This is a genomic window from Pseudomonas sp. 9.3L, from assembly GCF_058536285.1.
In genome coordinates this window covers 1-55,646 of record NZ_JBZUBK010000001.1, presented here as the reverse complement: position 1 = coordinate 55,646, position 55,646 = coordinate 1, and the positions used below count along the sequence as shown (strand labels likewise).

Sequence of the window (55,646 nt, the reverse complement as noted above, 5' to 3'; positions counted from 1 at the left end):
GGACCGTCCCCCGTGTAAACTTGCTCGATTTTGCCCATAAAGAGAGTGGCGCAATGCAGCCCTTCACATCGCGTTGTTTATTGATCGCAGCGTTTTCGCTGGTGCTCGTCGGTTGCCAGAGCGCGCCGGTAGAAACGCCGCCGGCGCCGCCCAGCGCATTGGAGCGGCTGCAGCAAAGCATCGATAGCAACGAGCTAGCCACCGCTGAAGATCAACTCGCCGCGTTGCAGGCACAAACGCCCGACGACCCGAGCCTTGAAACCTCACAACGCCTGTTGGCCGAGGCCTACCTCAAGCGCAGTCAAATCGTGCTGCTCAAAGGTGATGTGAATGCAGCCGCCACGGCCCTGGCCCGTGCGCGAGCGCTCATGCCTCAGGCACCGGCACTGACGGGTGGTGTCAATGGCGCAATTGCGCAAGCGCGCAAGGCCGAGCTGGAAAAAGCCGAGGCCGCATTACGCGCGGCTGAAGCCAAGCCACAGGCACGCTTGATCGACCCTACCGCCAACAGCACCCCGGTCACCCTGGCCACTCAAAACCAGCACCAGCTATGGGCGCAGCTGGATGACATCACCACTGACATCGTCAATTATCAGTGCGACGTCGTGGTACAGGCCCCGCGTCAAGCAGATATCCCCTGGCTCGAAGCCCTGATCCGCAGCCGGGTGGCGCGTCGTGCGCCCAACCTGCAGTGGAAGCTCAGCCACCGCATCGAACAGCGCCAGCCCGCGATCGTGATCCTGAGCCCGGCCAAACCGTAAACGGTCGGTAGCGCCAGGCGGGGGTGCGACCTTCGTTCGTTAGGGTAACCGTCCAGGGTTGGGTTACCCTGACACGTCACCCTCCACCGCCTGTTTCTCCAAGGCGAGGCACTGATGAACGATGCCTCGGGCCTGGTGACCTCCAAGTTCGCACTGGCTGCCGCCATGACAGGTTACTTTTCGCTTGCCGAGGCTAGCCTGTCGTTCGTACTGGTCGCCGTAGGTGGCCTGGCTGTCGGGGTGGTCGCCAGTTGGCTGGTAGGTCGAGGCCGTAGCTGGATGATCGCCCGTGGCTGGGATGACCCCGCTACCCACGTGGTGCTGATGCTATTGCTGCCCTTCGCAACCTACGTGCTGGCTGAACGTATCGGTGTATCGGGCATTCTTGGCGCCGTGGCAGCCGGCATGATGCAAAGCTGGGTTGACCTGCTGCCACGCCAGACCAGCACGCGCCTGCTGAATCGCAGCGTCTGGGGCTTACTTGAGTTCGCATTCAACGGCCTGATCTTTTTGCTACTGGGCCTTCAGTTGCCCGGCATCGTGCGCGCCATCAGCGGTGAGACAGGCCTTTGGGAGGTGCTGCCGTTGCGGCTGTTCGAGGTGGTCGCCATCTTTGCCGTGCTGGTGCTGCTGCGTTTCGCCTGGGTGCAGGGCTCATGGCGTGCCTTGGCGCGTTTGCGTGAATGGCGCGGCGAACATGCCATTGGCCGGGTCCCTACCGCCCGCTCAGCCTGGCTGCTGTCGATTGGCGGCGTACGCGGTGCGGTCACCCTGGCAGGCGTGATGTCCGTGCCGCTGATGCTGGCGCCCGACCAGGTATTCCCTGAACGCACGACCATGCTGTTTATCGCCGCCGGGGTGATCCTGATGTCGTTGATCACCGCCTGCATCGCGTTGCCACTGTTGCTGCGGGGCGTTGTACACCCTGAAGATGATCGCCATCGCCAGGCACTTCATGATGCCTGGAAGCGTACCGCTCAGGCGGCGATCAAGGCCCTGGAAGGCTTACAGCCAGAAGGACAGGCCACGGATGCAGAACCTACCCAGGCGGCCTTGGCCACCGAAGCCAAGGCGCGGGTTATGAATGAATACCGGCACCTGCTGGATGTCTTTGAAGACTCTGCCGAAGCGCAGGCGCTGGCAGAGCAGGCCGATACCTGGGAGCGATACCTGTGCATCGTCGCCCTGAGAGCCCAACGCTTGGAACTGTATGCCATACACCGTGCCCGCCAGGTAGGGGGCGACGTACTGCGCGAAGTGCTGGCCGAGCTCGACGTGCGCGAGTTCAATGCCGGCAAAGCCTGACCTCTGCCAAAGAAATGCTGAAGCCTGGGCCACGCTCAGGCTAAAATGCGCGGTTTGGCTAACCGCCCCTCCATGCGCACTTAGGTGCGTGGCACGCAGGTGACCCGTGATCGAGTTTGAAAACGTCCACAAGACCTACCGGGTAGCAGGCAAGGAAATCCCCGCCCTGCACCCCACCCGGTTAGTGATACCCGCAGGCCAGGTGTTTGGCCTCATCGGCCATTCCGGAGCCGGCAAAAGTACCCTGTTGCGCTTGATCAACCGGCTTGAGCAGCCCAGTGGCGGCACCATTCATGTAGATGGCGAAGACGTCACTGCATTTGGCCCCGACCGCCTGCGCCGGCTGCGTCAGCAGATCGGCATGATCTTCCAACACTTCAACTTGCTGGCTTCCAAGACTGTCGCCGACAACGTTGCCATGCCCTTGCGTCTGGCGGGCGAGTTGCCGGCTCGGCAGATCGACAGCCGCGTGGCCGAGCTACTCGCCCGGGTAGGCTTGAGCGAACATGCACGCAAGTACCCCGCCCAGCTGTCCGGCGGGCAAAAGCAACGGGTAGGCATTGCTCGAGCCTTGGCTACCCAGCCCAAGATCCTCCTATGCGACGAAGCCACCAGCGCCCTGGACCCACAAACCACCGCGTCGGTGTTGAGGCTGCTGGCAGAGATCAACCGAGAGCTCAACCTCACCATCGTGCTTATTACCCATGAGATGGACGTCATCCGGCGGGTGTGCGATCAGGTCGCGGTGATGGATGCCGGCCGGATTGTAGAGCAAGGGCCTGTGGCTCAAGTGTTCCTGCACCCCTCCCATCCCACGACCAAGCGGTTCGTACAAGAGGATGAGCATGGGGACGAAGGCGAGCAGCACGACGACTTTGCCCATGTCCCTGGGCGTATCGTGCGCCTGACGTTCCAGGGCGAAGCAACCTATGCGCCGCTGCTGGGTACCGTGGCACGCGAAACCGGAGTGGACTACAGCATCCTGGCAGGCCGCATCGACCGCATCAAAGAAGCGCCCTATGGCCAACTTACGCTTGCCATCACCGGCGGTGACATGGACGCGGCTTTTGCGCGCTTCACCGCGGCTGACGTTCATATGGAGGTATTACGCTAATGGAGTTCTTCGCCTCGATCGACTGGGCCGAAATCTGGCTGGCGACCCTGGACACCCTATTGATGCTGGGTGGCTCGCTGCTGTTTACCGTACTGCTGGGGCTTCCGCTGGGTGTACTGCTGTTTTTGTGCGGGCCACGGCAGTTGTTCGAGCAGCGCAGGCTGTATGCGTTGCTCTCTTTCCTGGTAAACGTGCTGCGTTCATTGCCGTTCATTATCCTGCTGATCGTCATGATCCCGCTGACGGTACTGCTCACTGGTACCTCGCTCGGCATCGCCGGGGCCATTCCTCCGCTGGTGGTCGGCGCTACGCCGTTCTTCGCACGGCTGGTCGAAACCGCACTGCGTGAGGTGGATCGCGGCATCATCGAAGCCACTCAGGCCATGGGTGCCACCACGCGGCAGATTATTCTGAATGCGCTGTTGCCCGAGGCGCGGCCAGGCATTTTTGCCGCAATTACCGTCACTGCGATTACCCTGGTGTCCTATACCGCCATGGCAGGGCTGGTCGGTGCCGGGGGCTTGGGTGACCTGGCGATTCGCTTTGGCTACCAACGCTTCCAGACCAACGTCATGGTCGTTACGGTGATCCTCTTGCTGGTGCTGGTTCAACTGCTACAAAGCATCGGCGACCGCCTTGTCATTCATTTTTCCCGCAAATAAGCCGTCAGCGCAGTGAAGCGCGACGGCCACAGGAGCCTTTCATGAAACAGTTGTTGGTGGCCTTTGCCGCCGTGTTCGCCCTCAACGCCCAGGCCAATGAAACCCTTACCGTAGCGGCCACCGCCGTACCGCACGCGGAGATCCTTGAGTTCGTGAAACCCGCGCTTGCACAAGAAGGCGTTGATCTACAGGTCAAGGTATTCACTGATTACGTGCAGCCCAACGTGCAGGTTGCCGAAGGGCGCCTCGACGCTAACTTCTTCCAGCACCAGCCTTACCTGAATGAGTTCAATGCCGGCAAAGGCACCAACCTGGTAGCAGTCACAGGAGTGCACCTGGAGCCATTGGGCGCCTACTCAAACAAATACAAGACGCTCGATGAGTTGCCCGGCGGCGCCAACGTGGTCATCCCCAACGATGCCACCAACGGCGGCCGTGCCCTGCTGTTGCTGCAAGCGGCCGGTTTGATCACGTTAAAAGACCCAAAGGACATTGGTGCTGCCGTCAAGGACATCGTCGAGAACCCCAAGGACTTGAAGATTCACGCGCTGGAAGCCGCCACCTTGCCCCGCGTGCTGACTCAGGTCGACCTCGCCCTGATCAATACAAACTACGCGCTGGAAGCCAAACTGGACCCGGCGCACGATGCCTTGGTGATCGAAGGCAACGACTCGCCCTACGTGAACATTCTGGTAGCCCGCCCTGACAACAAGGATGCGCCTGCCGTGCAGAAGCTCGCAGCGGCCCTGCACAGCCCCGAGCTCAAAGCGTTCATTATGGAAAAGTACAAGGGTGCCGTCGTTCCCGCCTTTTAAGCGCGGTTAGTCTCGCTCCAGCACTGACGGCAGCCGATTCAGTACCCGCGTGGTATCGAATGGCGCGCGGATAAACCCTCGCAGCTGCCCGTCAGGGCCCACCAGCGCCAGGTTGCCGCTGTGTTGCACCGTGTAATTGGGCTGGCGTGTATCAGGCGGCAAATAGGGCACGCTGATCGCAGTGGACAGCTGCGACAGCACCGTTTCCGGTGCCGTCAAGCCAATGAACGCATCGCTGAAGTAGCTCAGGTAGTTTTTCAACTGCGCTGGCGTATCCCGCTGAGGGTCTACGCTGACGAAGTACACTTGTAGGCGATCGGCTGCGGCTTTGGGCAATTGACGTTGCACTTCACGTAACTGGGCCAAGGTAGTGGGGCAGATGTCTGGGCAGAAGGTATAGCCAAAAAACAGAAGGCCCCAGCGGCCTTTGATACCGTCCAAGGCTACAGGCTGCCCGTCCTGATTGGTCATGGTCAGGGCCGGCAAGGGGCGGCCCTTTTGTAACAACACGATCCCAGCCTCCAACAGTGCCGTATCGCTGTCCAGGCGTTTGTCGCTAACGACTTTTTCGATCATCCAACCGGCGCCCAGGGCAACGATCACCAACAAGGCAGCAGCAGCGGTTTGGGCGCGGGTCATGGCGAACCACTCAAGCAAAGGGCTTCACAAAGTAAAAGGAGCCGCCGCGCGGTGCAAGTCATCGGCTCGGTAAAAGGCCGCTACACAACCAGGCGTAATGGCCATCTGACATAACTGCTCGCGATAAGCCTGTTCCCCTTATGAGGTTTTCATCTGATTCCTGATTCAGGGGCGGCTATCGTAGGGGCTTTGCTTCACTGTATACCGGAGTACACATGAATACCGCCGCACTGCGCGAGCTGATTGAACGCGCCAATACCCATGAGAAGCAGACACAGCAGTTAGCGGCAGCCCTGGCTGGGCGCTTTGCGGGGCTGCACCGCTCTATCACGTTGGAAGGGGGCGAAGCCGACGCTCAAGAGAGCCTGCAGCGCTTTGTGGATGCTTATATCAATCAGGTGCCTGATGTCATTGAAGCGGCCGCTGAGGTGGCTATCGAGGCGGGCATCGCCGCACAGATCCAGCCAGTGCTGAATATAGCGTTGGAATATTTCATTCAGCCACCCAAGATCATGGACGGCCACGAAGGGCTCGACAGCTTGTTGGACGAAGCGTACCTGGCTCACCGCCTGGTGGAGGAAGTGAACGACGTGTACATCCGTCACTTCGCTCAACCCTTGATTCCACAAGATACAACCGTGGCCAACCTCATTGCACACAGCCTGATTGGCGAGCCCTTCGCCAATCAGCTAGACGAAGTGGTCCATCACTCTATTGACCAGTTGCTGAACGAAGAAGCCTTCGAGCAGGAACGGGTGCAGGCTTACAAGGATCGCCTCACCAGCCCCGAGACGGGGGCGCTATGGAAGCGCTGGCCCTGTATGTCTCGGCAGCTGGGTATTGGCCTCAGCCTTGCCTGAACCCAAGCCCTAGGCGCCCGCACCAAGGCCGCTGCTGGTACGTAGACGGCCCTCGGTACGCCGCTTCAGGCCGCGGCTTTCGATCACCAGTCGCGACCCGCTGGCCTGGTTAGCTCGCCCCCAATCTTCCAGCAACTCTAGGCAGGCATGATCAATGTAGTTCAGCCCATTGAGCGGCACGTGAACCTCGGTGCCTGGCTCGATGCGCTCTAGCGCCTTGGTCAGCGCTGGCACCTTGAGGAAGGTTGCCGAGCCTGTCAAACGCAGCTCTACTTGCTTCTCGCCAGTGGGTACCAGCGAGATTTTCAACCGCGCAGCCTTGAACGCCAGCTTTATCAACGTGAGCGCAAAGCCCAGCAGCACACCTGTCAGCAAGTCCGTGAACACGATCGTCAGTGCCGTGGCGGCATAGGTGAACATGGGCATGCGACCATACCGGCCCAGGCCACGGAACGCTTTGAAGTCCACCAGCTTGATACCTGTGTACACCAACACACCAGCCAGGCTTGCTACTGGAATACGTTGCAGGATGCTAGAGAGCAACACCACGAAGGCCAGCAGCCACACACCGTGGAAGATCGCAGAGAGCCGCGTTTGGGCACCCGCCTGTACGTTAGCCGAGCTGCGCACGATTACACCGGTCATGGGCAGCGCGCCCAGCAATCCACACAGCATATTGCCGATACCTTGGGCTGACAGCTCGCGGTCGAAATCCGAACGCACACCGCTGTGCATACGGTCTACTGCAGCCGCAGATAACAAGGTTTCAGCGCTGGCGATAAATGCCAAGGCAACCGCCGCAATGAGCAGCGTCGGGTCGGCAAGTGCCATGAGGTCGGCTGGTTTGAGCAGATCAATGGCTTCAGTGAGGTTTGCAGGCACCTGCACGCGCTTGACTTGCATGGGCACCAGCAGGCTGATGACCGTGGCGGTGGCTACACCGAGCAACGCCCCAGGAATAAACCGCAACTTGGCGGGCCGGAGCTTCTCCCAACTCCACATGATGCCAATCGTGAGCAACCCCAGCAGCCCGGCCTGCCAACCGAGCCCACCGCCAAGGGAGGGGAGTGCTTCACCTACCGCACCTGGGAATTTCAATAAATTACTGACACCCGAAGGCTGAGGGGCCTGGTCGAGCATCACGTGTATCTGTGAAAGCACAATCAGGATACCGATACCTGCCAGCATCCCGTAGACCACGGCTGGCGCAGTAACGCGAAACCAGCAGCCCAGGCGAAAACGCCCGGCCATGAATTGCAGGATGCCCGCCAGTAATAGAATCGGGCCGAGCATGGCTAAGCCGTGTTGGCGCACCAACTCGAATACCAGTACGGCCAAGCCGGCGGCCGGGCCACTGACCTGAAGGGGTGAACCTGCCAGAAAACCTACTACCAAGCCGCCAATGATGCCCGTGACCAAGCCTTTGGCAGGGGGCACGCCGGAAGCGATGGCGATGCCCATGCACAACGGCAACGCGACCAGAAATACAACGACCGAAGCCATCAACTCACGCGGTAATACCGCTTTGATTTGCGAAATGTTCAAGCCGCTTCCTCCTGAATTCACGTCAGGCCACGACCGCACCGTTGCAACTGACAGGCGTGCACCTGTTTCCGAGGCAGCCGTTAGCTGCGTGCTCGGTGCAAGTACGCGTATGTCCGTTTAATGATTGTTTTTATTAAAAACGGAAGCAGCCCCGACTACGCGAGGGCATAGCCAGGCGTGGCCTGGTAAGGTTTAACCGTTGGCCGTTTAGAAACGGCCCTTCGGTGTAGCGCTCGGGGTAGGCTGCGGCCCATCCAAGGGCAGAAAACAATCGCGTTCGGCGTCGTACGCTTTTATTTCACTGGTTTCAATGTTGTAGACCCAACCATGAATGCAGAGTTGGCCACTGGCCAAGCGTGCCGCCACTGAGGGGTGGGTACGCAAATGCTGCAGCTGTGCGATCACGTTCTCTTCCGTGAGCACTGCCATGGTCTCGCCTTCAGTGGAGCAGTTGCAGTTCTCATGCACTACGGTTTTTGCCACTTCGGCGTGACGTAGCCATGCCTTGACGGTAGGCATGTTGTCTAGAGTATCCGGGTTAAGCACAGCGCGCATGGCCCCGCAATCAGAGTGGCCACAGATAATGACGTGCTGCACACCTAGCGCCATGACCGCGTATTCCAACGCAGTAGACACGCCACCGTTCATCTGGCCATACGGCGGTACCACGTTCCCGACGTTGCGGGTTACGAACAGATCGCCTGGTGAACTGTGGGTGATGAGTTCGGGCACGATGCGCGAATCGGCACAGGTGATGAACATTGCCCGCGGGCGCTGAGCAGTCGCCAGCTTCTTGAACAGCTCCTTTTGCTCAGGGAATATCTCGCGGTGAAAATGACGGAAGCCGTCGACGATGTACTTAAGCGACTCGTCCGTGCTACCGGGTTCTGGAGGGGTGGCCAGCAGGGTTGGATCCGGTGAATTCATGTTGCATCCTCTTGAAAGTAGGAAAGTCCCACATGGTCAGGAGAAAAATCCTACACCTAAAGTACTAAACCAAGTGTTAGGAAACTGTGACCGAATAAGACAATTCTTAAATTAGAGGGCTTCGCTTAATTGGAGCTGAACTAGCCAGGGCCTTGGATAGACAGTTAGCGGCTAACTGCTAGTATTCTATACGATAGTGGCAGAGTGACTTTCTGGATCATATTTCAGACGCAGTGGTTATTGTGTTTGCCTGGCTTAGAGCAATGCCAATTGCCGACCTGGCGGGCAGAACCGAGTGCAGTCCAAGTGGCTGCGCACTCGCCCTTCGAGCCCGGCACGCTTGAGGGCCACTGCAAAGCGCCGAGCAATCAGGTCAGCGAATACACCTTCACCTTTCATGCGTTTTCCAAAGGTAGGGTCATAGTGTTTACCTCCATGGCTTTGGCTTATCAGGCTCAATACGTGAGCCGCGCGTTGTGGATAATAGACATGCAGCCATTCCTCAAATAAGGGCGCCACCTCTAGCGGTAAGCGCAATAGCACATAGTGTGCGCTACTGGCACCAGCATCGCTGGCGGCCTGGATCATCGCTTCCAGTTCGTGATCGTTGACCATAGGGATGACCGGCGCACAGATCACGCCGACCGGCACCCCAGCCTCGGCCAATACACGAATGGCCCGCAGGCGCGCCGCAGGTGCGGCCGCCCTAGGCTCCAGGGTGCGCTTGAGTTCGTTATCGAGCGTGGTCAGGCTGATCATCACACGCACCAGGCCCTCGCTGGCCAGCGCCTGTAGCAGGTCCAGGTCACGCAGCACCATGGCACCTTTGGTAGTGATGGTCACAGGGTGCCGGTAGCGCAGTAGCACTTCCAGTAACTGCCGGGTAATCCGGTAGTGCTGCTCGATCGGCTGATAAGGGTCTGTGTTGGCGCCCAAGGCAATGGGTGCGCACTGGTAGGTGGGTTTGTCGAGCGTTTCGGCCAGGCGCTGCGCGGCATTGGTCTTGGCGATCAGCCTGGTTTCGAAATCCAGCCCAGGGGACATATCCCAATACGCATGGGTAGGCCGGGCGAAACAATAAATACAGCCGTGCTCACAGCCCCGATAAGGGTTGATAGAACGGTCGAAGGGAATATCGGGCGAGGTATTGCGTGCGATGATGCTTTTAGCGGCTTCGATTCGTACTTCAGTGTGAACGCTGGCCGCGACCTCTTGATACCAGCCGTCATCCTCGGCCACACAATGGCGCCCATGGAAGCGGTTATCCGGGTTGCTGGCCGTTCCGCGGCCGCGCTCAGGCATTTTAGGTGACATCGGCAGGGCCTCAGTACTGGTTATGCAAACAGTATAAGGCCCTTGTAGCGTATTACCAGCAGCAGTCGGGCTAGCGCACCAGGCAAGGCCGCTTGTTATCGAATTGCCAACCAGGAATCAGGAACTGCATGGCCACGGCATCATCACGTGCACCCAGCCCCATGCCTTTATAAAGCTCGTGGGCGCGGGCCACGGCGTCCATGTCGATGTCTACCCCAAGCCCAGGCTTTTTGGGCACCTGTATATGCCCATCGATGATCTGCAGGGGCTCGCGTGTCAGCCGTTGCCCGTCCTGCCAGATCCAGTGGGTGTCGATGGCGGTGATGTCTCCTGGCGCTGCGGCAGCCACCTGGGTAAACATCGCCAGCGAGATATCGAAATGGTTGTTGGAGTGCGACCCCCAGGTCAGGCCCCAGTCATTACACATCTGGGCGACTCGAACGGAGCCCTGCATCGTCCAGAAGTGCGGGTCTGCCAGCGGAATATCCACTGCTTGAGAGGTAATGGCGTGGCCCATCTGGCGCCAATCGGTAGCAATCATATTGGTCGCGGTAGGCAAGCCGGTAGCGCGGCGGAATTCGGCCATCACCTCGCGGCCGGAATAACCGTCTTCGGCACCGCACGGGTCCTCGGCGTATGCCAACACCTGGTGTTGATCGCGGCACAGACGAATCGCGTCTTTGAGGGACCATGCACCGTTCGGGTCCAAGGTGATCCGGGCGCCGGGAAAGCGTTCGGCCAAGGCGGTAACCGCTTCGATTTCTTCCTCGCCCCGCAACACACCGCCTTTGAGCTTAAAGTCGTTGAAACCGTAGCTGGCCTGCGCAGCTTCGGCCAGGCGCACCACGGCCTCAGGGGTTAACGCCTGCTCATTGCGCAAACGGCTCCAGGCATCGCCGTCGGCTTCGTTACGGTAGTTCAGGCGGGTTTGCTTAGCGTCGCCAATATAAAAGAGGTACCCCAGCATCTTCACCGAATCGCGTTGCTGACCCTCGCCTAACAGCGCAGCCACAGGCACTTCGAGAAACTGCCCCAGCAGGTCCAACAAGGCTGATTCCACGGCCGTGACCGCATGGATGGTAATGCGCAGGTCAAAGGTCTGTAGCCCGCGCCCCGCGCTGTCTCGGGCAGCGAAGGTTTCGCGCATGCGATTAAGTACCTGCTGGTACTGGCCAAGAGGCTGGCCTACGACAAGGCTGCGGGCATCTTCCAATGTTTCTCTAATCCGCTCGCCGCCGGGCACTTCCCCAACGCCGATGTGCCCAGCGCTGTCTTTGAGAATCACGATATTGCGCGTGAAGAAGGGGCCATGCGCGCCGCTGAGATTAAGCAGCATGCTGTCATGGCCAGCCACGGGGATCACCTGCAATTCAGTAACGACGGGGGCCTGACCGCCCGCGTAAGCAGCATCGTTCATACGGTTTCCTTATGAGGGTGGGCGAGGCTCAATGAGGCTTGCCCAGTACGGTATCGGCGCCCTGGCTGCGCGCAGGGACAGGGGCAGCGGGGCGAAGCTTGGCAAAAAACACCAGAATGGCCGCAAGGATTGACGTACCTGCCAGGCCGTAGAGCCCACCGACGATAGAGCCGGTTTGCTGCTCCAAAAAGCCGAAGGTCGCTGGTGCGAAAAAGCCACCCAGGTTGCCCAGCGAGTTGATCAGCGCAATCACCGCCGCAGCGATACGTGCATCCAGGTATGCCTGGGGGATAGGCCAGAACAATGCCGAGGCCGATTTGAAACCAATTGCCGCGAAGCACACGGCTACAAACGCGAAGATGGGCCCGCCGGTGGTGGACAAAAACATGCCCAATGCTGCAATCAGCAGCGCGCAGGCTACCCAGGCTTGCTGGAATTTCCACTTGCCCGAGGCTGCGGCAAAGGCATACATGGCAATGATGGAGATCAGCCAGGGGATTGAGTTGAACAAGCCCACCTGGAAATCAGTGAGGTCGCCCATTTTCTTGATGATGCTGGGCAGCCAGAAGGTAGCGGCGTAGATGGTCAACTGGATGCAAAAGTAGAGCAGACAGAAGAGCAGTATCTGACCGTCCTTGAGCAACTGGCCCAGGCTGGGCTTCACGGTGGTAAGCGCCTCGCGTTCACGCTGCTCCTGATCAATCGCACCGACCAAGGCATCCTGCTCTTCGCGGCTGAGCCATTTGGCGTCATGAGGGCGCGAATCCAGCCAGAACCACACCACGAAGCACAAGCATACCGAGGCAAGCCCTTCGATCAGGAACATCCACTGCCAACCGTGCATGTTCAGCCCTTCGATGCCGAGCAAGGCACCAGACAGCGGCCCTGAAATTAGCGAGGCAATGGCAGAGCCGCTGAGGAAGATGGCAATGGCCTTACCGCGCTCCACGCCTGGCAACCAACGAGTGAAGTAGTAGATCACGCCTGGAAAGAACCCGGCCTCGGCAATCCCTAGCAAAAAGCGCAGCACGTAGAAATGGGTTTCGTTTTGGATGAACGCCATGAGGGTAGCGACGATGCCCCACGTGAACATAATGCGCGTCAGCCACAGGCGGGCACCTACCCGTTGCAGCAGCATGTTGGACGGCACTTCGAACAGCGCATAGCCAATAAAGAACAGACCAGCGCCCAGGCCATAGGCAGCAGCGCCTATCCCCAGGTCGTGTTCCAAGTGAGTGCGGACAAAGCCAATGTTCACCCGGTCAATGTAATTGACGATGAACATGATGACGAACAGCGGCAATACCCGCTGCTTTACCTTGGCCACGGTACGGGCCAACACAGCGCTACTGCCACCCGTCGAGGCGGCCAGGCTTGGGTTACTCACAATCAACACTCCCACTGTTATTTTTATGCGGGGTAGCGGCGCTTAGCGCCAAGAGCGGTCTTGTCTTACAAGTACTTGCTGACAGACATCATACAACTGAGATTTTTTACCTGCAATGTTCCTCCCTGTAATATTGGGAAAAACCAATAAAATAGGCTTTCTTCCAAAGTAAAGCGCGCCGTTGTCATACAACAAGGCGTAGGGGAGGGGGAGTGGTAAGATGCGCGCTCTTACCTTGGAATAGACAGCATGCCCGTGGAAATCGACCGCCCAGCGCGTCGGCGTGCGCCCAACCTGGCGCATGATCTGGTGAACAACCTGACGCAGTGCATCCTGCGAGGCGATTTCGCAGAAGGGCAAAAACTGCCCTCGGAGACCGCTATCGTCGAAATGCATGGCGTGAGCCGTACCGTGGTGCGTGAGGCACTGTCCAAACTGCAGGCGGCAGGGCTGGTAGAAACACGTCACGGCGTGGGGACCTTCGTGCTTGAACGGCCCGCGCGTACAGGTTTGCGGCTGAACGTCGAAACGCTGACTAACGTGCGAAGCGTTCTGGAGCTACGCATGGGGCTTGAAACCCAGGCAGCAGCCTTGGCGGCCAAGCGACGCACGGAGGCTCAATTGAGCCAACTGCGGGAGGCGCTGGATGATTATGGGCGGCTATTGGCGAACAACGACAGCTGCGTGGAAGCCGACCGGCGGTTCCATATACTCATCGCCCAAGCGACAGGCAATAATTGTTTTCCCGAGATGTTGCTGCACTTGGGTGCTGCGCTGATACCTCGCACCCAGCTCAACAGCCAGGAGCGTGGGCAGGAGGATTTCAGTCAATTGGGTAAATTCGCCCAGGCAGAACACGAGGCGATTTACCACGCCATCCGCCGTCAGGATGCCGATGCAGCGCGTGCTGCCATGCTGCTGCATTTGAGCAACAGCATGGAGCGGTTTCACGCTGCCTGATCCCTCAGGGCTTTTTGAGCTTTGGGTTGGGGAAGAACTGCACCGTTTGAACGTTAGGCTTCGCAACCTTTGGCTGGGCATGATTTACCCGCGTACCCAACTCCTTGGGAATGGACTGGCCTTGAGCGTTCAAGGTATCGGAATACCCGCACGCGACGCACTCGCGGTGAGGCACGTCGTCCTCGCTCCACATCATTAACTTGTCCATCTCACTGCATGCCGGGCAAACCGCCCCGGCGATGAAGCGTTTCTGGGTTTTGCTCACTGCAGCCTCCATCTCACGCGGCCTCGCCTTCCACCAGCCCGCTGTGGCGCAACAGGGCATCAATGGAAGGCTCACGCCCACGGAAGTCCACGAATAACACTAACGGCGCCAGCGACCCACCACGGGCCAGGATCGCATCGCGGAATGCACGGCCTGTCTCGGGGTTGAGTACGCCTTCTTCTTCAAACCGAGAGAACGCGTCAGCAGACAGCACTTCGGCCCACTTGTAGCTGTAGTACCCCGCCGCGTAGCCGCCCGCAAAAATGTGCGCGAAGCTATTAGGGAAGCGGTTGTACGCCGGCGGCCGCATCACTGAAACCTGATCGCGGATCTGCTCCAGTACCTCTAATGCCGAACGCCCGTCACCATGGGTCGCGTGAAGCTCGAAGTCGAACAGGGAGAACTCCAGCTGGCGCACCATCATCAGCCCGGACTGGAAGTTCTTGGCGGCGAGCATTTTTTCCAGCAAGTCCTGAGGCAGCGGCTCGCCCGTTTGGTAATGCCCAGACATCAGCGCCAGGCCTTCAGGCTCCCAGCACCAGTTTTCCATGAACTGGCTTGGCAACTCCACGGCATCCCAGGCCACGCCATTGATCCCAGACACGCCAGCATGCTCGATACGCGTCAGCAGGTGGTGAAGGCCGTGCCCGAACTCATGGAACAGCGTGGTGACTTCATCGTGGGTCAACAACGCGGGCTTGCCGGTGGCAGCAGGGGTGAAGTTACACACCAGGTTCGCCACTGGGCTTTGCAGCACACCGCTTGCAGTACGCCGACGGTCCTTGGCGCCGTCCATCCACGCACCACCGCGCTTGTTCGCCCGGGCGTACAGGTCGAAGAAGAACCGCCCTACGTGCTGGCCGTTTTCTTTGATTTCAAACAGACGCACATCCGGGTGCCAGGTGTCGAAGCCTGTGACTTCGGCGATTTCAATACCGTACAAGCGCTGAACAATGGCAAACAGCCCACTCAGCACTTTGTCGATGGGGAAATAGGCCCTGAGGGTTTCCTGGGACACGCTGTAGCGTTGCTCGCGCAGCTTTTCGCCATAGTAACCACTGTCCCAGCTTTGCAAATCCGGGCAGCCCTGCTCAGCGGCATACGCCTTCAACTGCTCAAGGTCTTTTTGGGCATAGGGCTTGCTACGCTGGGCCAGGTCACGCAAAAACCCAAGTACTTGGTCACTTGACTCCGCCATTTTAGTGGCCAGGCTCAGCTCGGCGAAATTGGCAAAGCCTAACAAGTGCGCAAGCTCTTGGCGCAACTCAAGGATTTCCTCCATGATCGGGCCATTATCGTTCTGCCCGGCGTTGGGCCCTTGATCCGACGCACGCGTGCAATAGGCCTGATACACCTCTTCACGCAGGGCCCGGTCCTCGGCATAGGTCATCACAGCGTAGTAGCTTGGAAACTCCAGCGTAATCAGCCAGCCGTCCAGGCCCTTGGCCTTGGCCGCGGCAGCCATCTGCTCACGCGCCGACTCCGTAAGCCCGGCCAGCGCCGCTTCGTCCGTCACCGGCTTGGTCCACGCTTGAGTGGCGTCCAGCAATTGGTTGGAGAACGTACTGCCGAGTTCAGACAGTTTGCTCTGCACTTCGGCGTAGCGCTTTTGTTGCTCAGGCGGAAGGTCTATGCCCGACAAGCAAAAGTCTCGGAGCGAGTGCTCGATGATGGTTTTTTGCGCCACATCGAACTGGTTGCTGGCCGGGCTGCTGGCCAATGCCTGGAAGGCCTCGAACAGGCGGCGGTTTTGCCCCAGCTCGGTCGAATACGCACTCAGGGCAGGCAGGCAGGCTTCATACGCCTGGCGCAGTTCAGGGCCATTGCAGACTGCATTAAGGTGGCTCACTGGGCTCCAGGCGGCACCGAGGCGGTCATTGAGCTCGTCCATGGCCAGTACCAGGCTTTCCCAGGTAGGCTCATCACCTTGCTGTTCAAGCAGGGCACTGACCGCTGCGCGGTTGTCCGCGAGAATACGCTCGATAGCCGGCTGCACATGCTCGGGCAGAATTGCCGAAAACGGCGGCAGGTCGTAGGGCTGGAGCAGCGGATTGGTCTCGGTCACGGTCATACACCTTGGCTTGAGAAGAAACACCGGTCATCTTAAATACAAACATCGCCCCTCGCAGCACCGATGGGCACTATCGTGGGTAAAGAAGGAGACTATCGTGATTCGTACATTCGCCGGGGCCACTCCCCTTATAGGCGCACGCGCCTTTGTCGACGCCGGTGCAGTCATCATTGGTGACGTGGAAATCGGCGAGGACAGCTCCATCTGGCCTTTGACAGTGGTACGCGGCGATATGCACAAGATCCGTATCGGGAACAGGACCAGTGTGCAAGACGGTAGCGTCCTGCACATCACCCATGCCGGGCCCTACAACGAAGGAGGCTTTCCCCTGCTGATCGGCGACGACGTCACCATCGGCCATAAGGTAATGCTCCACGGTTGCACCCTTGGCAGCCGGATTCTGGTTGGCATGGGCAGTACCGTGATGGACGGTGCGGTGGTAGAGGACGAGGTGATTATTGGTGCTGGCAGCCTCGTATCCCCAGGCAAGACCTTGCAGAGCGGGTTCCTGTACATGGGCAGCCCGGCCCGGCAAGTCCGCCCGCTGACAGAAAAAGAGCGTGGTTTCTTCAGCTACACTGCCAGCAACTACGTCAAACTCAAAGACCGCTACTTGGCCGAGGGTTTCGATCGCTCTCCCCTGTGAGCATTGCCATGCGGTATGAAAACATCCTGTTCGACCTGGACGGCACCCTCACCGACCCGCGTGAAGGCATCACCCGCTCGATTCAGTATGCCTTGGCTCAAATAGGTATCCAGGAGCCCGAACTCAGCGGGCTTGAGCATTTTATCGGCCCGCCGCTGCTGGAGGCACTGATGCAGTGCTACGGGTTCGACAAAGCCAAGGCGTGGGAGGTGTTGGGTCATCATCGAGCGCGCCTGACCCGCACAGGCCTTTATGAAAACCTGCTCTACGAGGGCGTGATCCCACTGCTTGATACCCTTCGCAATCAAGATCGAGCGCTGTTTATCGCCACGTCCAAGCCTTCAGTGTTTGCGCAGGAGGTCGCCCGTCATTTTGGGTTTGATCGTCACTTCAACCTGATCTACGGCAGCGAACTGGATGGAACGCGTAGCAACAAGGTGGAGCTTATTGCCCACTTACTGGAAACCGAGCAGCTTGCGCCTGATACCACGCTAATGATCGGCGACCGCGAGCATGACCTCATTGGCGCTCACTGCAACGGGTTGGCAGCTGCGGCTGTAGGGTATGGCTTCGGTAGCTTCGAAGAACTTAACGCGCAGGCTCCGGCGTTTTACTTCCAGACGGTAACGCAGCTACACCAGGCTTTTATCGACCAGCGCCTGTAGCGCGCGCTGCCGCGCTGCGGGAGGCAAGCCCCCAAGCGCACGCACCGCGTCGTAAAACCGTGACCAATTCCCGCCTTGCTGGTGGAACAACGCGGCAAACGCTGGCACCCATTGATCGTAGAGCCCAAACGGCAACAGCTTGGCGTTATTGATCGGGCCGTCGACCCATGCGTCATAGGGCCCCTTTCCGTTCCACTGGGTAGCCCGCACGTGATAATAATCCTGGCGCAGGCGTTCAATTTCAGCCGCTTTGGCGGCCTGCATGGCAGCAGGCGCAAGGGGTTGGGTGTAAAGGGCTTCAAGGCGCTGACGCAGCCCAAGTACCAGTTCGATAAACGCCTTGCGGCGATCATTCTGGCTGTCCGGGTCGGGGGGCAGCCCGCGGGCTGCTCGCCACTGACGCGTACCCTCTTGCTCGACGAAGGTCGCGAACGACTCATTGAAGGAGGTATCGCCTGCGACGTAGACCTGCTGATGGGCAAGCTCATGGAAGATCAAGGTGGCCAAACGCTCGCTACCCCAGCCCACCATTGAGTTGAGGATCGGATCAGCGAACCACCCCAGGGTGGAATAAGCTTCCACGCCACCCACATAAACATCCATGCCTTGCTGCTGTAACAGGGCGGCAGCGCCCCGTGCACGACCTTGTTGGTAGTAGCCTCGATACGCCACGCACCCCGCGATAGGGAAGCAGTGCTCAAGCGGTACCAGAGAAAATTCAGGCGTGGCAAACAGGTTCCACACCACGAACCGACGGTGGATATCTGCGTACACACGGTAACTTTGATTATCCGGCAGGCCCAGGCGCTGGGTAGCGAATGCCCTGGCCTTTTGAGCCTCTGCAAGGCGTTCACGAAGCACCGGATCACGGTGACTGTCGGCGATCACATCACCTACTGGCTCTCGAGCGCGAAGTAGTGATAATTGCCCCTCTGCCAGTTGCTGATAGTAGCTAAAGGTCGTGCAACCATTGAGCAGAAATGCACCCATCAGGGGAACCAATACCCGATAAAAACGGTCGAGTGAGCCGTGGCGTGGACGCCTGACAATAATCGCGAACATGAGGCAGGCCGCTTACAAGTACCCAGGACGGGAGTAGCATGCCTGCTGGAGCCTTCCAATGCGTGAAATCTTGTTACTGGCTGCCTTGGTGAGCCTCACCGGTTGCATGGGCTTGCCAAACCCTGATCCCAACCAGGCATGGGTTGACCTACAGGTGCCACAGCCCAACGCTTTGCATGCTCAACAAGTAGATGCCCAGACCTTGGACGATCACCGTTACTTCGAAGTCCAGCCTGGCAGTCATGAGTTGACCATGCGTTACCTCTTTACAGTAGCCCCGGACAATATCGGCCCCCAGGCTACGCCCCTGAGCAGGGACTGCCAGCTCAACCTCAAGTACAGCCACTTCAATGCAGGTGAACGTTATCAGCTCGAAGCGGGCAATCTAGGCTTCACGCCTTGGGCCAAGCTCTATGACGAGCAACGGCGACTTGTAGGGCGCGCACAACCTGCCGGCTGCCAAGGTGCATAAGGCTGCGGCAAACGTATGATTTAACCTTCTGCTGGAGGTAGGCCATGTCGCGTTACACCTTGATCGCCAGCCTGTTGTTGCTCAGCGGCTGCACGAACCTGCCAATGCCCGCGCAGGACCCTGACCAGGCTTGGGTAGAGCTGTTTACGCGTACCGGCAAACTGGTAATGGCCGAGCGATTGGACAGCGTGCGGCTAAGCGACGGGCGCTATTTCCAATTGGCCCCAGGCGGTCATGACTTAATGGTGCGCTTCGACTACGAGGTAACTCAGCCGCTGCTGCCAATGGGGCAACCCATAGAGCGCATTTGCTATATCACGCTGCGGTATGAGAGCTTCCAAGCAGGGCAACGCTACCGTCTGGAGGCGCGCAACTTGGGGCTTAGCACGCTCGCCATGCTGTATGACCCCCAAGGCGTAAAGGTGGCGACAGCGCGAGACGTGAACTGCTTGTTCTAACAGGTCCCACTAGCCAACCTGTGGGTTAGAGCGGCGGGCGTCAGGTATCGTTCTTTTGATACAGGATCCGCTGAGTGCCGTTATCACAGCTGCCTACCACCATACTCGGGTCTTTCGCCTCAGCCGCCGGCACTACTTCAAGCGTATAGGCCTCTACGCCCTGTGACTGAATCTTGGCCTCGATTTCAGCTTTCAATTCGCCGCAGTCTTTGGGCGCAGCCACGGCCGAAACCGTAGCCAAGGCAAGTGCCCCGGCCACGATCGCTTGGGATACGGCCCCCCGCCCAAAGGCGTTAACCCTGCAGGGTAGCATCGAGGGTAATCTCAGCGCCCGTGAGCACTTTAGAGACAGGGCAACCTTCTTTAGCCTTATTGGCCAACTCTTGGAATTGCTCTTCAGTTGCACCCGGTACCTTGGCATTAAGGGTCAGGTGGACCTTAGTGATGGCAAAGCCGTCATCCAGTTTTTCTAGGGTGACAGCAGCCTTGGTATCGATTTGATCTGCGGTTAAATTCGCTTCGCCCAAGATCATGGACAGCGCCATAGAGAAACAACCGGCATGCGCCGCACCGATCAGCTCTTCAGGGTTAGTGCCAGGGCCGTTTTCAAAACGTGTCTTGAAACCGTAGGGAGCCCTCTTGAGTACGGCGGTTTCGGTCGAAATTTCGCCTTGGCCGTCTTTCAGACCGCCTTTCCATACCGCTGATGCTGTTTTAACTATCATGCGCTGAGTCCTCGTGAATAGTGGCTGTCTCAGGTTCAGAGGGGGGACGGCTTCGGCAAGTTCACCCCGGATTTGCGAAAGCAGGTCAAAACGTTCACTGTGTTATCAGACAAGAAAAGGCGCGGGGGTGTCTCTTTTTGGAGTATTTATGAAATCGTTATCTGACGTTAAATTTTCTGCACTGGATCTGGTACCTGTTCGCAAGGAGACCGGCCCAGCTCAAGCGCTGCGCAATTCCCTGGACCTCGCTCAGCATGCAGAGCGTTTCGGCTACAACCGGTTCTGGGTTGCTGAACACCACAACATGGACGGTATCGCCAGCTCTGCCACCTCGGTCCTTTTAGGCTACCTGGCAGGCGGCACCGAGCGTATTCGCATCGGGTCGGGCGGCGTTATGCTGCCTAACCATGCTCCGCTGGTCATTGCCGAACAGTTTGGCACGCTTGAAAGCCTCTATCCTGGCCGCATCGATCTAGGCCTGGGCCGGGCACCGGGTTCCGACCAACTGACCGCCAGGGCCCTGAGAAGGGAGCGCAGTGGCAGCGCTGATGACTTCCCGCAGGACGTCGAGGAGCTACTGGCTTACCTAGGCGATCGCACGCCGGGGCAGCGGGTGATTGCGGTGCCGGGTATCGGGACAAAGGTTCCGGTGTGGTTACTCGGGTCGAGCCTGTTTAGCGCGCAGCTCGCAGGCATGCGTGGCCTACCCTATGCATTCGCCTCGCACTTCGCGCCGCGCATGATGCATGAGGCCATTCGCGTTTACCGCGATCACTTCACGCCTTCGGCATTCCTCGACAAGCCCTATGTGATGCTGGGGATACCGTTGGTTGCGGCAGACAGCGATGACCGCGCCGACTACCTGGCGACCTCTGGCTATCAGCGAATATTGAACCTGATTCGTGGCGAGAGCCTGATGCTGCAGCCGCCCGTTGAGAGCATGCAAGGCTTGTGGCTACCGCACGAGAAGGATGCAGTAGGAAGCTTCTTGGGAATGGCGGTGGTAGGCAGCCCACAAAAGATACGCGCCAGGCTTGAGGTCTTGGTGTCGCAGACTCAAGCAGATGAGCTGATCTTTACCTGTGACCTGTATGAGCACACCGACCGTGTGAGGTCGTACGAGTTATTGGCCGAGGTAATGCGTGGCTAAGCTATCTTCCGCCGTTATCCCTAGCCCGAGATAACGGCGGCGAGGCATTAATTAACGCTTGTAGACAATCTCCTTGGTTCCACCTTCGCAGCTTCCGACCACCTTGCCATCTGCCGCACTGCCTTTGTCAACGACATCCAGGGAGTAGCCCGAGGCGCCCTTGGCCCGGATCTTCGCATCAATCTCGCCCTTGAGCTCATCGCACGATTTACCAGCGGCCAGAGCACTGCCCGCCAGGCTGAACGTCACTGCTGCCAACAAGACTTTTTTCATCGTCATGATCCTTCAATCGATTTGAATGCACGGCCAGTGCCGGCGCCTATCAGCTGTTTTCGATCTTGAAGCCGACCTTCATGGTGACTTGGAAATGTGCCACTGCGCCATCTTCAATATGACCGCGCGTTTCAGTCACTTCAAACCACTGCATGTTCTTGATGCTTTTAGAGGCTTCCGCGATGGCATTACGGATGGCGTCGTCAACGCCAATGGTCGATGAACCAACGATGTCTACTTTCTTGTACGTGTGATGATCGCTCATATACAACTCCTGGGTCATTACCACTGCCACCGGCAACAGGCTGGTGGCTCCGTTTACATCTGTGGGTAACGCACAGGCAAAAGTTCACGCAAGTCGCACTTTTACCAAGCGGCGCAGTCGGACCTTTACACCAAAACTACCCAAGCAGGAGTGAGACATGGCTAATAATTCGCTGCGCAAAGCGTCGCTGCAAAGCATGGAAGCAGAAATCGAAAGCCTGCTTCGTTCGTTGGAAGGCCTCAAGGGCGATGCCTCGGAAGAGTCGCGCAAGACCTTGAAAGTGCTCAAAGCCAACGCCGAGACTGCCCTCAAGCATTCCCGCAGCCTGTTGGCTGACGTGTATGAAGACGTGAAAGTGCGCACCCGTGAAACCAGCCTTGCTACCCGGGAATACGCTCAAGAGCACCCCATGACCACCGCTGGCATCGCAGTAGGTGCTGTAGGCCTGCTGGTGGCTTACTTGATGTGCAAGCGCTCCAACTGATCGACCTGACGCGCCAATTCAAGCTTTAACCAACTGGCCAGGCGCTCGGCCCGGCGGCCAGTACGGCGGTGCGGCACCCATAAGGCGAGGCTTGCCGGGGTTTTAGAAAAACCCCAGGGTGCCACTAGCCGACCTGCCTGCAGGTCGTCAGCTACCAGCGCATGCGGGGCTATTGCAATGCCCAGCCCCGCAGCTGCCGCTTCAAGCAAATAGTACAAATGTTCGAAGTGCTGGCTGAACTCAAGACGGCTGCTGTCTACGCCATGGGTTTGCGCCCACTCAGGCCATGCCTGGGGCCGTGAGGCTGTTTGCAGTAAGGTTTCGTTCAACACCGCACTGGGCGCCATGCCAGACAAGCGCGCGCTGTGAGGGTAATAAGGGCTAACCACCGGCCCGACGTATTCTGCCCCCAATTCATGCACCTGAATATCCGCAGGCCAAGGCGGCTCTGCGAACACCAGCAACGCATCGATGCCAGGGCTTGCAGGATCAAGGTCCCCTTCACTGGCTGACAGGTGTATGCGCAGGTCAGGCAAGTCCGTATTCAAACGGCCCAACCGTGGAATAAACCACCTGGCCAGCAGGCTGCCCGAGCAACCCAGCACGAACGGGGCGTCCTGATCGGCCAGCGCTAACTCAGCGCACACCTCTCGCAGCTTGTCGAATGCCAAGGTACTGGCCTCTCGTAGCCGCACTCCGGCTGGCGTGAGCTTCAGGCCACGCCCATCCTTGCTAAACAACGCGATCCCAAGCTCAGCCTCCAGTGCCTTCAACTGACGGCTAATGGCCCCGTGGGTGACATTCAGCTGGCGTGCCGCCTGGCTAAGGCTGCCCAAGCGTGCGGTGGCTTCGAATGCCCGAAGGGCGTTGAGCGAGGGAAGATCGCGGCTCATATCTGTGAGTTTTCCTAACAGGTTGTTGCGATCTTATCGGTTTTCAATCATGGCTGCCGCCGTTAAAGTCTTCCCATCTGATCTCTGTCTGGAAGCCTGCGATGAATGCTCATACTTTGCGCAACGGCCCCGATGCCAACGGCCTCTTTGGTGCCTTTGGCGGGCGCTACGTAGCCGAAACCCTGATGCCCTTGGTACTTGATCTGGCCCGTGAATACGAGCTTGCCAAGCAAGACCCAGAATTTCTGGAACAGTTGGCCTATTTCCAACGTGACTACATTGGCCGCCCTAACCCGTTGTACTTCGCAGAGCGGCTGACCGACTACTGCGGTGGCGCCAAGATCTACTTCAAGCGCGAAGAGCTGAACCACACCGGTGCCCATAAAGTAAACAACTGCATTGGTCAGGTATTGCTGGCCAAGCGTATGGGCAAAAAGCGCTTGATCGCGGAAACCGGCGCGGGCATGCATGGTGTGGCCACGGCAACCGTCGCTGCACGGTTCGGGTTGCCTTGTGTGATTTACATGGGCGCAACCGACATCGAGCGCCAGCAGGCCAACGTGTTCCGCATGAGGCTGCTGGGCGCGGAAATCGTGCCTGTGACCTCGGGTACCGGCACGCTGAAAGACGCGATGAACGAGGCACTTCGTGACTGGGTAACCAACATCGAAGACACCTTCTACATGATCGGCACTGTTGCTGGCCCTCACCCTTACCCGGCCATGGTCCGCGATTTCCAGTCTGTCATCGGCAAGGAAACTCGTGAGCAGATACTGGAGAAAGAACAGCGCCTGCCAGACAGCCTGGTGGCCTGCGTAGGGGGCGGCTCCAATGCCATGGGCCTGTTCCACCCGTTCCTGGATGACAGCAGCGTACGCATCATTGGTGTAGAAGCGGGCGGCCACGGCGTTACCACGCTCAAGCATGCGGCCAGCCTCAACGGTGGCGTGCCTGGTGTGCTTCACGGTAACCGCACCTATTTGCTACAAGATGGCGATGGCCAAATTACCGACGCTCACTCTATTTCCGCAGGCCTGGATTACCCCGGTATCGGCCCCGAGCACGCGTGGTTGCATGAGGTCAAGCGCGTCGAGTATGTCAGCATCACCGATGACGAAGCCCTGGCAGCGTTCCACATAACCTGCCGCACGGAAGGCATCATTCCTGCGCTGGAGACCGCCCACGCCTTGGCAGAAGCGATCCGCCTTGCTCCCACCCTGCCAAAAGATCACTTGATGGTTGTCTGCCTGTCAGGCCGTGGTGACAAGGACATGCAAACGGTCATGAACCATTTGGGCGACACGCAGGAGAATCTGGTATGAGCCGCCTCGAACAACGCTTCAACGACCTTAAAGCCGAAGGGCGCGCTGCCTTGGTCACATTCGTGACCGCAGGCGACCCTGGCTATGAGGCGTCCCTGGAGATACTAAAGGGGCTCCCGGCTGCCGGTGCCGACGTGATCGAGCTGGGCATGCCGTTCACAGACCCCATTGCAGACGGTGTTGCCATTCAATTGGCTACGATGCGGGCGCTGGAAGCGGGCCAAACCTTGGCTAAAACCCTGCAAATGGTCCGCGCCTTCCGCGAGAGTGATAACACAACGCCCCTAGTACTCATGGGTTACTACAACCCTATTCACCGTTTTGGCGTAGAAGCCTTTGTGGCCCAAGCGCGTGAGGTGGGTGTGGATGGCCTGATCATTGTCGACCTGCCACCTGAGCATGATGCCGAACTGGCCACGCCTGCTCAGGCAGCAGGCATCGATTTTATTCGTCTGGCTACCCCTACCACCGACGACAATCGGCTGCCTCGTGTACTGGAGCGTAGCTCGGGCTTTGTATACTACGTATCGGTGGCAGGTGTGACCGGCGCAGGCTCGGCCACCACCGAACAGATTACGGCCGCCATCACCCGATTGCGCAAACACACAACGCTGCCTGTCAGCGTTGGCTTTGGTATCCGTACCCCAGAGCAGGCTGCGACCATCGCTCGGTTGGCCGATGGCGTAGTCGTGGGCTCGGCGCTGGTCGACAAGATCGCAAAGGCCGCTCAAGCACAGCAGGCCGTCAATGATGTACTGGCCTTGTGTGGCGAGTTGGCAGAGGGTGTTCGCAAGGCGCGCAAGGCCTAGCGGTACATTAAACAGGCGCCCTTCCTCAGGGCGCCTGTTCGGTCATGAGCCACTCAACGAAGCGTTCGATCATGCGGCCGCGTCGTTTGCGAGGTGGTAGCAACAGGTGGTACCCCAGAGGTGAATGCACGCTGGCGACAATAGGCCTGCAGAGCAGCCCTTGCTCCAGCAGGTTATCCACCAAATGGCGCCAGCCAATAGCAACGCCCTGGCCTCCAATCGCTGCCTGGATAAGCAGGGTGTAATTGTCAAAACGCAATTGCCCAGGGGCGGGCGCTGAGGAAATGTTCAGCGCGCGGAACAGCCCGGCCCAGTCGAACCAGCGGTTGCCCTGGCCACTGCGCAGGTGAAGCAAAGGCAGATTGCGCAGCGTGGCCGCCGACAACGGCAGCGTATGCCCCTTTAATAAACCAGGGCTGCACACCGGAAAGACTTCTTCGTTGAATAACCACTGGCTTTTGGCATGGCCGGGCACGCGCCCGTCTCCGAACAGGATGGCAATATCGGTATCGCTGCGTAACATGGCGTGGGTGCGCTCGCCAGTCACGATGCTCACGTCCACGTGTGGGTTGGCTTGGTGGAATCGGTGCAAGCGCGGCATCAGCCAATACGCTGCGAATGCAAAATCGGTCGCCACTTGCAGCACTTCATGGTGGCCATGGTCTGTGGCATCCAACAAGCCGTTTTCAAAGCACTGAAGCCCCTCCGCTACCTGCTGGTAAAGACGGTTGCCTGCCTCGGTCAAGGCGATCCCCCGGTAGACCCGGTCAAATAATCGCAATTTCAGCTGTGCTTCAAGCCGTTTGATTTGCTGGCTGACGGCAGGCTGGGTCGTACCCAACTCTATGGCCGCTGCGGTGAAACTGCTGTGCCGCGCGGCCGACTCGAAAATGCGTAAAGTATCCAGGGACAGCGCCCCAAGGTGCGCAAACATAAGCTCTACTTATCCTAGGCATTAGCCGAGACGGGATTTACCAGTAGCCAGGGTGCGCTCATCCTGAATATAGGCTCACTGGCATAAGGTACAACTATGGAACGCCCGGCTTCGGCGAAGCGCAAGAATATTTTATTCATCATGGCCGATCAGATGGCTGCGCCCATGCTGCCTTTGTACAACCCTTCACCGATCCAGATGCCAAATTTGTCACGTTTGGCTGAAGGCGGTGTCGTGTTCGACTCCGCTTACTGCAACAGCCCCCTGTGCGCGCCATCGCGCTTCACCCTGATGAGTGGGCAGCTGCCCAGCCAGATTGGGGGCTATGACAACGCTGCGGACTTCCCGGCAGACATCCCTACCTACGCCCATTACCTTCGCCGCCTCGGCTACCACACCGCGCTATCAGGCAAGATGCACTTCTGCGGGCCTGACCAACTGCATGGCTTCGAAGAGCGTCTGACCAGTGACATCTATCCGGCGGATTACGGTTGGGTGGTGAACTGGGATGAACCGGCTGAGCGGCCTACTTGGTACCACAACATGGCATCGGTGCTACAGGCAGGCCCGTGCGTGCGTACCAACCAGCTCGACTTCGACGACGAAGTGGTCTTCAAGGCGCGCCAATACCTGTACGATCACGTGCGCAGAGGCGATGAACAGCCTTTTTGCCTCACCGTGTCGATGACACACCCTCACGACCCCTACACCATTCCTGCCCAGTACTGGGACCGCTACAGCGATACCGATATTCCTCTGCCGCGCCCAACGCCGCCTCAGGATGAACTGGACGCCCATTCCCAACGGCTGATGAAGGTGTACGACCTGTGGGACAAACCACTGCCCGATGACAAAGTGCGGGATGCCCGCCGGGCGTATTTCGGGGCGTGCAGCTACATCGATGACCAAATAGGCAAGCTGCTGGAAGTGCTTGAGCAGACGGGCCTGCTCCACGAAACCATCATTGTGTTCAGCGGCGATCACGGCGACATGCTGGGTGAGCGTGGCCTGTGGTACAAAATGCACTGGTTCGAGATGGCTGCGCGGGTACCGCTGTTGGTATGGTCGCCCAGCCAGTTCGAACCTGCCCGTGTGTCCGCCTCTGTGTCCACGGCAGATTTACTTCCCACCTTTGTAGAGTTGGCTGGCGGTGCGCTGATGGACGACCTGCCCATGGATGGCCGTTCGTTGGTGTCCCACTTGCAAGGGGAGGGCGGTCACGATGAGGTGTTAGGCGAGTACATGGCCGAAGGCACGGTCACCCCGATCATGATGATCCGCCGTGGCGATTATAAATTGATCTACAGTGAGCAAGACCCCTGCCTGTTCTATGACGTGCGTAATGACCCGCATGAACAGGAAAACCTTGCTGACTCGCCAGACCATGCACAGGTGTTTAACGAGTTCATGGCACAAGCCCGCGCCAAATGGGACATGCCAGCGATCCATGACCAAGTATTGGCCAGCCAGCGACGTCGCCGCTTCGTAGGGCTGGCGCTGTCACTGGGCAAGCTGAAGAGCTGGGACCACCAGCCTCTGGTAGACGCCAGTCAGCAGTACATGCGCAACCATATCGACCTGGACGACCTGGAGCGCAAAGCACGTTTTCCGCAACCCTGCCAATTAAACCAAAACGAAGGGGGAAGACCATGAAGAAACTATCTACCGCAGTGCTACTGGCCAGCTTAGGGTCTGTGAGCCTGGCGGCTCATGCTGCAGACAGCTGCAGTACCGTGAAGATGGCCGACCCCGGCTGGAGCGACATCGCCGCCACTAACGCTTTGGCGGGCGTGGTGCTGAAGGGCTTGGGTTACGAGACCAAAGTGGATTCGCTTGCAGTACCCATCGCTTACGGTGGGTTGCGCGACGGTCAGATCGACGTCTTTCTAGGCAACTGGATGCCTGCCCAACAGGGGTTCCATGATCAGTTCGTGGCCACCAACAAGGTCACGCAGCTGACTGAAAACCTTAAAGGCACTGAGTTCACCCTGGCAGTGCCGGACTACGTGTACGAAGCGGGCGTACATGATTTCAAAGACCTGAATAAATTTGCCGACAAGTTCGATCAAAAAATCTACGGTATCGCGGCTGGAGCACCTGCCAACCAATCCATCCAGGACATTATCAAGAAGAACGATTTTGACCTGGGCAAATGGAAGCTGGTCGAATCCAGCGAGCAGGGGATGCTGTCCCAGGTAGACCGCGCAGTGAAGGCCAAGAAGTTCATCGCCTTCCTGGGCTGGACCCCTCACCCCATGAACGTGAAACTCAAAATGAAGTACCTGACCGGGGGTGAAGCGTACTTCGGCAAGACAGGTAGCGTGTATACCCTGACCCGCAATGGCTACGCTGAAGCGTGCCCAGAGGCGGCCAAGCTGTTCAGCCAGATGACGTTTAGCCAAGACATGGAAAACAGCATCATGGCAACGGTAGTAGACAAGAAAATCAGTAACCCAGAGGCTGCCAAGGCTTGGCTCAAGGCCAATCCCAAGGTGCTGGAAACATGGCTCGAAGGCGTAAAAACCCTCGATGGCAAGGAAGGGCTGCCGGCGGTTAAATCGGCGCTCTGAATTACCCTTCCTTGCGCATCAGGGCTAACGCAGGGTGGCTTGGCGCAGGGCATTCAACACGGGTGAGGTGTCTACCTCGACGCCTCGCCAGTGTTGGAAGGCAACAGCGGCCTGTTCAACCAACATCCCTAGGCCGTCCAGCGCCCTGGCGGCCCCTCGCTCAATGGCCCACATGGCAAAAGGCGTGGCTGAACCGCCATACATCATGTCGTAACACACCGTATGGCCCGGCGTAATCACACCTGCTGGCACGGGGGGCAGCTCGCCTGCAAGGCTCGCGGCGGTGGCGTTGATGATCAGGTCTACAGGTTCTGCCAAGGCGTCGAAGGATAAGGCGGTTATCGGCCCTATCGAGGAAAACACTGACACCAACGCCTGCGCCTTTTCCAGCGTTCGGTTAGCGATCACCAGAGAGTGTGGCCGCTGCACCAGCAGGGGCTCAATTACGCCACGGGCTGCGCCGCCAGCGCCTAACAGCAGAATGCGTGCGCCTGCCAAGGTAATGCCGCAGTTATCCAGCAGGTCGCGTACCAGGCCTTCACCGTCCGTGTTATCCCCCTGCAGGCGGCCGTCCTTCAGACGGGTAAGGCTGTTGACTGCACCTGCGCGCTGTGCGCGAGGCGTGAGTTCATCACACAGGCGCCACGCTTCCTCCTTAAAGGGCACCGTGACGTTGGCACCGCGGCCTTCCTCGAAAAACGCCTTGGCCGTCGTGGCGAAGTCGTCCAATGGCGCGAGCAGGGTAGCGTATTCCATGGCTTGCCCGGTTTGCTCGGCAAAGCACTGATGGATAGAGGGCGATTTGCTGTGCCCAATAGGGTTGCCTATCACTACATAACGGTCCATGGGTAATCCTCAGGGCTGTAGGCCAGCCGTCTTACTCTCTTCCAGCCAATCCCTGTCTTGCAGGAAATACTCGGTCAAGCGTGATTCCTCGCTGCCGGGCTCGGGCTTCCAGTCATAGCCCCAGCGCACGGTAGGCGGCAGCGACATGAGAATCGACTCGGTACGGCCACCTGATTGCAGCCCAAACAGGGTGCCACGGTCGTAGACGAGGTTGAATTCCACATACCGGCCACGTCGATAGGCTTGAAACTCTTTTTGTGCGTCGGTCCAGGGCGTATTGCGGCGCCGTTGCACAATGGGCAGATACGCGTGAAGGAACGCGTCCCCTATCGCCCGCATAAACGCGAAGCTGGTGTCGAAGTCCCAGCTATTGAGGTCGTCAAAGAATAATCCGCCCACACCGCGCGGCTCGTTACGGTGCTTGATATGGAAGTAGCGATCACACCATGCCTTGTAGCGCGGGTACACATCCGCCCCGAAGGGCGCGCAAGCCTGTTCGGCGACGCGATGCCAGTGGATGCAATCTGCCTCGTTAGCGTAATAGGGGGTGAGGTCGAAACCACCACCAAACCACCACACCGGCTCGTCGGTGTCGTGCTCGGCAATGAAGAATCTGACATTGGCATGAGAGGTGGGTACGTGGGGGTTGTGCGGGTGCATCACCAGCGACACACCCAAGGCTTCGAAGGAGCGACCGGCCAGCTCGGGGCGATGAGCACTGGCGGAAGGCGGCAATCCGGCGCCGTGTACGTGGGAGAAATTAACCCCGCCTTTTTCAATGACGGCGCCATTGTCGATAACCCTTGTACGGCCGCCACCGCCTGCGGGCCGCTCCCAGGCATCTTCGACAAACCGCGCGCCGCCATCTTCCTCTTCCAGCGAGGCACAAATGCGATCTTGCAGGTCGAGCAGGTAGGCCTTCACAGCCTCGGTGCGAGTGTTCATCGATTACCTCATGCACGGATACGTCAGCGCCGCGTCGACGGCCATTGAAAATTGCCGCGTAGCATACCATCGGCACCACCCACGAGAGTTGACGCCGGTCTATGGAAAGGCGTCCGATAGGGCTTCATTCCCCCGCAAGAGGACCTACACCGATGGCAAGGCGCATTCAGTTTTCCCGCAATGGTGGCCCCGAGGTGCTAGAGCTGACGCAGTTCAGCCCAGCCGAACCAGGGCCGCTCGACGTTCGTGTTCGCAATCATGCCATCGGCCTCAATTACATCGACACCTACTTTCGAAGTGGGCTGTACCCGGCCCCTTCGTTGCCTTCCGGCCTGGGCACTGAAGGTGCCGGCGTGGTGGAGGCCATAGGCGCCGATGTCACCACAGTGCAGGTAGGCGATCGCGTCGCCTACGCCGGTGGCCCGCTGGGCGCTTACAGTGACGTCCATACCTTGCCTGCGGCAACGGTGGTAAAGCTGCCAGAAGCAATCAGTTTCGAACAAGCGGCGGCTGTGATGCTTAAAGGCCTTACCGTTCAATACCTGCTGCGCCAAACCTACCGGTTGCAAAGTGGCGAAACCATTTTGTTCCATGCCGCAGCAGGTGGCGTAGGCCTGTTGGCCTGCCAATGGGCCGCAGCGTTGGGCGCCAAGGTGATCGGGACGGTCAGCTCCGCAGAAAAAGCCGCCAAAGCCAAAGCCGCTGGGGCCTGGGAAGTGATCAACTACAGCCATGAAGACGTAGCCCGCCGGGTTCATGAGTTCACCAAAGGCCAAAAGTGCCCGGTGGTGTACGACGGCGTAGGTAAAGACACCTGGGAGGTGTCTCTAGAGTGTGTGGCCCCACGCGGCTTGCTAGTGAGCTTCGGGAATGCCTCTGGCGCCGTGTCTGGCGTTAACTTGGGTGTACTCGCCAGCAAAGGTTCGCTGTACGTCACCCGGCCTACCTTAGGCAGCTATGCCGTACCCGGCGCGCTACAAGGTATGGCAGATGAGCTGTTCGATATGCTGGCCAGTGGCAAGATCACAGTAGACATCAACCAGCGCTATACCCTGGAAGAGGCTGCCACTGCCCATACCGACCTGGCCAGCCGCAAGACGACCGGGTCTACCATCCTGTTGCCCTGACCCGGTAGCGCCGCGTTAGCCGCACGGTGGGCCTCAGGGCCGTACGACCTCCCCCGTGCGCAGGTCACGGATCACGCTCGGGCTTTTGCGCCCCCCCAGCGCACCGCCCATCACCCTGTCGACCTGGCCTCGGAAATACTGCTCAACGCGCAGCCGGCTACGGGCGGGGGGGCGGCCCTGGGGGTTGGCCGAGGTGGAGACAACAGGGCCAGCCAGGGCGCACAGCTCCCGCACGAGCGGGTGATCGCTTACCCGCAACGCTACGCTGTCATGCTGGCCAGTGATCCAGGTGGGTAACAGGTTCTGATGCGGCACCAACCACGTGTTCGGCCCTGGCCAGGTACTGGCCATCTTGTCGAGCCACGCGGCAGGAAAGTCTTCAAACAGGAAGTCGAACTGCCGAATGTTGTCTGCGATCAGAATCACGCCTTTTTCTACAGACCGCCCTTTGATCGCGAGCAGGCGGTATACCGCCTCTTCATTCCACGGATCGCACCCAAGCCCCCACACGGCTTCGGTTGGATAGGCAATGACCGCACCGGCGCGAATGTCCCGGGCAGCTTGCTGCGCTCGCCAACTGCTCTTCATTGTGCGTTCCTCCGTGCTTTGACTGGTGCGAAGTGTAGCTAGCCAGCTCGCCCAAACCAACGGCCGGCCTCACAAACCGCTAAACCTTGTAGTTCCAGCTCGGTTAGCGCGGCCAATACTTTTGGTAATGGCAGGCCTACACTGTCGGCGAGCTTTTCGGCGCTCTGAGGCGCAGCTACCAGATGCAGTAACAGCGGGCTTGCCTCATCCCCCTCGGGTGCCGCTTGCAAGGGTTCGGCGCAGTGCCCTTGCCACCCACGCAGGCCTTCCAGAATGTGCTGTACCGTTTCTACCAACTGCGCGCCATCGCGTATCAATTGATGGCAGCCTTTCATGCCAGGGTGATGAATAGAACCAGGAATGGCGAACACTTCGCGCCCCTGTTCGGCGGCCAAGCGAGCCGTGATCAGCGAGCCGCTGGCAATGTTCGCTTCTACCACCAGTACACCCAGGGAAAGCCCGCTGATAATGCGGTTGCGTTGCGGAAAGGTTTCGCGGGTAGGCGGCATGTCCAGCGGGAACTCAGAGACCACTGCACTGCCTTGCTCAATGATGTCTTGCGCAAGGCGAACATGGCGCTGTGGATAAATGGTTTTGAGACCATTGCCTAATACCGCCACTGTAGCCCCTCCAGCCTCGAGAGCAGCTCGATGCGCCGCGCCGTCTATTCCCAAAGCAAGGCCCGAGGTAATAACAAAACCCGCGCCGGCCAAGCTCTTGGAAAAAGCCCGAGCAGTATCCAGCCCCGGCGTCGACGCTCGACGGCTGCCTACCATAGCCAGTTGCGGGCGTTCGAGAATGTCGGGGTTACCGCGCACAAATAGCAGCGGGGGTGGGTTAGGTATTTCGTTAAGCAAGGCAGGGTAGGCCGGGCTATCAAACGACAAAACCTGATGCCCAGGCGCTTCGAGCCAACGCAGCGCGGCGCTGGCGGCATCACGGACGGCAATGTTGCGCCGCGCCTCGGCCGAGGCCTGAGTCAACCCCAGGGCACGCCAGGCGGCAGTCGGGGCGCACAACGCGGCGCTGGCTGAGCCAAACGCCTTAATCAGTAAACGGAAATGTGCAGGGCCTGTGTCAGGCAGTTGGTGAAGGCGCAGGCGCGCTTCGAGCTCCGCCAAGGGCGGCGTGTCGCGGGAAAACAGTGGCATGGGATCATCCTTGATCGGGCCTCCTCAGGTACTGCGTATCCTGTGGATAACTGTGTTGATAACACTTAAGACTGCATCAGGGGTTACGGACTTTATCCTGCACCGCCAGCGAGCGCGTGGCGCTCAGCACCAAACCATAGCTCAATTTAGAGTACGCGCGGAACACCATCAGAACGCCAGCCCGCTCGTCAGGGATTTTCACCTGTTCACCCGTAATACGGTCGCGCACTGTCTCGCCGGTTTTATAAATCGCCAGGATGTTGCCTTCTTGCAGGCCGTCGCGTTGCCCTTTGTTCAAGGTAACTACGTCATATTTGCCAATCTGCGTCACCCCCCTGGGCACGTCGATGATCCGGCCCTCTACGGGCGTAGCTGGCGGGCTAGGGAAGAACGTCGAGTTGACGGCATGCTCTTCGCTGGTGAACAGACGGTCCCCCAACCTCACTTCGACGGTCGTGCGCTGCAGGTTAAGCGTGGCGATGTCACCTTCAGTGCCGACGACTTCAGCGCCGCCGATGTTATCGGTATTGATGCCCAGTACTTCCTGGGTATCTGGATCGGTATAGACCTTGCCTTGACGGAAGATGCCATACACCACATGGCCTGGCTCGAACTGCCCGCGGGCATAAATCCGATCACCCATGCCGCTAAGCACCCGCTCCTGATTACCCGCGACGATGTAGGGCGCTGCGTCAAAGGCAGCGGTGTCATCGACGATCCGGTTATTGACCAGAAAAGCATTGACCGCGCCCAGCGGGATACTCGGAATCGCTTCGGCAACAGGGCTCGCGCGTACATGAGGAGACAACTTGACGGTACCTCTGGACTGCGCGCGCTCCAGGTAAAGCTGCGGCTGGCCATCGACCATGCTCAACACCAAGGAGTCGCCTGGGTAAATCAGGTCTGGATTGGCGACCTGGGGGTTCGCATGCCAGATATGCGGCCACTGCCAGGGCTGGTTGAGAAACTTCCCAGCGATGTCCCACAGGGTATCGCCTTGTACCACGGTATAACGCTGTGGATGACCGTCGCGCAGCAGTGCGTCTGCCTGAGCCAGGCTTGCACCGGCAAGCAGCAGCAGGGCGAGTAATGATTTCCTCATGCCGTGAATCCCTTTATCATGTACGCATTCGTCAAGCCGCATCGCCAGCCCTCTTACAAGGCGCTGCCGTGGTGCCTTCCCTGAGCAGTAGCTGCTCAACAAGCGCTCGGCGCCCTTTCCACTGACTTTACCTCACAGTGCAGCACTTAAGCATATGGCTATTTTAGACATCCTCGAATTTCCGGACCCGCGCCTGCGTACCATCGCCAAGCCGGTTGCGGTTGTAGACGACGAACTGCGCACGCTGATCGACGACATGTTTGAAACCATGTACGAAGCGCCCGGCATCGGGCTGGCCGCTACTCAGGTGAACGTTCATAAGCGCGTCGTGGTGATGGACCTCAGCGAAGACCGCAGCGAGCCCAGGGTTTTCATTAACCCCGAGTTCGAATTCCTTACTGACGAAATGGATCAATACCAGGAAGGCTGCCTGTCGGTACCAGGCTTCTACGAAAACGTAGACCGCCCGCAGAAGGTGAAGGTCAAGGCGCTGGACCGTGACGGCAACGCCTACGAGCTGATCGCCGAAGGCTTGCTGGCTGTGTGCATTCAGCACGAGTGCGATCACCTCAATGGCAAGCTGTTCGTCGACTACCTGTCCACGCTCAAGCGTGACCGGATCAAGAAAAAACTCGAAAAACAGCACCGTCAGCAGGCCTGATCCGCCACTGCCCAAGGGCTTGCTTCGGCAAGCCCTTTTCATTTCAGCGAGAAACCCATGCGCCTAGTGTTTGCAGGTACCCCAGAGTTCGCCGCCGAGCATTTGCAGGCATTACTGGGCAGCGCCCACCACGTGGTTGCTGTATATACCCAGCCTGATCGCCCCGCTGGCCGTGGCCAGAAACTTATGCCCAGCCCAGTAAAACAACTCGCCCAGCAACAGGGCATACCGGTGTACCAGCCACAAACACTGCGAGACCCCCAAGCCCAGGCCGAGCTGGCCGCCCTGAATCCAGACGTGATGGTGGTCGTAGCCTACGGCTTGATTCTGCCCCAGGCAGTCCTGGACATTCCCCGTCTGGGTTGTATCAACAGCCACGCCTCGCTGTTGCCCCGCTGGCGGGGGGCTGCCCCTATCCAACGGGCTATCGAAGCGGGTGATGCGCAAAGCGGCGTCACTGTCATGCGCATGGAGGCCGGCCTCGACACCGGGCCGATGCTGCTGAAAGCCACTACGCCCATCAGTGCCCAAGACACCGGCGGTAGCTTGCATGACCGGCTGGCCCGATTGGGGCCACCCGCTGTGCTGGAGACTATCGAAGGGTTGGCCAGCGGTATGCTTGAGGGTACGCCGCAGGACGATACCCTGGCCACCTATGCCCACAAGCTAACCAAGGACGAGGCGCGCTTGGTGTGGTCTCGCCCTGCCAGGGAGCTGGAGCGTCAAATACGCGCGCTTTACCCTTGGCCGGTGTGCCACAGCACACTGGGTGCAGAGGTTGTAAAGGTGCTGGCCGCTCAGGTCGTGGAGGGCAGAGGTATGCCGGGGGAAGTGATCGCGGCTGGCCGAGAGGGCCTGACGGTCGCCTGTGGCGAAGACGCACTGTGCCTCACTCGCCTGCAACTGCCCGGTGGCAAGCCCCTGAACTTTGCGGACCTCTACAACAGCCGACGCGAGCGCTTCACCCCCGGCCTGGTACTCGGCCAATGAACCCCAGGTTAGCCGCCGCCCGCGCACTCACTGCCGTTCTCAACGGCAAGGCCTCGCTCAATAGTGCCTTGCCGGTGCAGCTGGAGCGGGTAGAGCCACGTGACCGTGGCCTTACCCAGGACCTGGCCTTTGGTACCGCTCGCTGGGAACCCCGCTTGGCGCTATTGGCTGAGCAACTGCTTCAAAAGCCATTCAAGCCTGGGGATGCAGACGTCTATGCTCTGCTGCTGATGGGCTTTTATCAGCTGCTGTACACCCGAATTCCTGCCCATGCGGCTATTGCTGAAACGGTGGGCTGTGCCACAGCCCTGAAAAAACCCTGGGCCAAAGCCCTGCTCAACGCTGTGTTGCGCCGGGCCCAACGTGAGAGTGAAGCCCTGCTGGCAGGCCTGGAGCGCGACCCGGTGGCGCGGACTGCGCATCCGCGCTGGTTGCAAAAAGCCCTGAAGGCTGCCTGGCCGCATCAATGGGAGGCCCTGTGCGCCGCCAACAATGAACACCCGCCCATGACCTTGCGCGTGAACCAGCGCCACCATAGCCGTGATGCTTACCTGACGCTGCTAAAGGCGGCCGATATCACCGCAGTTGCCTGCCCGTTCAGCGCTGACGGCATCACACTGGCGGGCGCCATGGACGTTACCGGCCTGCCCGGTTTTGCCCAGGGATGGGTGAGCGTACAAGATGAAGCCGCACAGCTTGCGGCTACCTTGCTCGACCTCAAGCCGGGCCTACGCGTGGTAGACGCCTGCTGCGCCCCAGGCGGTAAAACCTGCCACCTGCTCGAACATACCCCTGCATTGGGGTATGTGCTGGGCATTGACCTGGAAGCCAAGCGGCTGCACCGGGTAGAGGCCAACCTGGAACGGCTGGGCTTGAAGGCAGACCTTCGCGCCGCCGATGGCCGGGATACTGCTGCCTGGTGGGACGGTACGCCCTTCCAACGCATCCTGCTGGACGCGCCTTGCTCAGCCACAGGCGTGATTCGTCGTCACCCCGACATCAAGCTAACCCGTCAGCCCGATGACATTCCCGCGCTGGCCGCGCTGCAGGGTGAGCTGCTGGACGCGTTATGGCGCACGCTAGAGGTAGGCGGCATCCTGCTGTATGCCACCTGCTCGGTGCTGCCGATGGAAAACAGCGACACCGTCGCGGCCTTCCTTGCCCGAACGCCAGGCGCCCGGGAGCTTGACCTGCCGTTGGAGGCTGGCGAGCGTCAGACGCATGGCCGTCAGTTATTCCCACAACCGGGCGGGCACGACGGGTTTTACTACGCCAAACTCATAAAAATTGCAGCGGTCGAGCGAACCTGAGCCATGAAGATCATCATCCTGGGTGCTGGCCAGGTAGGCGGCACATTGGCGGAACACCTGGCTGGCGAAGCCAACGACATCACGATTGTGGACACTGATGCCGAGCGCCTACGCGTGCTGGGAGATCGCCTGGATATCCGTACCGTACAAGGCAAGGCTTCATTTCCGACGGTATTGCGACAGGCCGGAGCGGATGACGCCGACATGTTGGTAGCGGTAACCAATAGCGACGAAACCAACATGGTGGCGTGTCAGGTGGCCTATACGATGTTCCATACGCCCCGGCGCATTGCCCGGGTGCGCGAGGCGGCCTACCTGACCAATAGCGAGCTGTTCTGCAACGAAGCCATCCCCGTGGATGTTCTAATCAGCCCCGAGCAAGTGGTCACCCACTACATCAAACGTCTGATCGAGCACCCAGGTGCGCTACAGGTGATCGACTTCGCAGGCGGAAAAGCGCAACTGGTGGCCGTACGCGCCTACTACGGCGGCCCGCTGGTAGGGCAGCAATTGCGTCAGATCCGCCATCACATGCCAAACGTAGAAACGCGCGTGGCCGCGATATTCCGCCGCGACCGGCCTATTCTGCCGCGCGGTGATACCGTGATCGAAGCGGACGACGAGGTGTTCTTCATTGCCGCCAAGGCCGACATCCGTGCGGTGATGAGCGAGCTGCGTCGCCTGGACGTCAATAACAAGCGGGTCGTGATCGCAGGCGGTGGGCACATTGGCGAGCGCGTGGCAGAAGCTATCGAAGACCACTACCAAGTCAAAATCATAGAAATGAACCCAGCCCGCTGTCGGTACTTGTCCGATACGCTCAACAGCACCGTCGTGCTGCAGGGTAGCGCCTCGGACCGGGACTTGATGGTCGAGGAAAACATCGCCAACGCGGATATATTCCTGGCGCTCACCAACGATGATGAGGCCAATATCATGTCTTCGTTACTGGCCAAACGGCTAGGCGCGCGCAAGGTGATGACACTGATCAATAACGCCGCCTATGTTGATCTGGTCCAAGGGGGCGAAATCGATATCGCCATCAATCCTCAACTGGCGACCATTGGCAGCCTGCTTACCTATGTAAGGCGGGGCGATATCGTTAGCGTTCACTCGCTTCGGCGCGGCGCGGCAGAGGCGATCGAAGCCATCGCGCACGGTGATGCATCATCCAGCAAAGTGATAGGGCGCGCACTCGAGGCGATCACTATGCCTCCGGGCACGTCAATCGGGGCTATCATTCGCGGGCAGGACGTCATCATCGCCCGTGCTACGACGGTGATCGAGAGCGGGGACCGGGTCATCCTGTTCGTTGTGGATAAAAAATACATCCGTGATGTAGAAAAGCTTTTCCATGTAGGGCTTAGCTTCTTCTAAGGACCCCCTAATGATCGATTCGCTGAACACCTTGCTCGCCAAGGGTGTGGATAACGCCATGCTGCGCTTTGGCCTCGGCAAAGCATCCCTGGACGCCGCTGACCCTGCGGTGGCGGCTGAACATCTGCGTCATTGTGTGGCACATGATCCTGCTTATTCAGCTGCATGGAAGCTACTGGGCAAGGCCCTGCAGCAGCAGGGCGACCTTGAAGGCGCTCGTGCTGCCTGGGAGCAGGGGATCGCTGCTGCCGCTGCCAAGGGCGACAAACAGGCAGAAAAAGAAATGACTGTCTTCATGGCTAAGCTGAAACGGCAGGCGGCCCCCTAAAGCTGCCGGTGTATCGTCTTGGGAGGCGGCCTTGGTGGAGTGGCAGGTACACTGTCCAGCGCGCTTAACCTGCTTGATCATGTGAAGATTTATTAACCTCGCTGAACGTCTTCAAATCCCACGCACTCAGACCCTTGACTCATCTGACTCAAGGAACTGCAATGGCGAACGCTGCTGATTTTATGGTCAATACCCTCAAGCAAGCGGGTGTCAAACGCGTCTATGGCGTGGTGGGCGACTCGCTTAATGGGTTGACCGATTCCATGCGGCGTCTTGGCGGCCTCGACTGGATACACATGCGCAATGAGGAAGCTGGCGCCTTTGCAGCAGGCGGGGAGGCTCACCTTACCGGCGAACTGGCCGTGTGTGCAGGCAGTTGCGGGCCAGGCAATTTGCACTTGATCAATGGGTTGTTCGATTGCCATCGCAGCGGCGTACCTGTGCTTGCCATTGCGGCGCATATTCCTACTAGCGAAATAGGTATCGATTACTTCCAAGCCACTCACCCCGAGTTGCTGTTCAAGGACTGTAGCCATTACGTCGAGCTGGTTTCAAAGCCCGAACAACTGCCGCAGATTTTGGAGCGTGCCATGCGCGTCGCGGTAAGCCGTCGGGGCGTGGCCGTGGTGGTGATCCCCGGCGACGTTGCGCTTGCGCCGTTGGAGGCCAAGGTCAGTCAATGGCTGGCGCCCAAACCACCCGTGGTCGTGCCTGACCCTACCCAGCTGGTCGAGCTGGCACGGTTCCTTGACGACGGCAATCGCATTACATTGCTCTGCGGTGCAGGCTGCGCCGGTGCCCACGCCGAAGTCGTGGCGTTAGCCAAGCACCTCAAGGCCCCTATCGTTCACGCGCTACGTGGCAAAGAACACCTGGAGTACGACAACCCGTATGACGTAGGCATGACGGGGTTGATTGGTTTCGCCTCGGGGTTCAATGCCATGAAGGCATGCGACACGCTATTAATGCTAGGGACCGACTTCCCTTATAGGCAGTTTTTCCCCGAACACTCGCGCATTGCACAGGTTGACCTCAGGCCCGAAGCATTGGGCAATCGCTGCCCCTTGGCGATAGGCGTGTTGGGTGACGTGAAGCAGACGCTGCAGCAACTGCTACCGCGGTTGGAAGAGCACACTGATACAGATCACCTTAACCAGGCGCTGGCCGATTATGAAAGCACCCGCAAGAACCTGGACAAGCTAGCCGAGAGTGGTCCTAACAGCGACATCATTCATCCGCAGTACGTAAGCCGTCTCGTCAGTGAACTGGCTGCCGAGGACGCTGTATTTACCTGTGACGTAGGCACGCCCACGGCCTGGGCAGCGCGCTACCTGAAGATGAACGGCCAGCGGCGCCTGATCGGCTCGTTCAACCACGGCTCGATGGCTAACGCCATGTTGCAAGCCATCGGGGCTCAAGCGGCTTATCCAGGCCGCCAAGTGGTGTCGATGTCGGGCGATGGTGGCTTCAGCATGATGATGGGTGACTTCATCACCCTCAGCCAATCCAACCTGCCGGTGAAAGTGATCGTATTGAACAATGGCACTTTGGGCTTCGTTGAAATGGAAATGAAGGCCAGCGGCTTGGTGGATGTAGGCTGCGAACTCAAGAACCCTAACTTTGCCTTGCTGGCGCACAGTATGGGCGTGAAAGGCATTCGGGTAGAAAACCCTCAGGACTTGAGAGGCGCTATCGAAGAAGCCTTTGCCCATGATGGGCCAGTGCTGGTAGACGTGGTCAGCGAGCGCCAAGAGCTCATCATGCCGCCTGACCTCACCGCAGCCAATGTGAAAGGCTTTGGCCTGTTCATGCTGCGCGCGGTACTGGATGGCCGAGCCAAAGAAGTCGTCAGCCTCGCCAAGAACAACCTGCTGCGCTAGGCCTGCCGCAAGGCGGCCGGCCAACTGCCGTGCCGCTCAGTACCAACGGGCTTCCCCGGCCGGGCGCTTCTTGAAGCGCTTCATGCTCCACATGTACTGGCTGGGGTATGCCCGCACGTACTCTTCTACGACCTTGCTCATGGCAGCAGCGGACGTTTCGACATCCGTGCTGTACATGGCGTCCGGGGCAGCCTTTAGCATTACCTTGAAACCTGAGCCATCGGCAAGACGCACTGCGTGCAGGAATACCCCTACCGCCTTGCCGCCCGCCAGCATGTTGGGCACAAACTTGCTGGTCAGGGCCTGAGTCCCTAGAAACGGCACGAATACCCCAGCAGATTCTGCGGGTTCAGGGTCGGCGGGGATACCGACTTGCCCGCCCTTGCGTACTTCCTTGATCACACTGAGGATGCCTTCCTTGGTAGACGCAGCCACGCGATTGCCCAGTTGTACGCGTTGTTTCTGTAGCAGCTCATCTACGGCTTTGAGCTTGGGCGGGCGATAAAAAATAATGGGTTTGCATTGGTTGCAATAGAAGTGGTTGAGCACTTCCCAGTTACCCAAGTGGCTGGTAATGCCCACTACGCCCTTGCCACTGGCCAAGGCCTGCTGCAACACCTCAAGGCCTTCCACTTCTCGGATAAGCCCCAAGGAACGCTCAGCTGGCCAAATCCAGGCGCAGGCGCTTTCCGTGAAGGAGCGGCCTATGTCCTTCAGGCTTTGACCTGTCAATCGTTCACGTTCGGCGGACGACAACTCAGGAAAACACTTGGCAAGGTTGATCCGTACCACGTCGCGCGAACGGTTGGGTAGCTTCCACATCAGCCATCCGATGGCGCCGCCTACGCGTTGCACGCCGCCCCACGGCAACAGCGCGAACGCCTTGAGCACGCCGACCATGACGGCACCCTTGAACTTTTCCACAGGCTACTCCCTAGGTGAGAAGCTGGCCATTCTAACCCAGCCAGGCCTCGCCGGACTCAAGCAGCCGGAGACGTGCTCAGCACCGTATAACGGTCGCAATCGGTGGTATGGTCCATAACCATGCCCGACGCCTGCATGTAGGCATAACAAATGGTAGGCCCCACAAAGCTGAAACCGGCTTTTTTCAAGGCCTTGCTCATGGCAAGCGCTTCTGGGGTTTGCGTAGGGATATCGGCATGAGCAACAAAGTGGTTGATGCGTGGCGTACCGCCCACGAACGACCACAACAGGCCCACGGGGTCATCGAGGCGTAGCCAGGCTTGGGCATTCTGCCGAGCGGCGCGCAACTTCATACGGTTACGGATGATGCCGGTGTCCTGCATGCGCACTTCGATTTCGTCGTCGCTCATGCGTGCAAGACGCTCAGGGTTGAACCCGAACAAGACCTCTCGGTAGCGTTGGCGTTTTTTTAGAATGGTGATCCAGGACAAGCCTGCCTGAAAACCTTCGAGCACCAGCAATTCGAATAACCGTTGGGGGTCACGCAGAGGAATACCCCATTCAAGGTCATGATAAGCCTGGTAAAGCGGGTCGGCAGTACACCAAAGGCAGCGTGGCATAGGACTCCGGCGTGGCAAGTAGAAGGACAAGTATAGCCACTGCTCGGCATGGCTTAGTGGGCGAAGCGATTCGGGTTATACTCCCGCTCTTTATATGTGCAGCCCAAGATACAGGTGAATTTGTGAACCAGCCTACGCCAGCCGTGCGTACCTTCCAAGACTTGATTCTGGCCCTGCAACAGTACTGGGCAGAACAAGGTTGCGTGGTGCTTCAGCCTTACGATATGGAAGTAGGCGCTGGCACCTTTCACACCGCTACGTTCCTGCGTGCCGTGGGGCCAGAAAACTGGAACGCCGCGTATGTGCAGCCAAGCCGGCGCCCTGCTGACGGCCGCTACGGTGAAAACCCCAACCGCCTGCAGCATTATTACCAGTTCCAGGTGGTACTAAAGCCCAACCCGGAAAACTTCCAGGAGCTGTACCTAGGCTCGCTGCAGCGCATCGGCCTGGACCCTACCGTACACGACGTCCGCTTCGTCGAAGACAACTGGGAGTCGCCAACGCTTGGCGCCTGGGGTCTGGGTTGGGAAGTGTGGCTCAATGGCATGGAAGTGACCCAGTTCACCTACTTCCAACAGGTGGGTGGCATTGAGTGCTATCCGGTAACGGGTGAGATTACTTACGGCCTGGAGCGGCTGGCCATGTACCTGCAGGGCGTGGATTCCGTTTATGACCTGGTCTGGACAAACGGCCCCTTCGGCAAGGTTACGTATGGCGACGTGTTCCACCAGAACGAAGTGGAGCAGTCTACTTACAACTTCGAACATGCCAACGTAGAAAAGCTGTTCGAACTGTTCGATTTCTATGAAAGCGAAGCCAATCGCCTGATCGAACTGCAGTTGCCCTTGCCCACCTATGAGATGGTCTTGAAGGCTTCCCATACCTTCAACCTGCTGGATGCACGCCGGGCGATTTCGGTAACCGAGCGTCAGCGGTACATCCTTCGCGTGCGTACCCTGGCCCGCGCCGTGGCACAGAGCTACCTGCAGGCCAGGGCACGCCTGGGCTTCCCCATGGCAACCCCACAGATACGAGATGAAGTGTTGGCTAAGCTGGAGGCGGCGCAATGAGTGCACACGATTTCCTGGTTGAACTCGGTACCGAGGAGTTGCCTCCCAAGGCCCTCGCTACCTTGGGCGAAGCCTTCCTCGCCGGCATCCAGAAGGGTCTTCAGGCCGCAGGCCTGAACTACACCGCTAGCCGCTATTACGCTGCGCCGCGCCGCCTGGCGGTGCAGGTCACTGCCCTCGATACCCAACAGGCTGACCGTAGCGTCAACCTCGATGGCCCACCTCTCCAGGCTGCGTTTGATGCCGAGGGCAAGCCTACCCAGGCAGCCCTGGGCTTCGCTCGCAAGTGTGGCGTGGACATCAGCGAAATTGACCAAAGTGGGCAAAAGCTGCGTTATAGCCAGACCATTACAGGCAAGCCTACCGTCAGCCTGCTGCCCACCATTGTGGAAGACTCCCTCAACGACTTGCCCATTCCCAAGCGCATGCGCTGGGGTGTACGCAAGGATGAGTTCGTACGGCCAACTCAGTGGCTGGTGATGCTGTTCGGCGATCAGGTTGTGGAGTGCACGTTGTTGGCACAACGCGCAGGGCGAGAATCTCGCGGTCACCGTTTCCATCACCCAGCATCGGTGCGTATTACGTCCCCTGCCAGCTACGCCGAGGACCTGCGCAGGGCGTACGTGCTGGCAGACCTCGACGAGCGTCGGGAAATCATCCGCACCCGTGTGGCTGAGCTCGCCGTACAGCAGCAAGGTACCGCTATCGTTCCGCCCGCGTTGCTTGATGAAGTGGCTTCGTTGGTGGAGTGGCCCGTGCCCTTGGTGTGTTCCTTCGAGGAGCGCTTCCTGCAAGTGCCTCAAGAAGCCTTGATCATCACCATGCAGGACAACCAGAAGTATTTCTGCCTGCTGGATGCCAGTGGCAAGCTGTTGCCGCGCTTCATTACCGTCGCCAATATCGAGAGCCGTGACCCTCGGCAGATCGTCGAAGGTAACGAGAAGGTGGTTCGGCCACGCCTGACCGACGCAGAGTTTTTCTTCAACCAGGACAAGAAGCAATCCCTGGAAAGCTTCAATGCGCGCCTGGAGAACGTGGTCTTCCAGGCTCAGCTTGGCACCGTCTACGACAAAGCAGTTCGAGTGTCGAAGCTGGCCGCCTATATCGCCCCACGCATCGGTGGCGACGCCGGGCATGCCAGCCGCGCCGGTTTGCTGAGCAAATGTGACCTTGCCACGGAGATGGTGGGTGAATTCCCTGAGATGCAGGGCATCGCCGGCTACTATTACGCCGTTAACGATAGCGAGCCGTCGGACATCGCTCAGGCCCTGAACGAGCAGTACATGCCACGTGGCGCAGGTGCAGAGCTTCCACAAACACTCACCGGCGCTGCAGTGGCCCTTGCCGACAAGCTCGACACCCTTACCGGGATCTTCGGCATCGGCATGCTTCCGACCGGTAGCAAAGACCCGTACGCGCTACGCCGCGCAGCCTTAGGCGTACTACGTATCCTGATAGACAAGAAGCTCGACCTGAACCTCGACGACGCCGTCAATTTCGCCGTCTCGCTCTATGGCACCAAGGTGAATACCAGCGCCTTGGCGGAGCAGGTTCTGGAGTTCATCTTCGACCGTTTGCGCGCGCGTTATGAAGACGAAGGCGTGGATGTTGCCAGCTACCTGGCGGTACGCGCGTTGAAGCCAGGCTCGGCTCTGGACTTCGACCAGCGCGTACAGGCAGTGCAAGCGTTCCGTAAGCTGCCGGAGGCTGAAGCCTTGGCCGGCGTGAACAAGCGGGTTTCCAACTTGCTCGGTAAGGCCGAAGGGGCCGTGGCCCATACGGTTGAGCCCAAGTACTTCGACAATGCCCACGAGTTCTCGCTGTATTCGGCCATCCAGCAGGCAGATCATGCCGTTCAGCCAATGGCCCAAGGGCGTCAGTACAACGAAGCGCTGACGCGCTTGGCGGCCTTGCGCGAGCCGGTAGATGCGTTCTTCGCAGCCGTGATGGTTAATGCCGAGGACATGAAGGTTCGTGCCAATCGGTACGCCTTACTTGCCAGATTGCGCGGGCTGTTCCTGGGCGTGGCCGACATTTCATTCCTGGGCTAAGTCGTGAAACTGATCATTCTGGACCGGGACGGCGTCATCAACGAAGACTCTGACGCCTACATCAAGTCTGTGGAAGAGTGGATACCCCTCCCAGGTTCGATTCAGGCCATTGCCAGGCTGAGCAAGGCGGGCTGGACAGTAGCGGTCGCTACTAACCAGTCAGGCCTCGCTCGGGGTTACTACACCCCAGCCACGCTGCAAGCAATGCATGCACGGCTACGGGAATTAGTCGCCGAGCAGGGTGGGCAGGTGGGCTTGATCGTGCACTGCCCTCACGGGCCCGATGACGCGTGTACATGCCGCAAGCCTAAACCCGGCCTGTTGCATGAAATTAGCGGTCATTACGGGGTAACGCTGGATAAAACATGGTTCGTTGGCGACAGTGCCAGTGACCTGGCTGCCGCTGTAGCAGTGGGCGCGCAGCCGGTACTGGTGGAAACAGGGAAGGGCGGCAAGACAGCTGCCGGGCCAATCCCTGCGGGTACCCTTCAGTTTGCCGACCTGGCCGCCGTGGCTAGCGCTTTACTTAATCCAATCACTGCCTCCTGAACTGCGCCGGCTGGGGACAGGTATCACTTTCAACACAATCGGCTCCGTACGGTAATCATCATATGTCCACAGTGCTGGCCATTAGAATCGCAGTTTTTTACGTCTTACTTGGGCTTAGCGCGCTGATATGGTGCACCCTTGGATTTTTCGTATGCCCATTTCTTAAATTTCCGGCGCGCTACCGGTTTATCAATGTCTACTGGTGCCGATTCGCTCTGTTGCTGACACGCACATTTCTCGGCATTCATGTACGTATTACTGGGGCAGAGAACGTCCCCAGCACCCCCTGCGTGATCCTTTCCAACCACCAGAGTACGTGGGAAACCTTTTTCCTTTCCGCTTACTTCCAGCCGTTGAGCCAAGTGTTAAAAAAAGAACTGCTCTATGTCCCGTTTTTCGGCTGGGCAATGGCCATGTTGCGGCCTATCGCCATCAACCGCGACAACCCTAAGGAAGCATTGCGTCAAGTCGCCAGCCAGGGCGATACCTTGTTAAAAGACGGCGTGTGGGTGCTAATTTTCCCTGAAGGTACCCGGGTACCCTTTGGCACCATCGGCAAGTTCACCCGCAGCGGTGCAGCATTGGCAGTGAATGCGGGCCTACCCGTGCTACCTATCACGCATAATGCAGGTAAGTTCTGGCCAAAAAGAGGATGGGGTAAGCGTCCTGGTGTTATAGATTTAGTGATAGGTACTCCGCTGTGGGCTGAAGGCACCGGCCCTCGTGCTACTGCTGAATTGAACGATCGCGCGGCAGCCTGGATCGCTGAAACCCAAGGTAGTTACGGTTGGGTTTCAGAGCCTCCTGCAATGGCCTCTACAGACCCCCTTTGATCTGTGGATAACATGTGAGCAATTTTAATCACGACTGGTTTTTATCGCTCACAAACTACTGAATAACAAGAATATTTTTACCTTCACCATTCCTGATAAAAACGTGCATAAGTTTTTTGAGCTCCAGTTGCCTGCGTGCTCGAAAACACTACCTTTCATCCAAGCGACACTAAGCCAGGCTGGCCTACTCCGACTCTACCCCTCCTTACTTCTATTCCCGCGATTTGCATCTTAGATAGCTTTGTCTCACGGGCGGCCCGCATTGGGCCGCCCGTGCCTGTACATGTTTAACTATCTACCCACAGCCTCATCTTTCGCTTACCACTTACGCCTTATTGGATCAGAATGAAAGCATCCTGATAAAATCCAGACCGCCTATTTATTAGGATTTCGTAATTCTGTAACAAAAAGTACAGAAATAACTCCATGAATAGGGGCGCTGTGTATTATTTACATGTTACGTAGTACATAACAAATGCAGTACTTTTTAGTAGCTGGCCCAGTAATAGCTTTATGATATTGGCGACTTGACTGCCGGCGTTCTCGATCAAAAACACGCGTCTCAGGGATGCACAATGCGTAAATTGGACCGTACCGACATCACCATCCTCAATGCTCTCCAAGAGAACGCACGGGTCACCAATGCGGATTTAGCGCGTTCGGTCAACTTATCCCCAACTCCGTGCTTCAACCGGGTAAAGGCAATGGAAGAATTGGGCCTCATAAAGCAGCAGGTCACTTTGCTAGCACCTGAGCTGCTGGGGCTACATGTGAACGTATTTATCCACGTGAGCCTGGAAAAGCAGGTCGATGGGGCATTGGCTCGGTTTGAGGAAGCCATTTCCCAGCGGCCTGAAGTGATGGAGTGTTATTTGATGAGCGGTGATGCCGACTACCTGATAAGGGTCCTAGTGCCAGATATTCATGCCCTTGAACGATTTATCATCAATCACCTGACACGGTTTCCAGGCGTTGCGAACATTAGGTCAAGCTTTGCGCTTAAACAGGTCAGGTACAAAACCGCATTGCCGCTCCCACCTAATGGGTTAGTTATAGGCGATTAGGGGCAGGAACGTGTTCCGTCTAGGATTTGCGCCCCAACGTTTCTAGCCTGTGTACTCACATTGCATTTGCATGGAGCACAGCATGTCTGACTGGAATAACCGTTTTACCCAGCTCATTCGCGAAAGCCGACCTAACTTGTGGGGAAACTGGGCACTGGCACCGACCATTCAGCCCGGCGCTGTCGGCTTTGTTGATCCTTCCACGGGTGCCTTCAAACTCGTTGCAGCTCAAGTCCCGACAGCCGAGATAGAAGACACTGATGCTTCTTCCAGCTGGAAGGTGAGCAGTGAAGGCGTAAGCCGTCATGTAGGAGACGCTAAGGGCTCAGCCACCTTGGTGGACCCTAATACGGGTCTGAGCATTACACCCGAAGTGGAGTTCACCTGGAAACTTACCAGTAAGCACTCTATCGCTTCAGAGTTTCTTATCATCAAAGAGGCCGCTGTTCGTAACCTTGGAGTGCTTAGCGATCAATATGAATGGCTGACCGGTGAAGCGCAAAAAGTGGGCTTCGCCAAGAACGGCAAAATCGCTCAAGGCTTCGGCGTAATCACTCAAGTCGTCTACGCACAATCTGGTCTTAACATCGGGTCCAACGATAACGACGCGAGTTACACGTTAGGTGGTACGGCCGAGGGCCTTCACGCCTTGGTGGGGGAAGCTGGCCCTAAAGCCTCGGCCAAGGCTGGCTATGTCTACAGTCGTGAAAACCGTTCGCTGGACAAGCATGTCTGGCCGGCGTCGCAGGGCGTTGCTGCTCAGTCTGTAGCCGCCATACCTGTGGCGTATGCGTTCTCGTCCTTTGAAGGGAGCACCGTGTTGCCTGCCTGGCGAGGGCGTATTGATCAACTGTCGATTCACTTGGACAGCAAGGCCAGCCGTGCGTCCAACTACATCACCAAAGCCAAACTAAGCTATACCACAGCTGGTGCACGCCAGGAGGTACAGGAATGCACCATCATCGGAGGGTTGTCTGGAGACTTTGCCGCAATACCGCTAACCGCCACTAACGTACAACTTGAGCTCCGATTCGTAGGTGTTATTACTGACGTAGTTCAAACGTTTTCGTGGGATGTACCGCTTGCCCAGTGGCCCTTAGGCAAGATGCACCTTGATATTACCGGGACGTGGCCAGGTCGACCGGAAGCTACCATTCGTGACGATTTGAATAATCGTCGCTAAATTTTAATAGGCGAGAGAAGGGCAGGGTAAGCCGCGGCCCCTACACCCTGCAAAGAAAAGCCCCAACCTCACGGTGAGGTTGGGGCTTTTTGAAGCGGATAGTTAAAAGTCCAGGTTAGACACTGCTAACGCATTGCTCTCGATGAAGTCTCTGCGTGGCTCTACCGCATCACCCATGAGGGTATTGAAGATTTGATCAGCCCCAATCGCATCCTCGATTGTGACCTTCAACATACGGCGTACGCTCGGGTCCATAGTGGTTTCCCATAGCTGGTCTGGGTTCATTTCACCCAGCCCTTTGTACCGCTGAATGCTAAAGCGTTTAGTCGTTTCGTTCATCAACCAATCAAGCGCGACCTTGAATTCCGTAACGGGCTTTTTACGCTCACCACGCTGCACCCAGGCACCCTCATCCAGCAGGTTATTCAGCTGCGCACCCAAAGCCGTCACTGTTCGGTAGTCGTTACTGCCGAAGAAATCACGGTTGAATGTGACGTAGCTTGCCAAGCCGTGAGAGATAATTTCTACTTCTGGTAACCACAGGTTACGTTCACGGTCTTCGCGAAGTGAAGCCTTATAGGCCAGACCGGATTTTTCCGAGTGCTTCAGGCGTTCAGCAAAGCGCTCCAGCCAGCTGCTCATGGCGGCATGGTCTGCGAGTTGTTCCAATGGTACAGCCGGTATGTAGACAAAATGCTCGGTAATATCTTGAGGATAGAGACGCGACAGCCGCTTGAGCGTCTTCATTACCATCCTGTAATCGTTTACCAGCCGCTCCAGTGCCTCACCCTTAATAGGCGGTGCATCTTCACCCAAATGAAGGCTGGCGTCCTCCAAGGCTGTCTGGGTCAGGTATTCCTCCATCGCCTCATCGTCTTTGATGTACTGCTCCTGCTTGCCTTTCTTCACCTTATAGAGTGGCGGCTGAGCGATGTACACATACCCGCGCTCGATCAACTCTGGCAGTTGGCGGAAGAAGAACGTGAGCAGTAGGGTACGGATGTGGGAGCCGTCCACGTCCGCATCCGTCATGATGATGATGTTGTGGTATCGCAGTTTTTCAATATTGTATTCCTCTCGTCCGATACCACACCCTAAGGCGGTAATCAGCGTGCCAACTTCCTGAGAGGAAATCATTTTATCGAACCGGGCTTTCTCCACGTTCAGGATCTTGCCCTTGAGCGGGAGAATCGCTTGAGTACGCCGATTTCGACCTTGCTTGGCCGAACCGCCAGCGGAGTCACCTTCCACTAGGTAGAGCTCTGAGAGGGCAGGGTCCTTCTCTTGGCAGTCTGCTAACTTGCCGGGCAGTCCGGCGATGTCCAATGCACCTTTGCGACGCGTCATTTCACGTGCCTTACGCGCTGCTTCACGAGCACGGGCGGCGTCGATCATCTTACCGACCACTGCTTTGGCTTCGTTTGGATTTTCCAGCAGGAAGTCTGAGAAGTACTTGCCCATCTCCTGTTCAACCGCGGTCTTGACCTCGGACGATACGAGCTTGTCTTTGGTCTGCGAGCTGAACTTGGGGTCCGGTACCTTGACCGAGATAATGGCAGTCAAGCCTTCTCGAGCGTCGTCTCCCGTTGTGGAAACCTTATTTTTTTTCGCCAGCCCCTCTTGCTCGATGTAGGTGTTGAGGTTTCGAGTGAGTGCAGAGCGAAAACCAACCAGGTGCGTGCCGCCATCCCGCTGGGGGATGTTATTGGTGAAACACAGCAGATTTTCATTAAACCCATCGTTCCACTGCAACGCTATTTCTACACCCGTGCCATCTTCACGCTGCACATTGAAATGAAACACCTGCTGGTTAACGGTAGTTTTATTAGTGTTGAGGTACTCCACAAATGCACGGAGCCCGCCTTCGTACTTGAAGAACTCTTCCTTCCCGCTGCGCTCATCCTTCAGAAGAATGCCTACACCCGAGTTGAGGAAAGACAGCTCACGAATACGCTTGGCCAAAATATCCCAGCTGAAATGAATATTTTTGAAGGTATCCGCCGAGGGCTTGAACAGAATTTCGGTACCGGTCGTTTCGCTTTCACCCACGATCACCATCGGGGCTTGTGGCACACCGTGGATGTAATGCTGCTCCCAAATTTTACCGCTGCGCCTTACGGTAAGCAGTAGCGATTCGGATAACGCGTTCACGACCGAGACGCCCACACCATGAAGGCCGCCTGAGACTTTATACGAGTTGTCGTCGAATTTACCGCCGGCGTGCAGCACAGTCATAATGACTTCAGCTGCAGACACGCCCTCTTCCTTATGAACATCAACCGGGATGCCGCGGCCATTGTCCCGTACGGAAATGGATTCATCCGGGTGGATAGTTACGGTGATATCGTCACAATGCCCAGCCAACGCCTCGTCTATAGAGTTGTCTAGCACTTCGAAGACCATATGATGGAGACCGCTGCCATCGTCCGTATCGCCGATATACATGCCGGGCCGTTTACGTACGGCATCCAGGCCTTTAAGCACCTTGATGCTTGAGGAGTCATATGTCTGGTTGTCGCTCATGCTTCACTCCTGATCTTACGCGGTCTGAGTGATGTGGCCGTGTTCCACGTGGAACACTGAAACCTCAGTTTCTTCTAGCCAGTCATCAATCAGCGAATCATGGTTAACACAGGTGATGAACACCTGGCAGTTCAATTCTTCAAGTAGCCGACACAGTGCTTTACGGTGCTGTTCATCAAGCTCGGAGGGAAGGTCATCCACTAGGTAGACACAGTGCCCAAGCCGCGCTTGATCGAGTAAATGCCCCTGGGCGATACGCAGTGCGCACACCACAAGTTTTTGCTGGCCGCGGGACAAGATGTCTGCAGCATTATGGGTACCGAGGCGCAGCCTTAGATCTGCCCGCTGTGGGCCAAAGTGGGTATGCCCGAGCTGACGGTCCCGTACCAAAGACGAAGCGAGCACGGCAGACAGTTCCCGATCCTTGTCCCACCCTCTGTAGTAGCTAAGAGTTAGATTGGGTAGGGTCACTAGCTGAGCTAAGGTCTTCTCGAAGACGGGTTTAAGCGCCTGGATATAGCTGCGTCGATGCTCATCAATCTGACTGCTAGCGAGCGTCAGCTCACGGTCCCATGCAGCCTGTGAAACGGCGTCCAGTGTACCATGCCGTAGCCATGAGTTCCGTTGCTTCAAGGCCTTCTGGAGGCGCTGCCAGGCGGGTAAGAATCGAGGTTCCACGTGGAACACTCCCCAGTCTAGAAACTGCCTTCGGATCTTAGGAGAGCCTTCCAGTAATCGGAAGCTGTCGGGATTTATCAGCTGGAGTGGAAGAAGCTCGGCAAGTTGAGAGGCACTTCGGGCGTTCACTCCGTCAATTCGGATATGAAATTCGCCGGCGCGTTGCCTGCTTACGCCTAGCGAACACAAACGATCAGACTGAAGCTTAACCTGTCCAAACACTGTGCAAGCCTCTTGCTCGTATTGAATGACAGGTGTCAAACGAGTGCTGCGAAAAGAGCGCGCCAAGGCTAGCAGGTGTACGGCTTCCAGAACACTGGTTTTACCACTGCCATTTGCACCGTGAAGGATATTGATGCGGGGGGAGGGTATGAGGGTCAAGGGGTGCAGGTTGCGCACCCCGGTGACTGAAACGCGCGTGAGGGACATTAGGCGGTGATCAAAGACGCATTGGCATCACGACATAGGAAGAGTCGTCATTGTCGGCTTCTTGCAGAAGCGCACTGCTGTTGGAATCAGAAAGCACCAACCTAACTTGCTCAGTTGTCATCACGCCCAGTACGTCCAACAGGTAGCTAACGTTGAAGCCTATCTCCAAACTACTGCCATTGTAGTCGACACCAATCTCTTCTTCGGCCTCTTCCTGTTCAGGGTTGTTGGCCTGAATCTTCAGCTGGCCGGAGCCTAGCTGAAGGCGGATGCCGCGGTACTTTTCATTCGAAAGGATAGCGGTACGGCTGAAGGCTTCTTTGAGCGCTTGACGATCCCCCACCACCAACTTGTCGCCGCCCTTGGGCAGCACGCGCTCGTAGTCTGGGAATTTCCCGTCGACCAGCTTGGAAGTGAAGGTAAATTCGCCGGTAGTAGCCCGTATGTGGTGCATGCCCAACACAACGCTTACGGTACCCTCAGGGTCAGTCAGCAAACGGGCCAACTCGAGTATGCCTTTGCGCGGCACGATTACCTGGTGCTTATCCGCATCCCCGAGCTCAGCCGTCATGGAGCACATGGCCAAGCGGTGACCATCAGTGGCTACTGCGCGAATAAGCCCAGTGGACACCTCAAGCAACATGCCATTTAAATAATAACGAACGTCCTGTTGAGCCATGGCAAAGCCAGTGCGTTCGATCAAGCGGCGAAGGCGCCCTTGCGCCAACGTACAGGTCAGAGAACCTGGGCCTTCTTCCACCGTAGGAAAATCATTGGCTGGGAGCGTAGACAGTGTGAACCGGCTGCGGCCCGCTTTGACGATCAGCTTCTGCTCATCAAGGCGGATGTCGATTAACGCATCACCCGGCAAACTTTTACAGATATCCATGAGCTTACGGGCAGGCACTGTAATTTCACCTGGCTCCGCAGCTTCCTCAAGTTGCACGCGCCCTACAAGCTCGACTTCCAGGTCAGTGCCTGTCAGAGACAATTGCTGGCCCTCTACAACCAACAAGACATTGGACAGCACGGGCAATGTTTGCCGACGTTCTACCACCCCGGCAACCAGCTGTAGCGGCTTAAGCAGAGCCTCACGTTGAATGGAAAAATGCATGGCGTCAGTCCTGACCTTTTGTGGCGGCTATGTACGCGTCTATTAGGTAGTCAGCGTACGAAGCAGGTTCTTGTAATCCTCGCGGATATCCGCGTCAGATTCCTTTAATTCATTGATTTTTCTGCAGGCATGCAACACGGTCGTGTGATCACGGCCACCAAATACATCGCCTATCTCGGGAAGGCTATGATTGGTGAGCTCTTTTGATAGCGCCATGGCGACCTGGCGTGGACGCGCGACAGAACGTGACCTGCGTTTCGACAGCAAGTCGGAGATCTTGATCTTGTAGTATTCAGCAACGGTGCGCTGAATATTGTCCACACTTACTAGCTTGTCTTGGAGTGCCAGGAGATCTTTTAGAGACTCCCGTATCAGCTCAATCGTGATATCCCGGCCCATGAAGTGGGCATGTGCAATCACGCGCTTCAAGGCGCCTTCAAGCTCACGCACGTTCGAACGAATGCGCTGGGCAATGAAGAAAGCCGCATCATGCGGAAGGTCCACCTTTGCCTGATCAGCTTTCTTCATAAGAATAGCGACTCGGGTTTCGAGTTCAGGTGGCTCTACGGCAACTGTAAGGCCCCAACCGAAGCGGGACTTGAGCCGTTCTTCCAGGCCTTCTATCTCCTTGGGATAACGATCACTGGTCAAAATAACCTGCTGCCCACCCTCGAGCAGTGCATTGAAGGTATGGAAGAACTCCTCCTGCGACCGCTCCTTACGCGCAAAAAACTGAATATCATCAATGAGCAGCGCATCGACCGAGCGGTAGAAGCGCTTGAATTCATTGATTGCATTCAGTTGAAGCGCTTTCACCATGTCGGCAACGAAGCGCTCAGAGTGAAGGTAAACTACCTTCGCATTGGGGTTCTTCTTTAGAAGGTGGTTACCCACAGCGTGCATGAGGTGTGTTTTACCAAGGCCAACGCCGCCGTATAGAAACAACGGGTTGTAACCGTGCTTGGGGTTATCTGCCACCTGCCAGGCTGCAGCACGAGCAAGCTGGTTGGATTTACCCTCGACAAAATTCTCGAAGGTAAAGGTGCGATTGAGATAACTGGTGTGCTTGAGTGCACCTTCTACCTGGACACTCCTGGCCTCGCCGCGAGAAGCAGGCGCGGACATCGAGTCGAAGCTGTCCCGCGAGGGCTCAGGGTCCGGCGTGGAAGCAGGCCCATTTACGCTAGCCGCAGGCGGCGCAGCCGACACTGTGACAGGTGTAGCACTAGCCGGTGGCGAGGCCGCAGCAGTAAGTGGCGCAGTAGCCGCCGTACGTGGCACTGAACTGCGGCGACTGCCGATGAGCATCGACAAGGCCGGTGCGGCACCGTCCGTACGATCGGCCATCAGCTCTAGCAGGCGGCCCAGGTATTTTTCGTTTACCCAATCCAACACAAAGCGATTTGGCGCGTATATACGCAGCTCGTCGCCTTCCGCTTCAACTTGAAGTGGACGGATCCAGGTATTGAACAGTTGAGCAGGCAGTTCCTCGCGGAGCAATTCCACGCACTGCTGCCAGATTTCCACTGACAC

55 protein-coding genes and 1 pseudogene are annotated in these 55,646 nt (G+C 58.0%); 30 read left to right on the top strand and 26 right to left on the bottom strand.

What is annotated here, in order from left to right:
• Positions 1 to 53: 53 nt before the first annotated feature.
• The 5 genes and pseudogenes from AC4LE2_RS00280 (at position 54) to AC4LE2_RS00260 (ending at position 4,657) form a co-directional block, all read left to right on the top strand.
• On the top strand, positions 54 to 761 hold the full coding sequence (locus AC4LE2_RS00280; protein WP_491823274.1) for a PA5502 family lipoprotein: 708 nt from the start codon (positions 54 to 56) through the stop codon (positions 759 to 761).
• A gap of 96 nt (positions 762 to 857) precedes the next feature.
• Positions 858 to 2,066 (top strand): annotated as a pseudogene (locus AC4LE2_RS00275) (cation:proton antiporter domain-containing protein); the annotation flags it as partial.
• A gap of 106 nt (positions 2,067 to 2,172) precedes the next feature.
• Positions 2,173 to 3,180: a methionine ABC transporter ATP-binding protein gene (locus tag AC4LE2_RS00270; protein WP_491823272.1), complete on the top strand. Its 1,008-nt coding sequence runs from the start codon at positions 2,173 to 2,175 to the stop codon at positions 3,178 to 3,180.
• Positions 3,180 to 3,842, top strand: a complete 663-nt coding sequence (locus AC4LE2_RS00265; protein ID WP_491823270.1) for a methionine ABC transporter permease — start codon at positions 3,180 to 3,182, stop codon at positions 3,840 to 3,842. The genes AC4LE2_RS00270 and AC4LE2_RS00265 overlap by 1 nt, the downstream gene beginning before the upstream one ends.
• A gap of 41 nt (positions 3,843 to 3,883) precedes the next feature.
• Positions 3,884 to 4,657: a MetQ/NlpA family ABC transporter substrate-binding protein gene (locus tag AC4LE2_RS00260; RefSeq protein ID WP_491823268.1), complete on the top strand. Its 774-nt coding sequence runs from the start codon at positions 3,884 to 3,886 to the stop codon at positions 4,655 to 4,657.
• 6 nt (positions 4,658 to 4,663) lie between these two features.
• Here the strand turns inward: AC4LE2_RS00260 and AC4LE2_RS00255 are convergent, their stop codons facing one another.
• Positions 4,664 to 5,296: an SCO family protein gene (locus tag AC4LE2_RS00255; RefSeq protein ID WP_491823266.1), complete on the bottom strand. Its 633-nt coding sequence runs from the start codon at positions 5,294 to 5,296 to the stop codon at positions 4,664 to 4,666.
• 215 nt (positions 5,297 to 5,511) lie between these two features.
• On the opposite strand from AC4LE2_RS00255, the gene AC4LE2_RS00250 reads away from it, so the two are divergent.
• On the top strand, positions 5,512 to 6,156 hold the full coding sequence (locus AC4LE2_RS00250; protein ID WP_491823264.1) for a hypothetical protein: 645 nt from the start codon (positions 5,512 to 5,514) through the stop codon (positions 6,154 to 6,156).
• Between the two features lie 9 nt (positions 6,157 to 6,165).
• Here AC4LE2_RS00250 and AC4LE2_RS00245 read toward each other — a convergent pair whose 3' ends face one another.
• The 5 genes from AC4LE2_RS00245 to AC4LE2_RS00225 all read right to left on the bottom strand — a co-directional run bounded on the left by AC4LE2_RS00245 (position 6,166) and on the right by AC4LE2_RS00225 (position 12,746).
• Complete coding sequence (locus AC4LE2_RS00245; RefSeq protein ID WP_491828010.1) at positions 6,166 to 7,659, bottom strand: SulP family inorganic anion transporter; 1,494 nt, start codon at positions 7,657 to 7,659, stop codon at positions 6,166 to 6,168.
• 249 nt (positions 7,660 to 7,908) lie between these two features.
• The gene (locus AC4LE2_RS00240) at positions 7,909 to 8,628 is read right to left on the bottom strand and encodes a carbonic anhydrase (protein WP_491823262.1); all 720 of its coding nucleotides are present in this window, start codon (positions 8,626 to 8,628) and stop codon (positions 7,909 to 7,911) included.
• A 255-nt stretch (positions 8,629 to 8,883) separates the two neighbouring features.
• Positions 8,884 to 9,942 carry a PA0069 family radical SAM protein gene (locus AC4LE2_RS00235; RefSeq protein ID WP_491823260.1) on the bottom strand — a complete coding sequence of 353 codons (1,059 nt, stop codon included), beginning with the start codon at positions 9,940 to 9,942 and terminating at the stop codon, positions 8,884 to 8,886.
• A 70-nt stretch (positions 9,943 to 10,012) separates the two neighbouring features.
• Positions 10,013 to 11,359, bottom strand: coding sequence for a glucarate dehydratase (gene gudD, locus AC4LE2_RS00230; protein WP_491823258.1), 1,347 nt, complete (start codon positions 11,357 to 11,359; stop codon positions 10,013 to 10,015).
• A gap of 28 nt (positions 11,360 to 11,387) precedes the next feature.
• Positions 11,388 to 12,746, bottom strand: a complete 1,359-nt coding sequence (locus AC4LE2_RS00225) for an MFS transporter (protein WP_491823256.1) — start codon at positions 12,744 to 12,746, stop codon at positions 11,388 to 11,390.
• A gap of 249 nt (positions 12,747 to 12,995) precedes the next feature.
• Between AC4LE2_RS00225 and AC4LE2_RS00220 the strand changes: the two genes are divergently transcribed.
• Positions 12,996 to 13,706: a FadR/GntR family transcriptional regulator gene (locus AC4LE2_RS00220; RefSeq protein WP_491823255.1), complete on the top strand. Its 711-nt coding sequence runs from the start codon at positions 12,996 to 12,998 to the stop codon at positions 13,704 to 13,706.
• 4 nt (positions 13,707 to 13,710) lie between these two features.
• On the opposite strand, the gene AC4LE2_RS00215 is transcribed toward AC4LE2_RS00220, so the two are convergent.
• Positions 13,711 to 13,983, bottom strand: coding sequence for a YheV family putative zinc ribbon protein (locus AC4LE2_RS00215; protein ID WP_491823253.1), 273 nt, complete (start codon positions 13,981 to 13,983; stop codon positions 13,711 to 13,713).
• 1 nt (position 13,984) lies between these two features.
• On the bottom strand, positions 13,985 to 16,042 hold the full coding sequence (prlC, locus tag AC4LE2_RS00210) for an oligopeptidase A (RefSeq protein ID WP_491823251.1): 2,058 nt from the start codon (positions 16,040 to 16,042) through the stop codon (positions 13,985 to 13,987).
• Between the two features lie 94 nt (positions 16,043 to 16,136).
• Between prlC and AC4LE2_RS00205 the strand changes: the two genes are divergently transcribed.
• Positions 16,137 to 16,688, top strand: coding sequence for a gamma carbonic anhydrase family protein (locus AC4LE2_RS00205; RefSeq protein WP_491828009.1), 552 nt, complete (start codon positions 16,137 to 16,139; stop codon positions 16,686 to 16,688).
• A gap of 8 nt (positions 16,689 to 16,696) precedes the next feature.
• Positions 16,697 to 17,353: an HAD hydrolase-like protein gene (locus AC4LE2_RS00200; RefSeq protein ID WP_491823250.1), complete on the top strand. Its 657-nt coding sequence runs from the start codon at positions 16,697 to 16,699 to the stop codon at positions 17,351 to 17,353.
• Here AC4LE2_RS00200 and AC4LE2_RS00195 read toward each other — a convergent pair.
• Positions 17,321 to 18,415: an aminopeptidase gene (locus tag AC4LE2_RS00195; RefSeq protein ID WP_491823248.1), complete on the bottom strand. Its 1,095-nt coding sequence runs from the start codon at positions 18,413 to 18,415 to the stop codon at positions 17,321 to 17,323. The two genes, AC4LE2_RS00200 and AC4LE2_RS00195, sit on opposite strands and share 33 nt — an antisense overlap.
• 58 nt (positions 18,416 to 18,473) lie before the next feature.
• On the opposite strand from AC4LE2_RS00195, the gene AC4LE2_RS00190 reads away from it, so the two are divergent.
• Together AC4LE2_RS00190 and AC4LE2_RS00185 are read left to right on the top strand one after the other, a co-directional pair.
• On the top strand, positions 18,474 to 18,887 hold the full coding sequence (locus AC4LE2_RS00190) for a PA0061/PA0062 family lipoprotein (protein ID WP_491823246.1): 414 nt from the start codon (positions 18,474 to 18,476) through the stop codon (positions 18,885 to 18,887).
• Between the two features lie 44 nt (positions 18,888 to 18,931).
• Complete coding sequence (locus AC4LE2_RS00185) at positions 18,932 to 19,345, top strand: PA0061/PA0062 family lipoprotein (protein ID WP_491823244.1); 414 nt, start codon at positions 18,932 to 18,934, stop codon at positions 19,343 to 19,345.
• 40 nt (positions 19,346 to 19,385) lie between these two features.
• Here AC4LE2_RS00185 and AC4LE2_RS00180 read toward each other — a convergent pair whose 3' ends face one another.
• The gene (locus AC4LE2_RS00180) at positions 19,386 to 19,586 is read right to left on the bottom strand and encodes a DUF1161 domain-containing protein (protein WP_491823242.1); all 201 of its coding nucleotides are present in this window, start codon (positions 19,584 to 19,586) and stop codon (positions 19,386 to 19,388) included.
• Positions 19,587 to 19,638: 52 nt separating this feature from the next.
• Entirely contained in the window at positions 19,639 to 20,070 is a 432-nt protein-coding gene (locus AC4LE2_RS00175; protein ID WP_491823240.1) for an OsmC family protein, read from the bottom strand.
• A gap of 148 nt (positions 20,071 to 20,218) precedes the next feature.
• Between AC4LE2_RS00175 and AC4LE2_RS00170 the strand changes: the two genes are divergently transcribed.
• Positions 20,219 to 21,220: an LLM class flavin-dependent oxidoreductase gene (locus AC4LE2_RS00170; protein ID WP_491823238.1), complete on the top strand. Its 1,002-nt coding sequence runs from the start codon at positions 20,219 to 20,221 to the stop codon at positions 21,218 to 21,220.
• A gap of 51 nt (positions 21,221 to 21,271) precedes the next feature.
• Here AC4LE2_RS00170 and AC4LE2_RS00165 read toward each other — a convergent pair whose 3' ends face one another.
• Both AC4LE2_RS00165 and AC4LE2_RS00160 read right to left on the bottom strand, forming a co-directional pair.
• The gene (locus tag AC4LE2_RS00165; RefSeq protein ID WP_491823236.1) at positions 21,272 to 21,493 is read right to left on the bottom strand and encodes a DUF1161 domain-containing protein; all 222 of its coding nucleotides are present in this window, start codon (positions 21,491 to 21,493) and stop codon (positions 21,272 to 21,274) included.
• A gap of 49 nt (positions 21,494 to 21,542) precedes the next feature.
• Complete coding sequence (locus tag AC4LE2_RS00160) at positions 21,543 to 21,758, bottom strand: dodecin (protein WP_491823234.1); 216 nt, start codon at positions 21,756 to 21,758, stop codon at positions 21,543 to 21,545.
• A gap of 157 nt (positions 21,759 to 21,915) precedes the next feature.
• Between AC4LE2_RS00160 and AC4LE2_RS00155 the strand changes: the two genes are divergently transcribed.
• The gene (locus tag AC4LE2_RS00155) at positions 21,916 to 22,242 is read left to right on the top strand and encodes an ElaB/YgaM/YqjD family protein (protein WP_491823233.1); all 327 of its coding nucleotides are present in this window, start codon (positions 21,916 to 21,918) and stop codon (positions 22,240 to 22,242) included.
• On the opposite strand, the gene AC4LE2_RS00150 is transcribed toward AC4LE2_RS00155, so the two are convergent.
• Positions 22,215 to 23,135 (bottom strand): LysR family transcriptional regulator, encoded by a 921-nt coding sequence (locus AC4LE2_RS00150; RefSeq protein WP_491823231.1) that lies wholly within the window; start codon positions 23,133 to 23,135, stop codon positions 22,215 to 22,217. The two genes, AC4LE2_RS00155 and AC4LE2_RS00150, sit on opposite strands and share 28 nt — an antisense overlap.
• A 101-nt stretch (positions 23,136 to 23,236) precedes the next feature.
• Between AC4LE2_RS00150 and trpB the strand changes: the two genes are divergently transcribed.
• Positions 23,237 to 24,457 (top strand): tryptophan synthase subunit beta, encoded by a 1,221-nt coding sequence (gene trpB, locus AC4LE2_RS00145; RefSeq protein WP_491823229.1) that lies wholly within the window; start codon positions 23,237 to 23,239, stop codon positions 24,455 to 24,457.
• Entirely contained in the window at positions 24,454 to 25,266 is an 813-nt protein-coding gene (trpA, locus tag AC4LE2_RS00140; RefSeq protein WP_491823227.1) for a tryptophan synthase subunit alpha, read from the top strand. The genes trpB and trpA overlap by 4 nt, the downstream gene beginning before the upstream one ends.
• Positions 25,267 to 25,291: 25 nt before the next feature.
• Here trpA and AC4LE2_RS00135 read toward each other — a convergent pair whose 3' ends face one another.
• Positions 25,292 to 26,200 (bottom strand): choline sulfate utilization transcriptional regulator, encoded by a 909-nt coding sequence (locus AC4LE2_RS00135; protein WP_491823225.1) that lies wholly within the window; start codon positions 26,198 to 26,200, stop codon positions 25,292 to 25,294.
• A gap of 96 nt (positions 26,201 to 26,296) precedes the next feature.
• On the opposite strand from AC4LE2_RS00135, the gene betC reads away from it, so the two are divergent.
• Together betC and choX are read left to right on the top strand one after the other, a co-directional pair.
• Positions 26,297 to 27,853 (top strand): choline-sulfatase, encoded by a 1,557-nt coding sequence (gene betC, locus AC4LE2_RS00130; protein WP_491823223.1) that lies wholly within the window; start codon positions 26,297 to 26,299, stop codon positions 27,851 to 27,853.
• Positions 27,850 to 28,770, top strand: coding sequence for a choline ABC transporter substrate-binding protein (gene choX / locus AC4LE2_RS00125; RefSeq protein WP_491823222.1), 921 nt, complete (start codon positions 27,850 to 27,852; stop codon positions 28,768 to 28,770). Before betC ends, choX begins: the two co-directional genes overlap by 4 nt.
• A 24-nt stretch (positions 28,771 to 28,794) precedes the next feature.
• Here the strand turns inward: choX and aroE are convergent, their stop codons facing one another.
• On the bottom strand, positions 28,795 to 29,616 hold the full coding sequence (gene aroE / locus AC4LE2_RS00120; RefSeq protein WP_491823221.1) for a shikimate dehydrogenase: 822 nt from the start codon (positions 29,614 to 29,616) through the stop codon (positions 28,795 to 28,797).
• Positions 29,617 to 29,625: 9 nt separating this feature from the next.
• Positions 29,626 to 30,561 (bottom strand): oxygen-dependent coproporphyrinogen oxidase, encoded by a 936-nt coding sequence (gene hemF / locus AC4LE2_RS00115; protein WP_491823220.1) that lies wholly within the window; start codon positions 30,559 to 30,561, stop codon positions 29,626 to 29,628.
• 152 nt (positions 30,562 to 30,713) lie between these two features.
• Here hemF and AC4LE2_RS00110 point away from each other — a divergent pair, with 152 nt between their 5' ends.
• Positions 30,714 to 31,688, top strand: a complete 975-nt coding sequence (locus AC4LE2_RS00110; RefSeq protein ID WP_491823219.1) for an NADPH:quinone reductase — start codon at positions 30,714 to 30,716, stop codon at positions 31,686 to 31,688.
• A 33-nt stretch (positions 31,689 to 31,721) separates the two neighbouring features.
• Here AC4LE2_RS00110 and tsaC read toward each other — a convergent pair whose 3' ends face one another.
• The 3 genes from tsaC to AC4LE2_RS00095 all read right to left on the bottom strand — a co-directional run bounded on the left by tsaC (position 31,722) and on the right by AC4LE2_RS00095 (position 34,529).
• Positions 31,722 to 32,276 carry an L-threonylcarbamoyladenylate synthase type 1 TsaC gene (gene tsaC, locus AC4LE2_RS00105; protein WP_491823217.1) on the bottom strand — a complete coding sequence of 185 codons (555 nt, stop codon included), beginning with the start codon at positions 32,274 to 32,276 and terminating at the stop codon, positions 31,722 to 31,724.
• Positions 32,277 to 32,314: 38 nt separating this feature from the next.
• Positions 32,315 to 33,427 (bottom strand): DNA-processing protein DprA, encoded by a 1,113-nt coding sequence (dprA, locus tag AC4LE2_RS00100; RefSeq protein WP_491823215.1) that lies wholly within the window; start codon positions 33,425 to 33,427, stop codon positions 32,315 to 32,317.
• Between the two features lie 76 nt (positions 33,428 to 33,503).
• Positions 33,504 to 34,529: a LysM peptidoglycan-binding domain-containing protein gene (locus AC4LE2_RS00095; protein WP_491823213.1), complete on the bottom strand. Its 1,026-nt coding sequence runs from the start codon at positions 34,527 to 34,529 to the stop codon at positions 33,504 to 33,506.
• 154 nt (positions 34,530 to 34,683) lie between these two features.
• On the opposite strand from AC4LE2_RS00095, the gene def reads away from it, so the two are divergent.
• From def to poxB, 6 genes are all read left to right on the top strand, one after another.
• On the top strand, positions 34,684 to 35,190 hold the full coding sequence (gene def, locus AC4LE2_RS00090) for a peptide deformylase (protein WP_491823211.1): 507 nt from the start codon (positions 34,684 to 34,686) through the stop codon (positions 35,188 to 35,190).
• Positions 35,191 to 35,247: 57 nt separating this feature from the next.
• A complete protein-coding gene (gene fmt, locus AC4LE2_RS00085; RefSeq protein WP_491823209.1) occupies positions 35,248 to 36,180 on the top strand; it encodes a methionyl-tRNA formyltransferase in 933 nt (310 codons plus the stop codon).
• Positions 36,177 to 37,490: a 16S rRNA (cytosine(967)-C(5))-methyltransferase RsmB gene (gene rsmB / locus AC4LE2_RS00080; RefSeq protein WP_491823207.1), complete on the top strand. Its 1,314-nt coding sequence runs from the start codon at positions 36,177 to 36,179 to the stop codon at positions 37,488 to 37,490. Before fmt ends, rsmB begins: the two co-directional genes overlap by 4 nt.
• Before the next feature lie 3 nt (positions 37,491 to 37,493).
• A complete protein-coding gene (gene trkA / locus AC4LE2_RS00075) occupies positions 37,494 to 38,867 on the top strand; it encodes a Trk system potassium transporter TrkA (protein ID WP_491823205.1) in 1,374 nt (457 codons plus the stop codon).
• Between the two features lie 10 nt (positions 38,868 to 38,877).
• On the top strand, positions 38,878 to 39,195 hold the full coding sequence (locus AC4LE2_RS00070) for a tetratricopeptide repeat protein (protein WP_491823203.1): 318 nt from the start codon (positions 38,878 to 38,880) through the stop codon (positions 39,193 to 39,195).
• A gap of 161 nt (positions 39,196 to 39,356) precedes the next feature.
• Complete coding sequence (gene poxB, locus AC4LE2_RS00065; RefSeq protein WP_491823202.1) at positions 39,357 to 41,075, top strand: ubiquinone-dependent pyruvate dehydrogenase; 1,719 nt, start codon at positions 39,357 to 39,359, stop codon at positions 41,073 to 41,075.
• 36 nt (positions 41,076 to 41,111) lie between these two features.
• Here the strand turns inward: poxB and AC4LE2_RS00060 are convergent, their stop codons facing one another.
• Positions 41,112 to 41,999 carry a lysophospholipid acyltransferase gene (locus tag AC4LE2_RS00060; RefSeq protein ID WP_491823200.1) on the bottom strand — a complete coding sequence of 296 codons (888 nt, stop codon included), beginning with the start codon at positions 41,997 to 41,999 and terminating at the stop codon, positions 41,112 to 41,114.
• A gap of 56 nt (positions 42,000 to 42,055) precedes the next feature.
• The gene (locus AC4LE2_RS00055) at positions 42,056 to 42,619 is read right to left on the bottom strand and encodes a DNA-3-methyladenine glycosylase I (RefSeq protein WP_491823198.1); all 564 of its coding nucleotides are present in this window, start codon (positions 42,617 to 42,619) and stop codon (positions 42,056 to 42,058) included.
• Positions 42,620 to 42,741: 122 nt separating this feature from the next.
• Here AC4LE2_RS00055 and glyQ point away from each other — a divergent pair, with 122 nt between their 5' ends.
• From glyQ to AC4LE2_RS00025, 6 genes are all read left to right on the top strand, one after another.
• Entirely contained in the window at positions 42,742 to 43,689 is a 948-nt protein-coding gene (gene glyQ, locus AC4LE2_RS00050; protein ID WP_491823196.1) for a glycine--tRNA ligase subunit alpha, read from the top strand.
• The gene (glyS, locus tag AC4LE2_RS00045; RefSeq protein WP_491823194.1) at positions 43,686 to 45,740 is read left to right on the top strand and encodes a glycine--tRNA ligase subunit beta; all 2,055 of its coding nucleotides are present in this window, start codon (positions 43,686 to 43,688) and stop codon (positions 45,738 to 45,740) included. The genes glyQ and glyS overlap by 4 nt, the downstream gene beginning before the upstream one ends.
• A gap of 3 nt (positions 45,741 to 45,743) precedes the next feature.
• A complete protein-coding gene (gene gmhB, locus AC4LE2_RS00040) occupies positions 45,744 to 46,289 on the top strand; it encodes a D-glycero-beta-D-manno-heptose 1,7-bisphosphate 7-phosphatase (protein WP_491823192.1) in 546 nt (181 codons plus the stop codon).
• 62 nt (positions 46,290 to 46,351) lie between these two features.
• On the top strand, positions 46,352 to 47,122 hold the full coding sequence (locus AC4LE2_RS00035) for a lysophospholipid acyltransferase family protein (RefSeq protein WP_491823190.1): 771 nt from the start codon (positions 46,352 to 46,354) through the stop codon (positions 47,120 to 47,122).
• A gap of 575 nt (positions 47,123 to 47,697) precedes the next feature.
• Complete coding sequence (gene bkdR, locus AC4LE2_RS00030; protein WP_491823189.1) at positions 47,698 to 48,186, top strand: Bkd operon transcriptional regulator BkdR; 489 nt, start codon at positions 47,698 to 47,700, stop codon at positions 48,184 to 48,186.
• A gap of 82 nt (positions 48,187 to 48,268) precedes the next feature.
• Positions 48,269 to 49,369: a hypothetical protein gene (locus AC4LE2_RS00025; protein WP_491823187.1), complete on the top strand. Its 1,101-nt coding sequence runs from the start codon at positions 48,269 to 48,271 to the stop codon at positions 49,367 to 49,369.
• 102 nt (positions 49,370 to 49,471) lie between these two features.
• Here AC4LE2_RS00025 and gyrB read toward each other — a convergent pair whose 3' ends face one another.
• The 4 genes from gyrB to dnaA all read right to left on the bottom strand — a co-directional run.
• Positions 49,472 to 51,892: a DNA topoisomerase (ATP-hydrolyzing) subunit B gene (gyrB, locus tag AC4LE2_RS00020; protein ID WP_491823185.1), complete on the bottom strand. Its 2,421-nt coding sequence runs from the start codon at positions 51,890 to 51,892 to the stop codon at positions 49,472 to 49,474.
• Positions 51,893 to 51,907: 15 nt separating this feature from the next.
• The gene (gene recF, locus AC4LE2_RS00015) at positions 51,908 to 52,999 is read right to left on the bottom strand and encodes a DNA replication/repair protein RecF (protein WP_491823183.1); all 1,092 of its coding nucleotides are present in this window, start codon (positions 52,997 to 52,999) and stop codon (positions 51,908 to 51,910) included.
• 10 nt (positions 53,000 to 53,009) lie between these two features.
• Positions 53,010 to 54,113: a DNA polymerase III subunit beta gene (dnaN, locus tag AC4LE2_RS00010; RefSeq protein ID WP_491823181.1), complete on the bottom strand. Its 1,104-nt coding sequence runs from the start codon at positions 54,111 to 54,113 to the stop codon at positions 53,010 to 53,012.
• A gap of 42 nt (positions 54,114 to 54,155) precedes the next feature.
• The coding region (gene dnaA / locus AC4LE2_RS00005) for a chromosomal replication initiator protein DnaA (RefSeq protein WP_491823179.1) at positions 54,156 to 55,646 on the bottom strand (1,491 nt) is incomplete at its 5' end.

What these genes read in the sequence shown, in the direction of transcription:
- AC4LE2_RS00280 (WP_491823274.1), top strand. Translation starts at nt 54, where the DNA reads ATGCAGCCCTTCACATCGCGTTGTTTATTGATCGCAGCGTTTTCGCTG.
- AC4LE2_RS00265 (WP_491823270.1), top strand. Translation starts at nt 3,180, where the DNA reads ATGGAGTTCTTCGCCTCGATCGACTGGGCCGAAATCTGGCTGGCGACC.
- AC4LE2_RS00260 (WP_491823268.1), top strand. Translation starts at nt 3,884, where the DNA reads ATGAAACAGTTGTTGGTGGCCTTTGCCGCCGTGTTCGCCCTCAACGCC.
- AC4LE2_RS00255 (WP_491823266.1), bottom strand. Translation starts at nt 5,296, where the DNA reads ATGACCCGCGCCCAAACCGCTGCTGCTGCCTTGTTGGTGATCGTTGCC.
- AC4LE2_RS00250 (WP_491823264.1), top strand. Translation starts at nt 5,512, where the DNA reads ATGAATACCGCCGCACTGCGCGAGCTGATTGAACGCGCCAATACCCAT.
- AC4LE2_RS00245 (WP_491828010.1), bottom strand. Translation starts at nt 7,659, where the DNA reads ATGGCTTCGGTCGTTGTATTTCTGGTCGCGTTGCCGTTGTGCATGGGC.
- AC4LE2_RS00240 (WP_491823262.1), bottom strand. Translation starts at nt 8,628, where the DNA reads ATGAATTCACCGGATCCAACCCTGCTGGCCACCCCTCCAGAACCCGGT.
- AC4LE2_RS00235 (WP_491823260.1), bottom strand. Translation starts at nt 9,942, where the DNA reads ATGTCACCTAAAATGCCTGAGCGCGGCCGCGGAACGGCCAGCAACCCG.
- gudD (WP_491823258.1), bottom strand. Translation starts at nt 11,359, where the DNA reads ATGAACGATGCTGCTTACGCGGGCGGTCAGGCCCCCGTCGTTACTGAA.
- AC4LE2_RS00220 (WP_491823255.1), top strand. Translation starts at nt 12,996, where the DNA reads ATGCCCGTGGAAATCGACCGCCCAGCGCGTCGGCGTGCGCCCAACCTG.
- AC4LE2_RS00215 (WP_491823253.1), bottom strand. Translation starts at nt 13,983, where the DNA reads ATGGAGGCTGCAGTGAGCAAAACCCAGAAACGCTTCATCGCCGGGGCG.
- prlC (WP_491823251.1), bottom strand. Translation starts at nt 16,042, where the DNA reads ATGACCGTGACCGAGACCAATCCGCTGCTCCAGCCCTACGACCTGCCG.
- AC4LE2_RS00200 (WP_491823250.1), top strand. Translation starts at nt 16,697, where the DNA reads ATGCGGTATGAAAACATCCTGTTCGACCTGGACGGCACCCTCACCGAC.
- AC4LE2_RS00195 (WP_491823248.1), bottom strand. Translation starts at nt 18,415, where the DNA reads ATGTTCGCGATTATTGTCAGGCGTCCACGCCACGGCTCACTCGACCGT.
- AC4LE2_RS00190 (WP_491823246.1), top strand. Translation starts at nt 18,474, where the DNA reads ATGCGTGAAATCTTGTTACTGGCTGCCTTGGTGAGCCTCACCGGTTGC.
- AC4LE2_RS00185 (WP_491823244.1), top strand. Translation starts at nt 18,932, where the DNA reads ATGTCGCGTTACACCTTGATCGCCAGCCTGTTGTTGCTCAGCGGCTGC.
- AC4LE2_RS00175 (WP_491823240.1), bottom strand. Translation starts at nt 20,070, where the DNA reads ATGATAGTTAAAACAGCATCAGCGGTATGGAAAGGCGGTCTGAAAGAC.
- AC4LE2_RS00170 (WP_491823238.1), top strand. Translation starts at nt 20,219, where the DNA reads ATGAAATCGTTATCTGACGTTAAATTTTCTGCACTGGATCTGGTACCT.
- AC4LE2_RS00165 (WP_491823236.1), bottom strand. Translation starts at nt 21,493, where the DNA reads ATGAAAAAAGTCTTGTTGGCAGCAGTGACGTTCAGCCTGGCGGGCAGT.
- AC4LE2_RS00160 (WP_491823234.1), bottom strand. Translation starts at nt 21,758, where the DNA reads ATGAGCGATCATCACACGTACAAGAAAGTAGACATCGTTGGTTCATCG.
- AC4LE2_RS00155 (WP_491823233.1), top strand. Translation starts at nt 21,916, where the DNA reads ATGGCTAATAATTCGCTGCGCAAAGCGTCGCTGCAAAGCATGGAAGCA.
- AC4LE2_RS00150 (WP_491823231.1), bottom strand. Translation starts at nt 23,135, where the DNA reads ATGAGCCGCGATCTTCCCTCGCTCAACGCCCTTCGGGCATTCGAAGCC.
- trpB (WP_491823229.1), top strand. Translation starts at nt 23,237, where the DNA reads ATGAATGCTCATACTTTGCGCAACGGCCCCGATGCCAACGGCCTCTTT.
- trpA (WP_491823227.1), top strand. Translation starts at nt 24,454, where the DNA reads ATGAGCCGCCTCGAACAACGCTTCAACGACCTTAAAGCCGAAGGGCGC.
- AC4LE2_RS00135 (WP_491823225.1), bottom strand. Translation starts at nt 26,200, where the DNA reads ATGTTTGCGCACCTTGGGGCGCTGTCCCTGGATACTTTACGCATTTTC.
- betC (WP_491823223.1), top strand. Translation starts at nt 26,297, where the DNA reads ATGGAACGCCCGGCTTCGGCGAAGCGCAAGAATATTTTATTCATCATG.
- choX (WP_491823222.1), top strand. Translation starts at nt 27,850, where the DNA reads ATGAAGAAACTATCTACCGCAGTGCTACTGGCCAGCTTAGGGTCTGTG.
- aroE (WP_491823221.1), bottom strand. Translation starts at nt 29,616, where the DNA reads ATGGACCGTTATGTAGTGATAGGCAACCCTATTGGGCACAGCAAATCG.
- hemF (WP_491823220.1), bottom strand. Translation starts at nt 30,561, where the DNA reads ATGAACACTCGCACCGAGGCTGTGAAGGCCTACCTGCTCGACCTGCAA.
- AC4LE2_RS00110 (WP_491823219.1), top strand. Translation starts at nt 30,714, where the DNA reads ATGGCAAGGCGCATTCAGTTTTCCCGCAATGGTGGCCCCGAGGTGCTA.
- tsaC (WP_491823217.1), bottom strand. Translation starts at nt 32,276, where the DNA reads ATGAAGAGCAGTTGGCGAGCGCAGCAAGCTGCCCGGGACATTCGCGCC.
- dprA (WP_491823215.1), bottom strand. Translation starts at nt 33,427, where the DNA reads ATGCCACTGTTTTCCCGCGACACGCCGCCCTTGGCGGAGCTCGAAGCG.
- AC4LE2_RS00095 (WP_491823213.1), bottom strand. Translation starts at nt 34,529, where the DNA reads ATGAGGAAATCATTACTCGCCCTGCTGCTGCTTGCCGGTGCAAGCCTG.
- def (WP_491823211.1), top strand. Translation starts at nt 34,684, where the DNA reads ATGGCTATTTTAGACATCCTCGAATTTCCGGACCCGCGCCTGCGTACC.
- fmt (WP_491823209.1), top strand. Translation starts at nt 35,248, where the DNA reads ATGCGCCTAGTGTTTGCAGGTACCCCAGAGTTCGCCGCCGAGCATTTG.
- rsmB (WP_491823207.1), top strand. Translation starts at nt 36,177, where the DNA reads ATGAACCCCAGGTTAGCCGCCGCCCGCGCACTCACTGCCGTTCTCAAC.
- trkA (WP_491823205.1), top strand. Translation starts at nt 37,494, where the DNA reads ATGAAGATCATCATCCTGGGTGCTGGCCAGGTAGGCGGCACATTGGCG.
- AC4LE2_RS00070 (WP_491823203.1), top strand. Translation starts at nt 38,878, where the DNA reads ATGATCGATTCGCTGAACACCTTGCTCGCCAAGGGTGTGGATAACGCC.
- poxB (WP_491823202.1), top strand. Translation starts at nt 39,357, where the DNA reads ATGGCGAACGCTGCTGATTTTATGGTCAATACCCTCAAGCAAGCGGGT.
- AC4LE2_RS00055 (WP_491823198.1), bottom strand. Translation starts at nt 42,619, where the DNA reads ATGCCACGCTGCCTTTGGTGTACTGCCGACCCGCTTTACCAGGCTTAT.
- glyS (WP_491823194.1), top strand. Translation starts at nt 43,686, where the DNA reads ATGAGTGCACACGATTTCCTGGTTGAACTCGGTACCGAGGAGTTGCCT.
- AC4LE2_RS00035 (WP_491823190.1), top strand. Translation starts at nt 46,352, where the DNA reads ATGTCCACAGTGCTGGCCATTAGAATCGCAGTTTTTTACGTCTTACTT.
- bkdR (WP_491823189.1), top strand. Translation starts at nt 47,698, where the DNA reads ATGCGTAAATTGGACCGTACCGACATCACCATCCTCAATGCTCTCCAA.
- AC4LE2_RS00025 (WP_491823187.1), top strand. Translation starts at nt 48,269, where the DNA reads ATGTCTGACTGGAATAACCGTTTTACCCAGCTCATTCGCGAAAGCCGA.
- gyrB (WP_491823185.1), bottom strand. Translation starts at nt 51,892, where the DNA reads ATGAGCGACAACCAGACATATGACTCCTCAAGCATCAAGGTGCTTAAA.
- recF (WP_491823183.1), bottom strand. Translation starts at nt 52,999, where the DNA reads ATGTCCCTCACGCGCGTTTCAGTCACCGGGGTGCGCAACCTGCACCCC.
- dnaN (WP_491823181.1), bottom strand. Translation starts at nt 54,113, where the DNA reads ATGCATTTTTCCATTCAACGTGAGGCTCTGCTTAAGCCGCTACAGCTG.